Source organism: Pseudomonas sp. NY15354 (genome assembly GCF_048068075.1).
Taxonomy (GTDB): domain Bacteria; phylum Pseudomonadota; class Gammaproteobacteria; order Pseudomonadales; family Pseudomonadaceae; genus Aquipseudomonas; species Aquipseudomonas guariconensis_C.
In genome coordinates this window covers 222,465-278,511 of sequence record NZ_JBLUPV010000004.1, presented here as the reverse complement: position 1 = coordinate 278,511, position 56,047 = coordinate 222,465, and the positions used below count along the sequence as shown (strand labels likewise).

Here is a 56,047-nt window from a genome sequence, read left to right as displayed (position 1 = left end):
ACAGCCTGGGCCATTCGGCAGGCGATGAAGTGCTGATCAGCGTGGCCAGTCGGATTCGCGCGCAGTTGCGCGAGCATGACCTGGTGGCGCGCCTGGGCGGAGATGAATTCGCGGTGCTGTTGACGCCCTTGCAGTCGCGGGACGACGCCGAGCGCATCGCTGAAAAGATCATCGCCAGCATGCAGTTGCCGATCCAGCTGGACGCCGGCAACAGCATCACCACCTCGTTGAGCGTGGGCATCGCCTACTTCCCCGACGACGGCCTGGACCCGGCCGGGCTGCTCAATGCCGCCGATGGGGCGATGTATCAGGCCAAGCGCATGCGCCGTGGCCATTGGCAAGTGGCGCAGACGGAGCGTTCCGCCACTGACGTTGATAACAGGAGCTGAACCGTGATTCACCGTGTCTTTGCATTGCGTTTTCCCGCGCTGGTATTGGCATTGTTGACGTTGCTGGCGTTCGGCGGTTGCCAGAGTGTTCCCAAAGGCTTGAGTGAAGAGCAGATCGCCGTGCTCAAGCGCGAAGGCTTCACGCCTGTTGACGAAGGTTGGGCGTTCGACCTTTCCGGCAAGGTGCTGTTTGGCAGCGACCTGGACAGCCTGAACAGCCAGAGCCGGGCGATCGTCGAGCGCATCGGCAAAGCCTTGCTGTCGGTGGATATCCAGCGGGTGCGCGTCGACGGCCATGCCGATGCCTCGGGCAAGGAGGCCTACAACCAGCAGCTGTCCGAGCGTCGTGCGCAGAGCGTTGCCCGGGCGCTGATCGGTATCGGCATGCAGCCGCAGAATATCCGCACCGTTGGCCTGGGCAGCAGCCAGCCGGTGGCGGACAACCGTACTGCCAGCGGGCGAACCGAGAACCGCCGCGTGTCGATCGTGGTGGCGTCCTACTGAGCCAAGTGCAGCCTCCTGAGACTGGGCGCAGAGCGCCCATCCGGCATCACGCGAACTTCATCTCGCGGCTGTTGCCCATCAGCAACGGCGCGTTCGCCTCGGTCACATCGCGAATGTAGTCCCACAACAGGGTGATGCGCTTCAACTTGCGCAGGTCCTCCCGGCAGTACATCCAGAACTGCCGGGTGATCTCCACCTCTTCCGGCAACAGGTTGATCAACCGCGCATCTTGCGCCGCCAGGAAGCACGGCAGGATCGCCAATCCGCGTCCCTGCAAGGCTGCGGTGTACTGGGCGATCACGCTAGTGCTGCGCAGATGGGCATTGGCGTTGGGGATCAGGTTGGCCAGGTACAAAAGCTCGGAGCTGAACGCCAGGTCATCCACATAGCTGATGAACCGATGCTGGGTCAGGTCGGTGGCCTGACGGATGGGCGGGTGGTTGTCCAGGTACTCCTGGGTCGCGTACAGCCGCAAACGGTAATCGCACAGCTTGCAGCACACGTAGGGCCCATGTTCGGGGCGCTCCAGAGCGATGACGATGTCGGCTTCGCGCTTGGATAGGCTGATGAAGTGTGGCAGGGGCAGGATGTCCACCGAGATCGCCGGGTAGGCGTCGACGAAGTGGCTCAGTTGCGGCGTGACGAAGAAGCTGCCGAAGCCCTCGGTGCAGCCCATGCGCACATGGCCCGACAGTGCTACCCCTGAGCCGGAGACCTGCTCGCAGGCCATGTGCAGCGTGCTTTCGATCGATTCGGCATAGCCCAGCAGGCGTTGCCCCTCGGAGGTGAGGACAAAACCGTTGGTCCGCGACTTTTCGAACAGCAACGTACCCAACGCTCCTTCCAGCGAGCTGATGCGCCGCGACACCGTGGTGTAGTCCACGGCCAGGCGCTTGGCCGCGCTGCTGGCCTTGCGGGTGCGCGCCACTTCAAGAAAGAACTTCAAGTCGTCCCAGTTCAGTGAACTCAGGGAGGTGAGGTCTTTTTGCATGATGATCCGGTTTTTTTGTGCGTTCTTGTTGGATGTTTGCACATCTATACTCGAAAAAAGCCCCACGGCGCCACCCCGCCTCGGCGCGCTGGCGATCTCGTTCCGACAATAATTCCAAGGAGAGCGCAGATGAACGCACCCCATACCCCCGACCAGGCCAAGGTCGAGCAGGTCAAGCTGCTGATCGACGGCCAATGGGTCGAGTCCAAGACCACCGAGTGGCGCGACATCGTCAACCCGGCCACCCAGCAGGTGCTGGCGCGGGTGCCGTTTGCCACCGTAGAGGAAGTCGACGCCGCCGTGGCTGCGGCCCAGCGAGCCTTCGTCAGCTGGCGCGAAACCCCCATCGGTGCCCGCATGCGCATCATGCTCAAGTTGCAGGCGCTGATCCGCGAACACACCAAACGCATCGCCCAGACCCTCAGTGCCGAGCAGGGCAAGACCCTCGCCGATGCCGAAGGCGACATTTTCCGCGGCCTGGAGGTGGTCGAGCACGCGGCCTCGATCGGCACCCTGCAGATGGGCGAGTTCGCCGAGAACGTCGCAGGTGGTGTGGACACCTACACCCTGCGCCAACCGATCGGCGTCTGCGCTGGCATCACCCCGTTCAACTTCCCGGCAATGATCCCGCTGTGGATGTTCCCCATGGCCATCGTCTGCGGCAACACCTTCGTGCTCAAGCCGTCCGAACAGGATCCGCTGTCGACCATGATGCTGGTGGAGCTGGCGCTGGAAGCCGGTGTACCGGCTGGCGTGCTGAACGTGGTGCATGGCGGCAAGCAAGTGGTGGATGCGATCTGCACCCACAAGGACATCAAGGCGATTTCCTTCGTCGGCTCCACCGAAGTCGGTACCCACGTCTACAACCTGGGCAGCCAGCACGGCAAGCGCGTGCAATCGATGATGGGCGCCAAGAACCATGCCGTGGTGCTGCCTGACGCCAACCGCACCCAGACCATCAATGCCCTGGTCGGTGCCGCCTTCGGCGCGGCCGGCCAGCGCTGCATGGCCACCTCGGTGGCGGTGTTGGTGGGCAAGGCCCGCGAATGGCTGCCAGACATCAAGGACGCCGCCAGCAAGCTCAAGGTCAATGCTGGGTGCGAACCGGGCACCGACGTTGGCCCGGTGGTTTCCAAGCGCGCCAAGGAGCGTGTGTTGGGCCTGATCGAAAGTGGCATCAAGGAAGGCGCCAAGCTCGAACTGGACGGTCGTGACGTCAAGGTGCCGGGCTATGAGCAGGGCAACTTTGTCGGCCCAACCCTGTTCTCTGGGGTACGCACTGACATGCAGATCTATACCCAGGAAATCTTCGGCCCGGTGCTGGTGACCCTGGAAGTCGACACCCTTGATGAGGCCATCGCCCTGGTCAACGCCAACCCGTTCGGCAACGGCACAGGCCTGTTCACCCAGAGCGGTGCGGCGGCGCGCAAGTTCCAGAGCGAGATCGATATCGGCCAGGTCGGCATCAACATTCCGATTCCGGTGCCGGTGCCGTTCTTCAGCTTCACCGGTTCGCGCGGTTCCAAGCTGGGCGACCTGGGCCCGTACGGCAAGCAAGTGGTGCAGTTCTACACTCAGACCAAGACTGTCACCGCCCGCTGGTTCGACGATGACAGCGTCAATGACGGTGTGAACACCACCATCAGCCTGCGCTAAGGAGTTCATCATGCGTATTGCATTCATCGGCCTGGGCAATATGGGCGCGCCCATGGCCCGCAACCTGATCAAGGCCGGGCATCAGTTGAACCTGTTCGACCTGAACAAGACTGTGCTGGCCGAGCTCGCCGAGTTGGGCGGGCAGGTCAGCGCTTCGCCCAAGGAAGCGGCGGCCAGCAGCGACCTGGTGATCACCATGCTGCCGGCGGCGGCCCATGTGCGCAGTGTCTACCTGAACGACGATGGCGTCCTGGCAGGCGTTCGACCGGGTACGCCGACCGTGGACTGCAGCACCATCGACCCGCAGACCGCCCGTGAAGTGTCCAAGGCCGCGGCAGCCAAGGGCGTGGACATGGGCGATGCGCCAGTGTCCGGCGGTACCGGTGGTGCGGCGGCGGGCACCCTGACCTTCATGGTTGGTGCCAGCGCCGAGCTGTTCGCCACGCTCAAGCCTGTGCTGGAGCAGATGGGGCGCAACATCGTGCACTGCGGTGAGGTGGGGACCGGACAGATCGCCAAGATCTGCAACAACTTGCTGCTGGGTATCTCGATGGTCGGTGTGTCCGAAGCCATGGCCCTGGGCAATGCGCTGGGCATCGACACCAAGGTCCTGGCCGGCATCATCAACAGCTCCACCGGGCGTTGCTGGAGTTCGGATACCTACAACCCCTGGCCGGGCATCATCGAGACCGCCCCGGCTTCGCGTGGCTACACCGGCGGCTTTGGCGCCGAGCTGATGCTCAAGGACCTGGGACTGGCCACCGAGGCTGCGCGTCTGGCGCACCAGCCCGTGATCCTCGGCGCCGTGGCGCAGCAGCTGTACCAGGCCATGAGCCTGCGCGGCGAAGGCGGAAAGGATTTTTCGGCGATCGTCGAGAGCTATCGCAAGAAGGATTGACGAGCGAGGTGAATTTATCGCGGGTCAGGCGACCTTCCCTCTGTAACTGCGCACCAGAGGGAAGGGCACCTGCCCCGCGATTTTTTTCGTGCTCGATTTTTCGAGCGTCCTGTAGGAGCGGGTTCACCCGCGAACACTGTAGTGGCTGTAGCACTGCATTCGCGGGTAAACCCCACAGGGTCGAGTCGTGCTCAGCTGCCTGCGTTATGGAGGGCTCTGTGAAAGGGCTTTGGCATCAGGCGAAGACGAAGTACTTGCGCACGGTCTCGACCACTTCCCAGGTGCCTTTCAGGCCGGGTTCGATGATGAACACGTCGCCTGCCTTGAGGTGCTTGGGCTCTTCACCTTCCGGGGTGATGATCACGTAGCCTTCGAGGAAGTGGCAGAACTCCCACTTCTCATAGTTGATCTCGAACTTGCCGGGGGTGCAGATCCAGGTGCCCATGATCTTGCTGCCATCGGCAGAGAGGTAGGCGTTCAGGTTGACAGTCTGCGGGTTGCCGCCGATGCGCTTCCACGGGGTGGCGTTCAGGGCCGGAGTCGGGCAGGTTTCGCGCAGGACGGTGATGAAGTCGGACATGGCAGGTTCCCAGGTAAGTGGCTGAATGACACGTCACCATAGGGCCTGTGCTGGCGCTGGAGTTGCCTGGGCTCGACGTCCAGGTGTCTGGATGCGCTATAGGGGCATTATTAGGCTCTGAACGAAAAGCCGTGATACTCGGTGAGGCTGCGTTGAAAACAGCGTCGGAATGCTCATTTACAACCCGTAATGTCGAGTGCGAATCCGACCGTTCCTCGGCTGCTTTCGCCTTGCCTGACCTTAGTCTCACGACTTTCATACAGACCCTAGGTGGCGAGCAGTTGTGGATCGGTCATGGTGTGCCTCCTGAAGGCACACCATAGCAATCACCCTCAGGCGTTGGCCATCGCGTTGACCTCGACCGTGATGTGCGCCAATTCCTCATGGATGGCCAATGCCTGGCGCACGGTATCGGCGCTCAGGTTGCCTGCCGCTGCCAGGCTTAGGATGCAGGCGTACTGGTCCTTGCCGACGCGCCACACATGCAGGTCGGTGAGGGTGGCCGGCACCGGCAGTTGGGCCACGACGTCGCGAATCTCCTCGACCACGGGCGCGTCCATCTCGGCGTCCAGCAGCACTCGCCCGGTGTCTCGCAGCAGGCCTTTGGCCCATACCGCCACCAGCACCGCTCCCAGCAGCCCCATCACCGGGTCGAGCCAGGCGGCGCCCCAGAACTTGCCAGCCAGCAGGGCGATGATCGCCAGTACCGAGGTCGCGGCGTCGGCCATCACGTGCAGGTAGGCCGAGCGCAGGTTGAGGTCGTGGTGGTGGTGATGGTCGTGCTCATGATGATGGCCATGGTGATGATCGTCGCGCAGCAGCCAGGCACAGGTGAGGTTCACGCCAAGGCCCAGGACGGCGAGGGTGATGGCCTGGTCATAGTGGATCGGCCCCGGTGCCAGTAGCCGCTCGATGGACTGGAAGGCCATGAGCCCCGCCACACCTAGCAGGAGCAGGGCACTGGAGTAGCCGCCGAGGATCTCGATCTTCCAGGTGCCGAAGGCGAAGCGCCGGTCCCGGGCGAAGCGCCGTGCGGCAGCATAGGCCAGCAGCGACAGCCCAAGGGCCAGGGCATGGGAGCTCATGTGCCAGCCGTCTGCTAGTAGTGCCATGGAGTTGAAGTACCAGCCGCCGGCGATCTCCGCCACCATCATCACTGCCGTGAGCCAGACGGCCAGGCGTGTCTTGCGCTCGGCGCCGAGGTTGCTGGTATGGAACTGATGGCTGTGCAGCCACTTGTCTGAGGTTGGCGCCGCCATGGTTTATCATGCTCCGGTAGATAGGCGAAACATACTATACCCCAGTATACCTAGAGTGGTGCGGAACTGTATGGCACATACCATCAAGAGCAAGAAGCAGCTGCTGACCCGCGTGCGCAAGATCAAGGGCCAGGCCGCAGCCCTGGAGAGCGCGCTGGAGCAGGACAAGGACTGCCTGGCGATCCTGCAGCAGATCGCCGCTGTGCGTGGTGCGGTGAACGGGTTGATGGCCGAAGTGATGGAAGGGCATATCCGCGAGCATCTGGTGGCCGATGACCTGAGCGCCGAACAGCGCCAGGAGGAGGCCGACAAGGTCGCCTCGTTGTTGCGCTCTTACCTCAAGTAGCGGTGTGGAGCCGCGCTGCGGCCCATCGCAGGCTTCGGCAGCACCCTCGATGGGGGGAGCTGCCGAAGCCTGCGATGGCCCGTTGAACCGCCTTGATGGATACCCCCGGGGGGTATGGCCCTACGCCCACCAGTACCGCACGAAGTGGAAGAACACTGGCGCTGCGAAGCACACCGAGTCCATGCGGTCGAGCATGCCGCCGTGGCCTTCGATCATATGCCCCCAGTCCTTCACGCCGCGGTCGCGCTTGATCGCCGACATCACCAGCCCGCCAAAGAACCCCATGGCGTTGACCATCAGCGCCATCAGCGCCGCCTGCCAGAAGCTGAAGGGGGTGATCCAGCACAGCAAGGCGCCCACCAGTGTGGCCAGGGCCACGCCGCCGGCCAGCCCTTCGACGGTCTTGGAAGGCGATAGGTTGGGCGCCACTTTACGCTTGCCGAACAGCTTGCCGCACACGTACTGCAACACGTCGCTGATCTGCACCACCAGGATCAGCCAGGCGATCAGCAGCAGGTTGCGGCCTTCGTAGCCGGGGATGTCCAAGGTCATCAGCGCCGGCACCGAGGACAGGCAGTACACCGCGATCATCAACCCCCATTGCACCTTGGAGGCGCGCTCGAGAAAGCGGGTGGTATCGCCACCGAAACTCGCCAGGATCGGCAGAAACAGGAACAGGTACACCGGGATGAAGATGCTGAACAAGCCGTACCAGTCCATGGCGATCAGCAAGTACTGCACCGGCAGCGCCACGTAGAACGCTGCCACCAGCGCCGGGTAGTCGCTGCGCCGGGTGGGCGTGAGGGTCATGAACTCACGCAGGGCGTAGAACGAGACGAAGTAGAACAGCACGATCACCCCGTACTTGCCGAACACGAACGCGATGCCGATCACCAGCACCATCGCCCACCAGGCGTTGATGCGTGCGTTGAGGTTGTCGATCACCGCATGTGGCGCGGGGCCGGCGCGCCATTTGAGCAGGCGGCCGATCACGCTGGCGAGCAGCAGCAGGGCGCCGATGCCGGCGAACAGGGAAAGGGTGTTGTCGTCCATCTCAGGCATCCTTCGGGGCCAGGTTCAGCAAGGCCTGGCTGGCCCGCTCGAGAAAGGCCTGCTTGCGCTCGTCGGGCAGCAGGTGCAGGGGTTCGCCGAAGCTCAGGGTGCACAGCAGTGGCAAAGGCAGGGCGCGACCTTTAGGCATGACGCGGTTGAGGTTGGCGATCCACACCGGCACCAGCTCGATATCTGGGTGGGCCGAGGCCAGGTGGAACAGGCCACTCTTGAACGGCAGCAGTGGCTCGTCGCTGAGGTTGCGGGTGCCTTCGGGGAAGAAGATCAGCGAGTCGCCCTGGCCCAGCGCGTCGAGCACCGGTTGCAGCGGATTGTCTTGCCCCTCGCCGCGCTGGCGGTCGATCAGCACGGCGTCGAACACCTTGCGGATCAGAAAGTCCCGAATGCCAGGCTTGGCCCAATAATCTGCCCCCGCCACAGGGCGTGTATGGCGGCGCAAGGGTTCGGGCAGCGAGGCCCAGAGCAGCACGAAGTCGCCGTGGCTGCTGTGGTTGGCAAAATACAGACGTTGCCTGGGGTGCGGTGTGCAACCGAGCCAGAGGGCGCGGGCACCAGTGATCAGGCGTGCGGCAGAGGTGATGGCAAAAGCGGTCAGGGCGGCGAACATGGCGCGGTGCTTATCCGGTGAAAGGGAGTATCAGCAGGGTAGTCAGGGCCAGCAAGACTTGCGCGGCCAGGCACAGTGCTTGGCGTCGCAGCAGGCTCAGTGCGCCTTGGCTGCGGGCGGGCCAGTCACGTGCGTCGTGGGCGTGGGGCTTGAGGCTCAAGTCGAAGAGGGCGCGATCCAGGGCCTGGGTATCGATTGCGAGGTCGGCGCTGGTGGCGAGCCGGGCGAACAGCGCGGCGTCCAGGGCCACGCGGATCGCCCAGTACTTGTGCAGCAGCCCCAGCCCCAGCAATACCGCGCAGACCGCACTGGCCAGCGGGGGCAGGTGTGTCACCAAGGGTGCCAGACCGTAGGCCAGGGCCAGCAGCGTGATGCCATCGGACAGGCGTTCGAGCTGTCGGCCACGGCCCAGCAGGCAGGCCACCAGATACAGGTTCATGGCTGAGCCTCCAACTGTTGGAGCACCCTGCGATGGCCGGGGTGCAACACGACAGTAGGGCGGGCTTTGCGGATCAGCGCTTCGGCCTGGGTGACGCTGGTGCAACGGCCGCTGTGTACCAACCAGGCGGCCACCGCGCTGGCGCTGCGGGAATAGCCCAGGGCGCAGCAAACCAGCACCGGGCCTTGCTGGCGCAGGCGCTCGATGGCCTCGGCGGCCTGCTTGAGCAGGTTGGCATCGGGGACGATCAGGTCCAGGGTGGGCAGGCAGATGTAATGTGCGGGCATCTGCATGGTCTGGCCCGGCCCATTCGCGGGTAAACCCGCTCCCACCGGGGCAGTGTAATGGCTAGCCGCGGTGTCTTTCAGAACCATAGGGGTGGTGTGAGGGCTCAAGGCATTTTCCGCGTGCGCCGCGGTCCCTGTGGGAGCGGGTTTACCCGCGAATGCGTCGGCACAGGCAAAGCACGGCAGTTCAGCCGTCAGGTCCACCACGGCATTGAACGACGAGGCCGCGACGAGCCCAGGAATACGCCCCAGAAATACCCCATCGCACACCTCATCGGCCTGTGGCCGTTTGCGCGTCCAGATCCGCGAGTTGAGCCAGGCGCCCAACAGGTACGGCGCCAGCAACCAGCTGGCGGCATTGGACAACCGCCCATCCGCGCCTTTCTGGAAACCGCCGGCTCCGAACACGGCATAGTTCAGCGCCACCATCAGCAGCGAAACCGCCGGCCACGACAGCCATAGCCAGCTACCCGCCAAGTGCAGCGCCAACGTCGCGCACAACAACGCCCCGACCCCGTAGTACAGCGCAAGCCGCCAGCGTCGAGGGTCACGGGTCAGGCGTGCCGCCTGCAGCGGCATATCGCCCTCCCGTGGCCACAGCCAGATGCACACCAGCCCCGCCAGCGCCCCGGTGGGCAGGTCGATGAAATGATGCTGCCAGGTGGTCAGCACCGACACCCCGATCAGCGCCATCCACCCCTGCATGAGCCAACGCCAGGGCTGGCGATGGATATGCCGGGCGAACATCGTCCAGATGATCACCAGCAGCGCGATATGCAGCGAGGGGGCCTGGTTGAAGGGCTTGTCGAAGCCCATCAGCACATCGAACAACCAGCCGAACACGCCGTCCAGCGCCGGGCGCTCGAAGGTGAAACGCAACGGCCAGAGCAAGAAGCAGCTGACGCTGATCACCTGCGCTGTCAGCAGCGCCAGGGCATGACGGTCCATCTCCCGTCGGCTGGTCGGCAGCAGGAAGGACAGCCCGTAGAGCAGATCAATGGACCAGTAGGGCACGATCGTCCACGGCCAAAGAGGCGTTTGCTCCTCCCAGCCGAAGACCAGGCTGCCGACGTCGTCGCGTGAGGCGGTGTGGCTGTTGACCAGGCCGTAGCTGAGAAAGAAGAACGGCCCCAGCAGCAACAGCCAGAGCACGCCTCGGCGGATCAACCCGGGTTCGCGCGTCATCAATCCACCCGTTGCGCCAGGCTGACACTGAAGATGCCCCACTCATCGATGCGCTGGGTGATCTTGCGAAAGCCTGCCGCTTCCACCAACTGGTCCATCTCCGCCTGGCTGCGCCGCCGCATTACCCAGGCCTGGCCATCGCGGTGGCTGGTCAGGGCGCGGGCGATCATCTCCAGTTGCGGGTGCCAGGGTTGGCCGGTGTACACCAGGTAACCTCCAGGCTGGACAGCATCGGCCAGGCCCGCCAAGGAGTTGCCCACCAGGTCATTGCTGGCGAACAGCTCGTAGAGGCCCGACACCACCGCCAAGGTCGGGTGCGGGTCGAGGCTGGCCAGGCTCTGACGGTCGAAGGCATCGCCCTGGATGAAGCGGGCGACCTCGCTCAGGCCTTTCTCATCGATCAGTGCGCTGCCTTGCTGGACGTTCAGCTCGCTGTAGTCGCGCAGCAGGATCGAGTCGGGCATCTGTTCCTGCAGGGCTTCGAGGATGTAGCGACCGTGGCCTGCCGCGATGTCGACGATGTGCACCGGACGCTGCTGCTCACGCAGGCGCCGGATGGCCTCACGCAGCAGTTCCTCCACATGCAGCTTGCGTTGGCGGATGCCGCGCCAGCCGATGGCGTTGAGGTAGTTCTGGTCGATCAGCTCGCCCAGCTTGCCTTTGCCGGTGGGCTGGTTGCGGTACACGTAGTCCAGGGTGCTGCCGGAGTCGAAGCCGGTATCGAAGCCCAGCTTCACTCCTTCCGAGAAGCCCTTGCCCAGGCGCAACCCGGCGCGGGTGGCGCGCCAGTAGAGTTCGCGCGGTGAATTGCGCGGCAGGGGCGCGGCCAGGCTTTCGGCTTCGGCGCAACTGGCACCGCTCTTGTCGGCGTCGAGTAGGGAAGGCAGGGCTGAGGGCGCGTCGAAGCAGTGGGCGACAAAGCGCTGGATCCGTGCCAGGGCATGGGCCCGGTCGCGCTCGCCGAGGGTGTCGTGGAAAAAGCCCGGGAGAACGTGCATTTCCTTGCGCGCACTGCCTAGGCGTTCGAAGAAGCGCTCCTGGGGTGTGCGTTCGACGACAAGGTCCGCGCCGGACACCAGCAGCTGGGTCGGCAGCTGGATCGCCTGGGCATCGGCCACCACCCGGTCGGCCGCTTCATACAGCCCCAGCAACATGGTCACCGAGATCGGCCGGCTGATCAGTGGGTCGGCCAGGTAGGACATGACCCGTTCCGGGTCGTGGGTCAGCAAACGTGGCTTGACGTAGCTGTTGACGAAGAAGTTGCCGCGCAGCGCCTTGAGCAGTTTCAGGCCCGGGCGAGCGAACGGCACGTAGAGCTTGACCTTGAAGGCCGGCGAGGCCAGCACCAGGCAACGCACCTTCGGCGCGTAGTCATGGGCCCAGGTGGCCACCAGCACGGCGCCCACGCTCTGGGCCAGCACTACCATGTCAGCCTCGGCGATGCCGTGGCTGTCGCGGATATGCTCGATGAAGGTCTGCACGTCCCGCACGCTGGTGGCAAAGCCTGGGCTGTCGCCGCGAGCGCCTGGCGACTGACCATGGCCCCGGGCGTCCCAGGCAAAGAAATCGTAGCCGGGCATGTCCAGTTCGTCGGCCAGGTGGGCCATGCGCCCGCCGTGCTCGTGGCCGCGATGGAACATCACAACGGCCCGGCGCGGCTGGTATTCGTTGCGGGTGGCGGGCCAGTAGCGGTAATGCAACTCGACACCGTCATGGGTGGAGAAATGCAGCGATTGCGCTTGGCGCATGGCGAAGGTCCTTGTCCGGCAGCGAAGGAGTCAGCGGGTTTCGGCCAGGCCCTGGCGAACCCGGTTGTAGAGGGTATAGAGCGAGAGTGCGAGGATCACCAGCAGCAGGCCGTCGATCCATGCCGCGCTCAGCACCCCGAAGGCGACCCCGGTGCCCAGCACGCCGAAGGCGAAGGCTCGGTCGCTCTTGCCCATCGGCCCGTCGTACCGCCGCGAAGCTCCCGCCAGCGGCCCCATCACTCCGGCGTACTCGCTGACGATCGCGCTGACGACCACCAGCACCACCAGCGCTGGCGAGACGCCGGGCAGCAGGGCGAAGGGTAGGTACAGCGCGGCATCGGCGACCACGTCGCACAGCTCGTTGAGATAGGCCCCCAGCTTCGATTGCTGGCCGAACTCCCGCGCCAGCATGCCGTCGACCGCATTGAGCGCCATGCGCAGTAGCATCCACACCGGCACCAGGATGAACAACCCGGTCATAGAGGGCTGCCAGGCCAGCAGCAGGCCTAGCAGCACCGATATCAGCGCGGCGGCGACGGTGACTTGATTGGCGGTGACGCCCCGCTCGTACAGGCGCTTCACGCCAGGGCGCAACAGGGCCTGGAAACGGGGTTTGAGTTGGTAGATCGATGGCACGTTGAACTCCCTTTCATGGCGCGACATGAGCTCGATTGTGGAGAATGAGCCTGGCAGGCGGCAAGAGGGATGTTGCGTTGGCCTTCAATACTGCGTCATGCCGTGATACTCGGCGCCCGGCCGTTGCCTGGTCGGTTCGCTGCGGGCCCAGAACCAGGCGCCACCCTGCGCGATGACCAGGCCGCCGTGGGCAACCAACAGGCTCACCTCGCAGCGCTCCCAGGTGCCGATCCAGAAGCCGGTGTTCTCCAATGTCACGAATTCGCCTGTGCCAGGCAGGCCCGCCGGGGAGCCTTTGAACCGGTCTTCGAAGAGTTGCTCAGGGGTATGGCAAACGCGGGCGTGCAGTTGTTGGGGCCTTTTTGCTGCTTCATGTATGAAGCGTGAGATGAATGCCTTGCGGATGTAGCGCTGTGCGAACGCCTGGAGCAGGCGCTCGAGATCGTCATGGGACCCGTGGCGATTGTCGTGTCGATTCATGAAAGTACCCCGTGGAAACGAACCCTTGCGAGGTTTTAACGTGGATGCCGGGGTGCGGGCGTCAGGACGGTGCCGGGATGGCTGTAGGGGCAATCTCGATTTCGCGGTTGGCGGGATTTCGCTCAGGCTCGCTCAGGCCTCAGCGCGCCGCCAGTTGTTTCACCAAGGCGGCTGCATACCCCGGCAATGCCTCGAAATCCCGAGCGCACAGCAACAATTGGCGAGTTGCCCAAGGCTCGGACATCGCGACCCAGCGCAGGGGCAAAACCCCTTCCCAACGCCACACCGATGCCAGCGGCACGACCGCCACTCCGGCACCGCCGGCCACCATGCGGATCACCCCGTCGAACCCTTCGGCCCGCACCCGGACCTGCATGCGCCGCCCTTCACGCAGCGCCTGTTCTTCGAGGTGCAGGGCCAGGGCGCTGTTGGCTCCCAAGCCAACATGGCCGTGGGCGAGGCTGTCGACAAAGGTCGGCATGGCTTGCTCGGCGAGGGGATGGCCGATGGGCATTGCCAGCACCAGCGGGTCATCGCGAAAGGGGCGGGTCTGCAGGTGCTCGTTGGGCGCGGCGGTGGAGATGATGCCCAGGTCGGCCATGCCCTGGGTGATCGATTGCACGATGCGCAGGCTCGGCAGTTCCTGGACATCGACACTGACGCCAGGATGGCGGCTGAGGTAGGCCGCCAGCAGCTCGGGCAGGTATTCAGTCAGCGCGGCGGTGTTGCACAACAGGCGCACCTGGCCTTGTTGACCTTGGGCGTATTGGGCCAGGTCGTATTGCAGGCGTTCGACCTGTTGGCCGATCAGCCGGGCATGCTGCAACAAGGCCTGGCCGGCGGGCGTGGGCAGCACACCACGGCGATTACGCTCCAGCAGCGCGATGCCGAGCGAGGCTTCCATGGCGCGGATGCGGGCGCTGGCAGCGGGCAGCGAGAGGTGGCTGCGGCGTGCACCGGCGGTGATGTTGCCGCATTCGGCGGTGTGCCGGAACAGCTCGAGGTCGGTCAGGTCGAAGTGCATCAGCCTCTGTCCTGGCAAGAGTCTGGCTGAGTATATGGCAGATTTTCAGCCAAACGACCGCCCGGCATCATGGGCGTCATGAAGACTTCATTGGCGTTCTATCAAGATATGGACCCGGCACTTTGGCTGCTGGTGACGATGACCTTTCTGCTGGCCGGTGCCGTCAAGGGTGTGATCGGCCTAGGCCTGCCGACCATTGCCATGGGCCTGCTCGGCCTGGCTATGGCTCCGGCGCAGGCTGCCGCGCTGCTGATCCTTCCATCCGCTGTCACCAACCTCTGGCAGTTGGCCTGCGGGGGACACTTGCGTGGGCTGGCGCGCCGGCTGGGCCTGCTGTTGTTGATGACCCTGGTCGGCACCTTGATCGGCAGTGCCTGGCTGGGCATGGACAGTGGACCTTGGGCGGCTCATGCACTGGGAGGGGCGTTGCTGGTGTATGCCGTGTATGGGCTGTTGGGGCCGACAATGAAGGTGCGGCCGACGTGGGAAGGGTGGCTGGGGCCGTTGGTTGGCCTGCTGACCGGCCTGGTGACGGCGGCGACAGGCGTGTTCGTGATGCCGGCGGTGCCGTACCTGCAAAGCCTTGGCTTGTCCCGTGACGAGATGGTCCAGGCCCTGGGCCTGTCGTTCACGGTGTCCACGCTGGCGCTGGCTTTGGGCCTGGCCGGTCAGGATGCCCTCGGCGGGCAGGCACTGGGCGCGTCACTGTTGATGTTGGTGCCCGCCCTGTTGGGGATGCTCGGCGGCCAATGGTTACGCCAGCGCATCAGCGCGCCGGTGTTCAAGCGCTGTTTCTTCATCGGCCTGGCGCTGCTGGGCGGGCACCTGCTGCTCAACGGTTAGCCGAGGAGGGGCTGAGCATTTCGATCAGTTGGATGTCGAAGTCGCGCTCCAGGTAATCCATGCGCTGTTCGAAGAACGCGCGCATGTGCGGCAGGGCCGAGTGCACGTCCAGATCGGCCTTGCTGGCCCAGACCTCATAGAACACGAACAGGCTGGGGTCTTGTTGGTCGCGCAGCATGTGGTACTCGATGCAGCCCGGTTCTTGTCGGCTCGGCTCGACATAAGCGCGGAACAATCGCTCGAAGGCCTCGGCTTTTTCCGGACGGGTCTTGGCTTTAAGAATGAACGCGTATTGCTCGGTCATGGACAGGCCTCATGGGATGGAAGATGGAAAAATTCTAAAGCAATAATTAGCGCGTCATTCTTGATTTGGGCGCAAATGTATTTTGTCTTTCGAACGCTTTTTCTCAGCCTCCCAGGTGCCTAATCTGCCGCCATCGAATTTGACCTGAGCGGTGGCCGACAGCCTCCGCTCATCCCCTTATCGGAGGCTCCCATGAAAAAGATTCTTCTGCTCAACGGCGGCAAACGCTTCGCCCATTCCGATGGCCGTCTCAACGAAACCCTGCATGACGTTGCCTTGGCCCATCTGGACCGCGCAGGTTTCGATGTGAAGCAGACCTTCATCGATGGCGGCTACAACGTTCAGGAAGAAGTCGAGAAGTTTCTCTGGGCTGATGTGGTGATCTGGCAGATGCCCGGTTGGTGGATGGGCGCCCCGTGGACCGTCAAGCAATACATCGATGAGGTCTTCACTGAAGGTCACGGCAGCTTGTACGCCAACGATGGCCGCACCCGCTCGGACGCCTCGCAAAAGTACGGCAGCGGCGGCTTGATCCAGGGCAAGCAGTACATGCTTTCGCTCACTTGGAACGCGCCACAGCAAGCCTTCGACGATCCGAGCGACTTCTTCGAGGGCAAGGGTGTGGATGCGGTGTACTTCCCGTTCCACAAGGCCAACCAGTTCCTGGGCATGACCGGCCTGCCGACCTTCCTGGCGGTGGACGTGATGAAGCGTCCCGATGTGCCTGCGGCAGTGGCGGCCTATGAAGCCCACCTGGACAAGGTGCTCGGCAAGGCTGATTGAGGCTCTCTGGGGCTGCCTTGTCGCCCATCGCAGGCTTCGCCAGCGCTCACCAAGATGCTGTGGGGGCTGCTCAGGCCTGCGATGGGCGCCTTGCATGAATCCCTGTCACCCGCTATCAATCACGGCATTCCCCGATACAGGCCTGATACGTGAAAACCCGATCCGAAGAGCTCCAGGTATTCGTCGCCGTGATCGACTGCGGCTCGATTTCCGCCGCCGCCGAGCAGATCGGCCAGACCCCGTCGGCGGTCAGCCGCACGTTGTCGCGGCTGGAGAGCAAGCTCGGCACCACGCTGGTCAACCGCACCACCCGGCGCATGGACCTGACCGAGGAGGGGCGTTTTTTCCTTGAGCGCTCGCGGCTGATCCTCGAGCAGATGGACGACATGGAAGAGCACCTGTCGATGCACAACCAGACGCCTTCCGGGCGCCTGCGCATCAACGCCGCGGCGCCGTTCATGCTGCATGCCATCCTGCCGTGGATCGGTGAGTTCCGTCGTCAGTACCCGGGTATCGAGCTGGAGCTCAACACGGACGATCTGATCATCGATCTGCTTGAGCAGAGCACCGACGTGGCCATCCGCATCGGCGACCTGGCCGACTCCAGCCTGCACGCCCGCGCCTTGGGGTGCAGCCCGATCCAAGTGCTGGCGAGCCCCGAGTACCTGGCGCATCATGGCACGCCAGAGAAGGTCGAGGACCTGAACGCGCATTTCGTGCTCGGTTTCAGCCAGCCGGAGTCGCTCAACCGCTGGCCGCTGCGCCATGCCCAGGGTGACTACTGGCAGATCCGCCCCAGCCTCATCGCTTCCAGCGGCGAGACCTTGCGTCAACTGGCCTTGGCCGGAGAGGGGATCGTCAGCCTCTCGCATTTCATGACCCATGAGGACATCCGCAGTGGCCGCCTGCAGGTGGTGCTGGGTGATTTCAACAATGGCTATCGCCAGCCCATTCATGCGGTCTACTACCGCAATACCCAATTGGCCCTGCGCATCCAGTGCTTCCTGGATTTCATCCAGAAGAAGCTGGCGATGTACGCCTGCTGAGTTGCCTGAACACGACAGGACCTGCGCAGGGGCGGCGCAATCTTCCCCGTGTGTTTGCTTAGTCGAACGGCTTCGGCCTTAATGACTGATCAACAAAAACAACACCAAGGAAGTGCGCATGCGTATCGTCATGTTCCAGTCCATGGCCCTCGGGGCCGCGATCCTGAGCTGTTCGTCCGCCTTTGCGGTCACCCTGGAGGGTGGCGCGGTGGCCGCGCCCGATCAATATGGCGCACAGGTGGCCGCCGATATCCTGAAAAAGGGCGGCAATGCGGTGGACGCCGCCGTGGCCACGGCCTTCACGCTGGCGGTGACCTACCCTGAGGCCGGCAACATCGGCGGCGGCGGTTTCATGACCCTGTTCGTCGATGGCAAGCCGTATTTCCTCGATTACCGCGAAGTGGCGCCCAAGGCGGCCAGCCGCAACATGTACCTGGACGAAAAAGGCGAGGTCATCGAGAACCTCAGCCTGGTCGGCGCTCGCGCCGCCGGTGTGCCAGGCACCGTGATGGGCCTTTGGGAGGCTCACAAGAAATTCGGCAAGCTGCCCTGGAGCGAACTGCTGACTCCCGCCATCGGTTATGCCAAGAACGGCTTCAAGGTGGCCGAGAAGCAGTACCAGTACCGCAACGATGCCCAGGGCATGTTCAAGACCGCCACCAACTTCAACGACTACTTCGGCAACATGAAAGTGGGCGAGCTGTTCAAGCAGCCTGAGCTTGCCCAGACCCTGGAGCGCATCGCCGACAAGGGCGTCAGCGAGTTCTACCAGGGCAAGACCGCCGACCTGCTGGTGGCGCAGATGCAGGCCGACAAGGGCCTGATCACCAAGGCCGACCTCAAGGACTACAAGGCCGTGTGGCGCCAGCCGATGGCGATCAGCTGGCGCGGCAACACCGTCTACACCGCGCCACCTCCGAGCTCCGGTGGCGTGGCCCTGGCCCAGTTGCTGGGCATCAAGGAAGACCGTGCGGCGGACTTCAAGGGCGTGGCGCACAACTCGGCCAAGTACATTCATCTGCTCTCGGAAATCGAGAAGCGTGTGTTCGCCGACCGTGCCGACTACCTGGGTGACCCGGCCTTCACCAAGGTGCCAGTCGATAAGCTGATCGCCAAGGACTACCTGGCCAAGCGCGCCGCCCAGGTCAACCCGAACGCGATCTCCGACACCGACAAGGTCAAGCCGGGCCTGGAGCCGCACCAGACCACGCACTTCTCCATCGTGGACAAGCAGGGCAACGCGGTGAGCAACACCTACACCCTGAACCTCGACTACGGCAGTGGCGTGGTGGTCAAGGGCGCAGGTTTCCTGCTCAACGATGAAATGGACGACTTCAGCGCCAAGCCCGGCGCAGCCAACGCCTTCGGCGTGGTAGGTGGCGATGCCAATGCCATCGAGCCGGGCAAGCGCATGCTGTCGTCGATGAGCCCAAGCCTGGTGACCCGTGACGACAAGGTGGCGCTGGTGCTCGGCACGCCCGGTGGCTCGCGGATCTTCACCTCGATCTTCCAGGTGATGAACAACCTGTACGACTACGACATGCCGCTGGAGAAAGCCGTCGCGGCCCAGCGCGTGCATCACCAGCTGCTGCCCAAGGACACCATCTATTTCGACAGCTATGCGCCGCTGACCGGCCAGGTGGCTGATGATCTGAAGAAGATGGGCTATGTGCTGGAGGACCAGGGCTGGGAGATGGGCGACATCCAGGCGATCCGGGTGACCGGCGAGAAGCTCGAGACTGCCTCTGACCCGCGTGGGCGGGGGGTAGGGATGATCGTCAAGTAAGCCGGTGGTGAGTCAGGTCATGCAAGGTTGCCTGGCCTGACGCATTCGCGGGTAAACCCGCCCACAGGGTTGCGCTGCGCTCAAGGGCACCGCCAAACCTGTGGGAGCGGGTTCACCCGCGAAGAAGGCTCTACAAAGGTGAGGTCAGACGCGGAACTGGCTGACCAGCGTCTGCAGATGCCCACCCAGACGCGCCAGCTCGACACTCGAGGCGGCGGTCTCGTCGCTTGCGGTCGCGGTCTGCTCCGATACATCACGCACATTCAGGATGCTGCGGCTGATTTCTTCGGCCACGGCGCTCTGCTGCTCGGCAGCGGCGGCGATCTGCTGGTTCATCGACTGGATGTTCGACACCGTGCGGGTGATGTTCTCAAGCGAAGCGCCAGCCTTGCGCGCCAACTCGACGCTGCTGTCGGTCAGGCTGCGGCTGCCGTTCATCACATCGGCCACCTGCTGGGTACCGTTCTGCAGGCTGGCCACCAAGCCTTCGATTTCCTCGGTGGACTGCTGGGTGCGCTGGGCCAGGCCGCGGACCTCATCGGCGACCACCGCGAAACCACGTCCGGCCTCACCGGCGCGGGCGGCTTCGATGGCGGCGTTCAGCGCCAGCAGGTTGGTCTGCTCGGCCACCGACTTGATTACGTCCATGACGCTGCCGATCTTCTGGCTTTCCTGCTGCAGCAGGCTCATGGCTTCGGTGGAGCGGTGCACTTCCGAGGCCAGGCGCTCGATCTGGTTGATCGCCTCGCCCACCACGCGGTCACCGGCGCGGGCTTCTTCATCGGCACCGGTGGCGGCATGGGAGGCTTGCTCGGCGTTGCGCGCCACTTCCTGCACGGTGGCGGCCATTTCGTGCATGGCAGTGGCCACTTGGTCGGTCTCGACTTTCTGGCTGTTGGCACCGGCGCTGGTCTGCTCGGTCACCGCTGACAGCTCCTCGGCGGCGCTGGCGATCTGGGTGACACCATCGCGGATGCCGGTGATCAGGTCGCGCAGGGTCGTGCCCATGCGCGCGATACCTTGCTGCAACGCGCCGAGTTCGTCGCGACGGGTGACGCGCAGGTTCTCGGTCAGATCGCCATTGGCGATTTTTTCCACCACGACCAGGGTCTCGCGCAGAGGGCGGGTGATCTGGCGGGTGATGAGGAATGCTGCCAGCACGCCGACCAGCAGTGCCAGCAGCGTGGCGATGGTCTGCAGGCTGCGGGCCTGGGCGCTTTCGCTGTCGCGACGATCCAGCTGGATCTGGTACAGCTGGTCGCTGCGCTTGACGATGTCAGCGCCTTCGACGGTCATTTCCGCGCGGGCCACGGCGACCTCGGCGATGGCATCGCGGAACTGGCGCAGGGCATCGCGGTAGCCGGTCATGGCCGTTTCGAACGACTGGATGCGGGCGGCCTCGCCTGGCAGGCGGCGCTTGAGGTTGTCGATTTCCCCCAGGGTTTTCTCGACTTGGCGGCTGGCGGTCTGCTCGGCCTCGCTGGTTAGGTCGGCAATGTAGCCACGGGCATCCAGGCGCAACTGGACGAATTGCTCCTTGGCCTGGCTGATCGCCAGGAACTGCTCCAGGGTGGCTGGATCACTGGAGGTGCGCGCCAGGGCGTCGCGGCTGCTGGTCTCGATGGTGGCGAGCGCTTCGCTGGCCTGGCGGGCGGCCTGGTCCATGCCACTGCGGGCGGCGAGGCTGGCTTTGTAGGCCTTGCGCATCTTGTCCAGCGAGACCCGGTACTGGGCGATGGTCTCGCCCTGCTCGCGCAGCAGCTTGACGTTCTCGGGGCTCTTGAAGGTGTTGACCAGGTGCTGTTGCTGGGCACCGAAGGCGTCAAGCTTGTCCAGCACGTTGGCGGCCGACGTGTCGTCGCCGTTGGTCAGCATGTACTGCAGGCGCGCCACGCGCAGGTTGGTCAGGTCACTGTTGAGCTTGGTGATGTCGCTCATCCAGTTGCTGCGGTCGATCAGGCTGCCCAGGCTGGTCCAGCCGGTCAGGGCCAGAAGGCCGGTCAGAAGCAGGACCAGGCCGAAGCCCAATCCGAGTTTGAGGTTGACGCTGATATTGGCAAACCAGCCGTTCATGGCACGCTCTCCAGAAAATTGATTTTCGCTCGCTTGATCTCCAATCGCTGGGCATTGTTGTTATCGGCGCCCGCTGATTCATGTCTGGAGTTATCGGCAAGGCGAGGCGAAGCTGAAACGCTTTTTCAGCAGATTTGTAACCTACTGAAAACGTTTGCGTTTTGGAGATGGCAGGAGACTGCAATGGGCCGCAAAGCGGCCCCGTCTGTCAGAGGCTACGTGAGCCGAAAGTATCGCAGCGGTTCACGTCCCCGCTGGAGAAGCCGGTCTTGAACCAGCGCACCCGCTGCTGCGAGGTGCCGTGGGTGAAGGAGTCTGGCACCACACGGCCCTGGCCCTGCTGCTGGAGGCGGTCGTCGCCAATGGCGTTGGCGGCGTTGAGCGCTTCTTCCACATCGCCAGGTTCCAGCCAGTTCAGGCGCTTTTGCGCCTGGTAGGCCCAGACGCCCGCCAGGCAATCGGCCTGCAGCTCCTGACGCACCAGCAGGCCGTTGTCGCCTTCCATGCGCTGGCCGTTGCGCCGGGCCGCATCGACCTTGGCCGAGACGCCAAGCAAGGTCTGTACGTGATGGCCGATCTCGTGGGCGATCACATAGGCCTGGGCGAAGTCACCGGCGGCCGCAAAACGGGTTTCCATTTCGCGGAAAAAGGTCATGTCCAGGTATACCCGCTGGTCTGCCGGGCAGTAGAACGGCCCGACCGCCGAGGAGGCGAAACCACAGGCGGAGTTCACCTGGCCACTGAACAGCACCAGCTTGGGATCGCGGTATTGCTTGCCAGCCTGGGCGAACAAAGCCTTCCAGGTGTCCTCGGTATCGCCCAGGATCGAGGCGACGAACTCGGCCTGCTCGTCATTGGCCGGTGGCGCCTTGCCGCCTGCACCAGACGGCGCCTGTTGCTGCTGTTGCTCCATCTGGCCGGCGAGCTGGCCGAGGATCTGCAACGGGTCCTGCCCGGTGATCCAGCCGATGCCGACGATCAGCAGGATGGCGCCAAGCCCCAGCCCTTTGCCACCGCCAAAGCGCATGCCGCCGCCACCACCTTCACCTCGGGCATCGACCACATTGTCGCTGCGCCGGCCTTTTCGCCATTCCATGTAGTGTTCTCCGGGGCTTGAAACATGAGCACAAAGATTAGTTCAGGGCTGTTTCAAGTGTCAGCCAATCTGTGAATGCATAACCATATGGTTATGTAAGGTGGCGCTGTTTTCAATATTCATGCCCCATGACCTATCCGAAACTGCATGTCCACCTGCCACGCACAGGTGCCCGACAATTCCAAGAGAGGAACACGGCATGCCCGCCCAGGACACCAGCCGCTTCGTGATCCGTGATCGCAATTGGCACCCCAAGGCCTTTACGCCCGACTACAAGACCTCCGTGGCCCGTTCGCCACGCCAGGCCTTGGTCAGCATCCCCCAGTCGATCAGCGAAAGCACCGGGCCGGACTTTTCCCACCTAGGCTTTGGCCCTCACGACAACGATCTGTTGCTCAATTTCAATCACGGTGGTCTGCCGATTGGTGAGCGCATCATCGTCGCAGGCCGAGTGGTCGACCAGTATGGCCAGCCGGTGCCCAACACCCTGGTGGAAATGTGGCAAGCCAATGCCGGTGGCCGCTACCGGCACAAGAACGACCGCTACCTGGCGCCGCTGGACCCGAACTTCGGCGGTGTCGGCCGCAGCCTGACCGACCGTGATGGCTATTACAGCTTCCGCACCATCAAGCCCGGCCCGTACCCATGGCGCAATGGCCCCAATGACTGGCGCCCGGCGCATATCCATGTGTCGGTCAGCGGTCCGTCGATCGCCACCCGGCTGATCACCCAGCTGTACTTCGAGGGTGACCCGCTGATCCCGCTGTGCCCGATCGTCAAGTCGATCGCCAACCCTGATGCCGTGCAGCGGCTGATCGCCAAGCTCGACATGAACAACGCCAACCCGATGGATTGCCTGGCGTACCGCTTTGACATCGTGCTGCGCGGCCAGCGCAAGACGCACTTCGAAAACTGCTGAGGAACCCCGTCATGCCTATCGAACTGCTGCCGGAAACCCCTTCGCAGACTGCCGGCCCCTACGTGCACATCGGTCTGGCCCTGGAAGCGGCTGGCAACCCCACCCGCGACCAGGAGATCTGGAATCGCTTGGCCAAACCGCACGCGCCGGGGGAGCATATCCTGTTGATCGGTCATGTGTACGACGGCAACGGGCACCTGGTGCGCGACTCGTTCCTGGAGTTCTGGCAGGCCGATGCCAACGGTGAATACCAGGACCAGTATCACCACGAGAACGCCTTCAACAGCTTTGGCCGTACCGCCACCACCTTCGACGCCGGCGAATGGACCCTGCACACGGTCAAGCCGGGTGTGGCGAGCAATGCCGCGGGCGTGCCCATGGCGCCGCACATCAACATCAGCCTGTTCGCGCGGGGGATCAACATCCACCTGCACACGCGCCTGTACTTCGATGATGAAGGCGAGGCCAACGCCAAGTGCCCGGTGCTCAATCTGATCGAACAGCCGCAACGGCGTGAGACGTTGATTGCCCGGCGTTGCGAGGTGGACGGGAAGACGGCGTATCGTTTCGATATCCGTATTCAGGGGGAAGGGGAGACGGTGTTCTTCGACTTCTGAGTGAATCGGGGCCGCGTCGCGGCCCCAGACGCTTAGCCTTTGGCTGGAACCAGGTCGAACGCATCGGCCTGGTACTGGAACAACAGGCAATCGGCAACTGCGGTGCAACCGCTCTCGTGCACCAGCTTGGCAGGCAGTTGGTAGTAGGCGCCCGCCGGATACTCGGTGCGCTTGCCATCGATCACCGCATAGAAAGTGCCGCTGAGCACCACTGTCGGCAGGGTCTGGCTGTGGGTGTGCAGGCCGTTGTCGGTGCCTTTGCGGAACTTCACGAAGGCCGAGTAGGGGCCTTTGCCGAACAGCTCACCTTCGACATTGGCAAAGCTTACCGCGCCTTGGGTTCCAGGCACGTCCTGCCATTTCAGGGTGGTACTGTCAGGGACCGAGACCAGCCTATCGTCTGCGGCGAGGGCCGTGCCGGCCAGGGTGACCAAGGCCAGACCGGTGAACAGCGCGTGCAGTGCTTTCATGGGGTGACTCCTTCGCGTGATGGGTGTGAGGCGAAGGTTAATCAATCTTTTTTCGCACAAATACGTCATTAACTGATCATGACTTGTGCTGTTTGTGCACAAATCAGTCTTGCCAGCGGGGTTCGGCGTAGTACGTCTGTACATAATCGAGCAGGGCACGGACCTTTGGCGCCAGGTAACGGCTTTGGGGGTATACGGCATAGAGGGTGCGCGAGGGCAGTGACCACTGCGCGAGCACCGGTATCAATCGCCCATCACCCAGGGCATCGTGAACGATGAAACGATCGAAGCTGGCGATGCCCAGGCCTCCGATGGCGGCGGCGCGCAAGGCCATGGGTGAGTTGGCGCTCAGGCGCGAAGGCATCAGGACCTGACGCTGCTCGTCATTGGCACCAGCGAGCAACAGCCGTTGTGGGTGCTGCAGTTGGCTGTAGCCGAGCAGTGGGTGGGCGGCGAGTGCGTCGGGTGTGCTGGGTGTGCCATGGCGCTGGAGGTAGGCTGGCGCGGCTACCAGCACGACGTCGCTGGTAGCCAGTCTGCGTGCCACCAGGCTGGAGTCGGGCAGGTGGTCGGTGACCCGCAGGCAGACATCGGTTTCTTCGGCCAACAAGTCGACGAAGCGGTCTGTGCAGTTGAGCTCGATCTGCAGACCCTCATGGCGTTCGACGAAGTCTGGCAACCATCGCCCCAACTCCAGTTCGCCAAAGGCGGTGGACACGCTCAGGCGCAAAGTGCCGGTCGGTTGTTGCTGGTGCTCGGACAACTCCAGGGTCATGGCCTGCATCTGTTCGAGGATCTGCACACAGTGGCGATAGAACAGCCCCCCGGCTTCTGTCAGGTGCAGCCGGCGCGTGGTGCGGGTGAGCAGTTGCGTGCCGAGCTGGCGCTCGAGACTCTTCACCTGGCGCGACAGTATGGTGTGGGACACGCCGGCCTGGACGGCGGCGGCGCTGAAACTGCCGAGGTCGACGACTCGGCGAAAGGTTTGCATGGCGCTCAACTGGTCCATTGGCACATAGCTCCTTGCTGCCAGTGGCGGGGCCAGGGCGACCCCGCTATTGCGCGGATCAGCGTCGAACCAGCAGTACGCCGCTTTCCATGTGGTGGGTGTACGGGAACTGGTCGAACAGCGCGCAGCGCTCGATGCGGTGGGTATCCTGCAACTGGGCGATGTTGGCCGCCAGCGTCTCGGGGTTGCACGAGATGTACAGGATCCGCTCGAAGCGGCGGGTCAGCTCGCAGGTGTCGGGGTCCATGCCGGCGCGCGGCGGGTCGACGAAGACCGTGCCGAAGTCGTAGCTTTTCAGGTCGATGCCTTCCAGGCGACGGAACGGGCGCACCTCGTTCAGCGCCTGGGTCAGCTCTTCGGCCGACAGGCGCACCAGGCGCACGTTGTCCACGGCGTTCTCATCCAGGTTGCTCAGCGCGGCGTTGACCGACGTCTTGCTGATCTCGGTGGCCAGCACCTGGCGCACGCGGGTGGCCAGCGGCAGGGTGAAGTTGCCGTTGCCGCAATAGAGCTCCAGCAGGTCATCCTCACGATCGCCGATGGCTTCGAAGGCCCAGCTCAGCATCTTTTGGTTCACCGCGCCGTTGGGCTGGGTGAACGCGCCTTCGGGCTGGCGATAGCTGAATACGCGGCCAGCCACATCCAGTTTTTCCACGGCATAGTCGCGACCGATGACCAGGCGCTTGCCCTTGGAGCGGCCGATGATGCTGACGCCCAGGTCCTCGGACAATTGCCGCGCAGCGGCTTCCCAGGCCTCATCGAGCGGGCGGTGGTAGCACAGGGTGATCATGGCATCGCCGGCCAGGGTCGTGAGGAACTCCACCTGGAAGAGGCGGTTGCCCAGCGCCTCGCTGGCTTGCCAGGCGGCCTTCAGGCGCGGCATCAGGGCGTTGATCTGTTCGCTCGCGATGGGGAAATCGTCGATCAGGATCGCCTTGTGTTTCTCGCCCGGGGCAAACATTGCGTAGTGGCGCTGGCCTTCTTCGCGCCACAGGCGAAACTCAGCGCGCAGGCGGTAATGCTCGCGTGGCGAGTCGAAAACGGCCGGCTCCGGCGCGCCGAATGGCGCCAGCAGCTCACGCAGCCGGGCGACTTTGCCCTCAAGCTGCGTGGAATAGGCGGAAGGGTCGAAAACAGCACTCATGCGTTGAACCAGCCCAGCTTGATGACGAACAGGATGGAAAGGATCACCAGCGCCGAGTTCAGGTCGCGGTAGCGGCCGGAGATCAGCTTGATGGCGGTCCAGGTGATGAAGCCGAAGGCGATGCCGTTGGCGATCGAGTAGGTCAGCGGCATGGCCAGGGCGGTGACCACCACGGGCGCGGCTTCGGTGACGTCGTCCCAGTTTATTTCCGCCAGGCCCGAGGCCATCAGCACCGCGACGAACAGCAGCGCGGGCGCGGTGGCGAAGGCCGGTACGCTACCGGCCAGTGGCGCGAAGAACAGCGCCAGCAGGAACAGGATCGCGACCACGATGGCGGTCAGGCCCGTGCGGCCACCGGCGCTCACGCCTGCGGCGGATTCGATGTAGCTGGTGGTGGTCGAGGTGCCCAGCAGCGAGCCGGCCATGGCGGCGGTGCTGTCGGCGATCAGGGCGCGGCCCATCTTCGGCATGTGGCCGTCCTTGCCCATCAGGCCGGCGCGCTTGGCTACGCCGATCAACGTGCCGGAGTTGTCGAACAGGTCCACGAACAGGAAGGCGAAGATCACGCTGATCAGGCCGACGTCCAGGGCACCTTTGATGTCCAGTTGCAGGAAGGTCGGCGCCAGCGAGGGCGGCATGGACACCACGCCACCGAACGGCGTCACGCCCATCAGGATCGAGGCGAGGGTCACCGCCAGGATGCCGATCAGCACGGCGCCGCGGACTTTCATGGCCTCCAGGGCCACGATCAGGAAGAAGCCCAGGGTCGCCAGGATCGGTGCCGGTTGCTTGAGGTCGCCCAAGCCCACCAGGGTGGCCGGGTTGTCCACGACGATGCCCGCATTGTGCAGGGCGATCAGCGCCAGGAACAGGCCGATGCCGGCGGCGATGGCCGAGCGCAGCGGCAGCGGGATGCTGTTAACGATCCATTCGCGGATGCGGAAGATCGACAGCAGGAAGAACAGCACCGCCGAGAGGAAGACCGCGCCCAGGGCCACCTGCCAGGTGTGGCCCATATGCAGGACCACGGTGTAGGTGAAGAAGGCGTTCAGGCCCATGCCCGGTGCCAGGGCGATGGGGTAGTTGGCGATCAGGCCCATGGTCACCGAGCCGATGGCGGCGGCAAGACACGTGGCGACGAAGATCGCGCCTTTGTCCATGCCGGTCTCGCCGAGGATGCTCGGGTTGACGAACAGGATGTAGGCCATGGCCAGGAAGGTGGTGACGCCCGCGAGAATCTCGGTGCGCACGTTGGTGTTGTGTGCTTTTAGTTGAAACAGCCTTTCCAGCATGCCCGCTCCCCAAGGCGCCCCCGGCGCCGCGATTGAATCGTCCCCAATCAGCAAAGCACAGACCGTCGACGATGCCTGTATTTGTGTGGGGCGCAAAAAAGCCGCGCATCATACCAGCATGGGTGGCGAGGGCCTATGGCCGGTGGGAAGGCTGCTGACTGTGCCTGCCCGTTCGGGGGTAAACCCACACACATGAACTGCGCAAGGCTTAAGCGCGACGCAATCCCGGTGGGGGTTTACCCGCCAGAGGCTGTTTCAGTCGCCGTGCAGCTTGTCGCGCTTGGCCAAGGTCGGGAACAGCTTCATCCAGGCCCCGGTGACCGCCAACGTGCCCACACCACCGAGCACCACCGCTGGCACGGTGCCGAACCAGTGCGCCGTCACCCCGGACTCGAATTCACCCAACTGGTTCGAGGCACCGATGAACAGCCCGTTCACTGCACTGACCCGACCGCGCATCTCATCCGGCGTCTCCAACTGCACGAAGGCACCGCGGATGACCATGCTGATCATGTCCGCCGCGCCCAGTACCACGAGGACTGCAAGGGAGAACCAGAACGAGGTCGACAGGCCGAACGCGATGGTGGCCACGCCGAACACGCCGACGGCGGTGAACATGGTCAGGCCCACTTTGCGCTCCACCGGGAAGCGCGCCAGCCACAGCGACATCAGCAGCGCCCCTACCGCCGGTGCCGAGCGCAGCAGGCCCAGGCCCCAGGCGCCGGTCAGCAGGATGTCCTTGGCGAACACCGGCAACAAGGCCGTGGCGCCGCCGAGCAACACGGCGAACAAGTCCAGGGAGATCGCGCCGAAGATGTCTGGGCGGCTGCGGATGAAGCGGATCCCGGCCAGCAGGGACTCCAGGCTGGCGCGTCCGCGCTGGGCGACCTGTTGGCGGGCATCGAGGCTCAGGGTGAGCAGGCAGGCGATGACGTAGAGCGCCACGGTCGGTCCGTACACCCAGATGCTGCCGAAGGCATAGAGAAAACCACCCACGGCCGGGGCGACGATGGTCGCCGCCTGGGTCGCCGATGCCGACGCCGCCACGGCGCGGGGGAACAGCCCCGGTGGTACCACGTTAGGCAGCAGTGCCTGGGTGGCGGGCATTTCGAAGGAACGGGTGGCGCCAAGCAGGAAGGCCAGCACGAAGATCAGCTCGCGGCTGACGTTGTCGGTGGCACTGCCCATGGCCAGTGCCAGGGCGATCAGCGCCTGCAGACTCTGGCACAGGGCGGCGACACGGCGTCGGTCATAGCGGTCGGCGACGTGGCCTGTGTGCAGCATGAACAGCACCCGCGGGGCGAATTCCACCAGGCCGACCAGGCCCAGGTCCAGGACGTTGCCGGTCAACTGGTAGAGGTGCCAGCCGATGGCCACGGTGAGCATCTGGAAGCCGCTGGCGGTGAATACACGGGCCAGCCAGAACGCCAGGAAGGGGCGATGCTGGCGCAGCAGAAGCGGGGTGGAATCGGACATCTCGGGGGACCTGGCCTCGGTACGGGGAGGCGCTGCAGGGTATCATCTGTTTGTAACAAACGGTTGCTGTTTGCCGAGACAGACAGCTTTTTCACGCCCCTTCAAGACGGTGGGACAACCGGTCACGCGGCAATCAACCACACGGCTCTGCGGCGCATTCGGGTCTATGCTTCCCAGCAATCGTTGACTTGGGTCAATCGTTCCAAATGCAACGATCTGGCCATTGGCCGCAATCCCTGCGATCGAACAGAACAATTCCACAACAGCGCACTCGATAACCGTGGGGGCAGTGGGCGTCAGGGACACGAGCCCGGACGCCGGATTACCTGAAGAGGAAGCACTATGTTCGGTTTAGAGGCCTTGGAGCTCGCCCGAATCCAGTTTGCGTTTACCGTGTCCTTTCACATCCTGTTCCCGGCCATCACCATTGGCCTGGCGAGCTACCTGGCGGTTCTCGAGGGCCTCTGGCTCAGGACCGGCAACAACACCTACCGTGATCTCTACCACTTCTGGTCCAAGATCTTTGCCGTCAACTTCGGCATGGGTGTGGTCTCAGGCCTGGTCATGGCGTATCAGTTCGGCACCAACTGGAGCCGCTTTTCTGACTTTGCGGGCGCCATCACCGGCCCCTTGCTGACCTACGAAGTGCTCACGGCGTTCTTCCTCGAGGCGGGCTTCCTGGGCGTCATGCTGTTTGGCTGGAACCGCGTTGGTCGAGGCCTGCACTTCTTCTCCACGGTCATGGTGGCGCTCGGGACGCTGGTCTCGACGTTCTGGATCCTGGCCTCCAACAGCTGGATGCAGACGCCCCAGGGCCACGAGATCATCGATGGCCGGGTGGTCCCGGTGGACTGGCTGGCGGTGATTTTCAACCCGTCCTTCCCCTTCCGCCTGATGCACATGGCCACTGCCGCGTTCGTCTCCACGGCCTTCTTCGTCGGCGCCTCGGCCGCCTGGCACTTGCTGCGCGGGCGTGACAACCCGGCGGTGCGCAAGATGCTGTCGATGGCCATGTGGATGGCGCTGATCGTCGCGCCGATCCAGGCGGTGATCGGTGACTTCCATGGTTTGAATACCCTCAAGCACCAGCCGGTGAAGATCGCCGCCATCGAAGGCCACTGGGAAAACAAGCCCGGCGAGCCGACGCCGCTGATCCTGTTCGGCATCCCGGACATGAAGGCCGAGACCACCCATTTCAAGATCGAGATCCCGGCGCTCGGCAGCCTGATCCTGACCCACAGTCTGGACAAGCAGGTCCCGGCGATGAAGGAGTTCCCGCCCGAAGATCGCCCCAACTCGACCATCGTGTTCTGGTCGTTCCGGGTCATGGTCGGCCTGGGCCTTCTGATGATCGCCGTCGGTTTCTGGAGCCTGTGGCTGCGCAAGCGCGGCACGCTGTACAGCTCGCGGCCATTCCTGCACCTGGTGCTGTGGATGGGGCCGTCGGGGCTGATCGCGCTGCTGGCCGGCTGGTTCACCACTGAGATCGGCCGCCAACCCTGGGTGGTCTATGGCCTGATGCGCACCGCCGATGGGGTCTCCAACCACAGCTACGGCCAGTTGGGCCTGACGTTGGTGATCTTCGTGGTGGTCTACTTCGCGCTGTTCGGCACCGGCCTTGGCTACATGATGCGCCTGGTGCGCAAAGGGCCGAAGACCGGCGAGGGCGACGAGCACAATCCTGGCGGACCTGGCCAGCAACGTACGCCGGCGCGGCCGCTGTCCGCCGCCGATGAAGGCCATCAGGCCGATTCCGCCAGTCTGAGCAAGGGGAACTGAGCCATGGGTATCGACCTTCCGTTGATCTGGGCCGTGATCATCATCTTCGGCGTGATGATGTACGTAGTGATGGACGGCTTCGACCTGGGGATCGGCATGCTCTTCCCCTTCGTCAAGGCAGAGCGTGACCGTGATGTGATGATGAACACCGTGGCCCCCGTGTGGGACGGCAACGAGACGTGGCTGGTGCTGGGGGGCGCGGGGCTGTTCGGCGCCTTCCCGATGGCCTACGCGGTGGTGCTCGAAGCGCTGTACCTGCCGTTGATCCTGATGCTGGTGGGGTTGATCTTCCGGGGTGTGGCGTTCGAGTTCCGCTTCAAGGCCACGGCGCAGAAGCGCCACCTCTGGGACAAGGCGTTCATCTGGGGTTCGCTGGTGGCGACCTTCTTCCAGGGCGTGGCCCTGGGGGCCTTTATCGAAGGCTTCAAAGTGGTCGACCGCCACTATGCCGGCGGGGCCTTCGATTGGTTGACCCCGTTCAGCCTGTTCTCCGGGGTAGGCCTGATCGTGGCCTACAGCCTGCTTGGTTGCACCTGGCTGATCATGAAGACCGAAGGCCCGCTGCAACAGCAGATGCATGATCTGGGTCGGCCCCTGGCGCTGGTGCTGCTGGCGGTGATCGGTATTGTCAGCCTGTGGACGCCGCTGGCCTATCCGCAGATCGCCGACCGCTGGTTCAGCATGCCCAACCTGATTTGGTTCATGCCGGTGCCGATCCTGGTGTTGGTGACCTTCTACGGCCTGTTGCGGGCGGTGGCGCGCAATGCGCATTACACCCCGTTCCTGCTGACGCTGGTGCTGATCTTCCTGGGTTACAGCGGCTTGGGCATAAGCCTCTGGCCGAACATCATCCCGCCGTCGATCTCCATCTGGGATGCTGCAGCGCCGCCGCAGAGCCAGGGGTTCATGCTGGTGGGGACGTTGTTCATCCTGCCGTTCATCCTGGGATACACCTTCTGGAGCTACTACGTGTTCCGCGGCAAGGTGACCCATGACCAAGGCTATCACTAGGAGGTCGGGCGATGATGGCTGAACAGAAGAAACCCTTGTGGCAGCGTCTGGGCTGGCTGGTGCTGATCTGGGCGGGCAGTGTGGCCGCCCTTGGCGTGGTGGCCTGGCTGATGCGGATGTTCATGAGTGCGGCAGGTTTGAGCACTCATTGAACCCTGGGGCCGCGAGGCGGCCCCAACCAGTTACTTGCGGGCCTTGAGAATCACGAACTTCGGCGTCGCCGCTACTTGCTCGACCCCTCGGAACAACCGCCCCAGCTTGCTGTGATAGCCCAGGTGGCGGTTACCGACGATGTACAGTGCCCCACCCACGACCAACGCCTCACGGGCCTGCTGGAACATGCGCCAGGCCAGAAAATCCCCTACGACCTGCTGCTGGTGGAACGGCGGGTTGCACAGCACCACATCCAGCGACTGTTTCTCCTGCCCCGCCAGCCCATCGGCGGCGCGGATGTCCACGTCCCGCTCACCCAGGGCTGCCTGCCAGTTCTCGCGGGCCGACTGCACCGCCATGTACGACTCGTCGACCAACGTGTAATGCGCCTCGGGGTTGGCCAGGGCGCTGGCGATCGCCAACACGCCATTACCGCAGCCAAGGTCCGCAACGCGAGCCTGGCCCAGGTTGCGCGGCAGGTGCGGGAGGAAGGCGCGGGTGCCGATGTCCAGCCCTTCGCGGCAGAACACATTGGCGTGGTTGATCAACTCCAGGGCCGGAGCCTCCAGGCGATAACGGGTAGGGTAGGGCGACTGGGCGCTCGGGCGCTCGGCAAAGGTGGCGGTCAACAGCCGCGCCTTCTTCTGCGCCAGCGACGCCTGAACCGGACCGATGTATTTCTCCATCAGGTCACCTGCCGCTCGTGGCAGGTGCTTGATCATGGCGCCTGCGATCACCTCGGCGCCGGGAGCCAGGTGGCCTTGCAGGCGGATCAGTTGCTCTTCGAGCAGGGCCAGGGTCTTGGGTACGCGCACCAGCACCCGGTCGAACGTCCCTTGCCAGGTCTCGCTGGCCGGCACGAAGGGCACGCTGTCGAACGGCTTGCCGTTGCGCGCGAGGTTCTTCTCCAGCGCTACGCGGCCCAGGTGCGAGTCGCCGCTGCTGACCACCGGCAACTGGCCCGCCAGGCTGGCGGCCAGGGCGCCGAAGCTGTCGTTGAGCACCAGGACCCGGCAATCGGCGGCAGGCGCCTGGCTGGCCAGGTGCTCCAGCAGATACTGGTCGGCGGCGTCGAAGGCTTGCAAGGGGTCGTTGGCCTGGTCCGGCTGGCGGATCAGGTCAAGTTCGGCGAAGGGGCTGGTCAGCAGGGGCATGGCGTAGGGCTCGGGTACCAATCTGTTCGACGCAGGCCACGTCGAGCTTCAAAGGCGCGATTCTACAGGGCTTTGCCGTCCGCTTGTACGATGGAGGCCCTACAAACCATCGGTGTTCATCCCTGGCGCTTTGGGCGACACTGGGCGCACCTGCCCGATGGAGTCCGTCATGACCGCCAGCGCCGACAAATTCACCCGTCAGACCCTGCTTGAGGTCCAGCCGCTCACCTCCAGCCTGTTCACCCTGCGGGTCACCCGGGATCCGGGCTTTCGCTTTCGCTCCGGGCAGTTCGCGCGCCTGGGGGTGACCAAGGCCGACGGCAGCGTGGTATGGCGGGCGTATTCGATGGTCAGCGCGCCCCATGACGAGTTTCTCGATTTCTTTTCCATCGTCGTGCCGGGGGGAGAGTTCACCAGCGAGCTGAGCCGTCTGGGCGAGGGCGATACCTTGCTGATCGACCGCCAGGCCTTCGGCTACCTGACCCTCGACCGCTTCGTTGGCGGCCGCGACCTGTGGTTGCTGGCGACGGGTACGGGCATCGCGCCGTTCATGTCGATCCTTCAGGACTTCGAAGCCTGGGAGCGTTTCGAGCACATCAAGCTGGTGTATTCGGTGCGCGAAGCGAAGGAGCTGGCCTATCTGGACCTGATCGCAGGCCTCGAGCAACGCGAGTATCTGGCGGAGTTCGCGGGCAAGCTGCAGTTCATTCCGGTGGTCACCCGTGAGGCGTATCCGGGGGCGCTCGATGCGCGGATCACCACGCTGATCGAAAACGGTGAGCTGGAAAAGGCGGCGGGGCTGGCGCTGTCGCCGGAGCATTCACGCATCATGCTGTGCGGCAACCCGGACATGATCGATGACACGCGCAAAGCCCTGAAGGCGCGGGACCTGCAGTTGAGCCTGAGCAAGCGGCCGGGGCAGGTGGCGGTGGAGAACTACTGGTAAACCCGCATCCACTGGGTCGGCGCTGCCCCCTGTGGAAGCGGGTTCACCCGCGAAGAGAACGCCGCGGAGCAAGAGCGTTGCGCTTACCTGCTCCCCGCGCGCTTGTGTCACTGGCGATTCTGCGCCTTGAGCAGGTCGCGGATCTCGGTCAGCAGGGTTTCCTCGGCGCTCGGCACAGGCGGTGCGCTCGGCGCCACGGCCTCTTCACGCTTGAGGCGATTGATCGCCTTGATGCCCATGAAGATGGCGAAGGCGACGATCAGGAAGTCGATCACCGTCTGGATGAACTTGCCGTAGGCCAGCACCACCGCCGGCACGTCACCTTCTGCCGCCTTGAGGGTGATGGCCAGGTCGCTGAAGTCCACGCCGCCAATCAACAGGCCCAGCGGTGGCATGACCACGTCGCCGACGAAGGACGATACGATCTTGCCAAAGGCCGCTCCGATGATGATACCGACTGCCATGTCGACGACATTTCCCTTGACCGCGAAGGCCTTGAATTCACTGAGCATGCCCATGGTTTATTCCTTGTAACAAATGGAGAGGTAAATCGCAGTGTAAGCCAGCAATGCGCTTCATGCGTTGCATCGCGATTACAGACTTCGCTTAGAGCGAATAGTTTTGTCGCCTCTGAGCGCGTTCGAGACACGTCCGGCTCGGCTATCATGGCGATTTTTCCAGGAGACTGAGCCCATGGCCAAGGCCAAGCGCTTGTATGGCTGCACCGAGTGCGGCGCAACCTTTCCCAAATGGGCTGGCCAGTGCGGCGAATGCGGGGCCTGGAACACCCTGGTCGAAACCATGATTGAAAGCGGTGGCGCCGCGGCTCCGGCCGGGCGTACCGGCTGGGCCGGGCAACAGGCGCAGATCAAGACCCTGGCCGAAGTCAGCGTCGAGGAGATCCCGCGCTTTACCACCAGCAGTACCGAGCTCGACCGAGTGCTCGGTGGTGGCCTGGTGGATGGCTCGGTGGTGCTCATCGGCGGCGACCCGGGTATCGGCAAGTCGACCATCCTCCTGCAGACCCTGTGCAACATCGCCACCCGCATGCCAGCCCTGTATGTCACCGGGGAGGAGTCCCAGCAGCAGGTAGCCATGCGCTCACGGCGTCTGGGCTTGCCCCAGGAACAGCTCAAGGTGATGACCGAGACCTGCATCGAGACGATCATCGCCACCGCACGGGTGGAAAAACCCCGGGTCATGGTCATCGACTCGATCCAGACCATCTTCACCGAGCAGTTGCAATCGGCCCCCGGCGGTGTCGCCCAGGTGCGCGAGAGCACGGCATTGCTGGTGCGCTATGCCAAGCAGAGCGGTACGGCGATCTTCCTGGTGGGGCACGTCACCAAGGAAGGTTCGCTGGCCGGGCCGCGGGTGCTGGAGCACATGGTCGATACCGTGCTGTATTTCGAGGGCGAGTCCGACGGCCGCCTGCGTCTGCTGCGGGCGGTGAAGAACCGCTTCGGCGCCGTCAACGAACTGGGCGTGTTCGGCATGACCGACCGGGGGCTCAAGGAGGTCTCCAACCCGTCGGCGATCTTCCTCAACCGCACCCAGGAGGAAGTTCCGGGCAGTGTGGTGATGGCGACCTGGGAGGGCACCCGGCCGATGCTGGTGGAGGTCCAGGCGCTGGTGGACGACAGCCACTTGGCCAACCCGCGCCGGGTCACCCTGGGCCTGGACCAGAACCGCCTGGCCATGTTGCTGGCGGTGTTGCACCGCCATGGTGGCATTCCCACCCATGATCAGGACGTGTTCCTCAACGTGGTGGGCGGGGTGAAGGTGCTGGAGACGGCGTCGGACCTGGCGCTGCTCGCGGCGGTGATGTCCAGCCTGCGCAATCGCCCGTTGGCCCATGGGCTGCTGGTGTTCGGCGAGATCGGCTTGTCTGGCGAAGTACGCCCTGTACCCAGTGGTCAGGAGCGCCTCAAGGAAGCGGCCAAGCATGGCTTCAAACGCGCCATCGTGCCCAAGGGCAATGCGCCGAAGGAAGCGCCGGCAGGTTTGCAGGTCATTGCGGTGACGCGCCTTGAGCAGGCGCTGGATGCGTTGTTCGAGTGATATCGAGGCGGCCCTTTCGCGGGGGCCGCGCCGCTACTGAGAGCGCGGCAGTACCTGTGGGGGGACCCGCGAACAACGCGCCGCGGCATCGGGCTTGTCCAGAACAAAGAAAAAGGGGAGCCGACGATGCGCATCGGCTCCCCTCGATCACCTCTACGGGCGATCAGTGCTCGGCTAACGCTTTGCGCCGAGGCGCTTGGTTGCCATCTTCGTCGATTTCCATCACGGGCACTTCGTTGCCATCGGCGTCGAACAGCTTGCCATCTTTAAAGTAGTCGCCATCACGCAGGCAGGAGATGTCCGAGTACTGGATGGTGCGTTCATAGGCGGCGGCGAACACCGACTGTTGGTCCGAATTGCCGGTCTTGACGTGGTTGAACAGCAGGTTCAGCAGGATGGCCATGATCGCCGCGGAACTGATGCCCGAGTGGAAGATGGTTTCGAACCAGCTCGGGAAGTTGTGGTAGAAGGTCGGCGCAGCGATCGGGATCATGCCAAAGCCCAGCGAGGCGGCGACGATGATCAGGTTGACGTTGTTCTTGTAGTTGACCGTCGACAGGGTGCGGATGCCGCTGGCTGCCACGGTGCCGAACAGCACGATGCCGGCGCCACCCAGTACCGGGGTAGGTACTGCGGCGATGATGCGACCCATGATCGGCAGCAGACCCAGGACCACCAGAATCACACCACCGGTGGCCACCACGTAGCGGCTCTTGACCCCAGTCACGGCCACCAGGCCGACGTTCTGGGCGAAGGCGCTCTGGGTGAAGGAGCCGAAGATCGGCGCCAGGATGCTCGAGGCCATGTCGGCGCGCAGGCCGTTGCCCAGGCGCTTGGAGTCGACCTTGGTGTCGATGATCTCACCCACGGCGAGGATGTCTGCCGAGGTTTCCACCAGGGTCACCATGATCACGATGCACATCGACAGGATCGCGGCGATGTGGAAGGTCGGCATGCCGAAATGGAACGGAGTGGGGAACGCGAAGACCGGGCCTTCGGTGATCTTGCTGAAGTCGGTCATGCCCAGCGACCAGGCGATCAGGGTGCCGATGACCATGGCCAGCAGGATCGACAGACGCGAGATGGTCGCGCTGCCCAGCTTGCTCAGCACCAGGACGATGGCGAAGGTCAGTGCCGCCAGGCCGATGTTGGCCACGCTGCCGAACTCCGGCGAGGCACTGTTGCCGCCCATGACCCAGCGTGCGGCGACAGGCATCAGGGTCAGACCGATGGTGGTGATGACGATACCGGTCACCAGCGGCGGGAAGAACTTGGTGATGCGCGAGAACACCGGGGTAATGAGAAAGCCAATGAACGACGCCGCCATCACCGCACCGAGCACACCCGGCAGACCGCCGCCATCCTGGCTGCTGAGAATGGCGCCCATGGTTGCCACGCCCGCGAACGAAACCCCCTGCACCAGCGGTAGCTGGCAGCCGAAGAATGGCAGACCGAGGGTTTGCAACAGAGTCGCCAGACCGCCGGCGAACAACGACGCGGCGATCAGGATACCGATCTCCGCGGGTGCCAGACCTGCTGCCTGGCCGAGGATCAGGGGTACGGCAACGATGCCCCCATACATGGTCAATACGTGTTGCAGACCATAAGCCAAGTTGGCACCAAGCCCGAGGTTTTCGTCTTCGGGACGTTTGGTGGGAGACGTGCTAGGGGACGTAGTCATGGAGCAGGCTCACTTGTTTATTGTTGTGCCGCTACTGTAGACAATTCCTTCAAACAAATACCACATGAATTGTATACAAGTTTTTGATCGGAGCACGAACGCAGGTAACCGCCACGTGCGGTTCACCTGAATGCAGGTTGTGTTCCAAAGTGTCAGAGGCGGTGCTAGAGGGGTGTGAGCACCCTGTCCACCCCACAGCAGAAAGCTGTCTGGGTAGACAGGAAACACGAGAAGGCTAGAAAGTTAGCAGGCTAAGAGATATCAATATTCGATGAGTTCGCGCAGCTCGCGCATCATTTCGGTGCTGTCGGCCACATTCAGCTCCACAAGACGGTGCAAATGGCTCATCGAATCGATATCGATATAAAGGCAGATGAAGCCCAGGCGCGTGGGCTCTTCATGGCGCAGTTCGACCTGCATGCGCACGTGATTGTGTGGGTCGAGGTGGATGATGGCGTCGAAATCCTGGGTCAGGTCGGCATCCCAAGGTTCGGGCCTCTCGATCAACAAGCCCTTGAGCGAGAGGTCCAGCAGCTTTACCGGCCAGCGTTTGAGGCCCTGGCGCAGTTCGGTGGGGGCGTCGAAGTCAATGCGCAGGAAACGGCGGCGTTCGTCGTGTTCGCTCATGGGGCAGGCCCTCCGGGGGTACTTCCTGACTATAGTTGATTGTGTATGTCCTACCGGTACCGAAATCGGGCCGCAGAGGCTCTAGACCAAAGCAAGTGTGGCAATGCGCGATGACACGCCCTAGACTCGATGGGCGGTCTTTTTCCAATCCACCAGCTGGAAGTAAACCATGAACAACAATAATAGCCTGCTACGCCACATTCCGTGGCTGGCGCTGGCAGTCATAGGAGCCTGTGCGCTGGGTGTGGTCGCCCTGCGTCGCGGCGAGGCGATCAATGCCTTGTGGATCGTGGTCGCGGCAGTGGCCATCTACCTGGTCGCCTATCGCTACTACAGCCTGTTCATCGCCACCAAGGTGATGCAGCTCGACCCCCGTCGAGCCACACCGGCGGTGCTCAACAACGATGGCCTGGACTACGTCCCGACCAACAAACACATTCTGTTCGGTCACCACTTCGCGGCCATCGCCGGCGCTGGTCCCTTGGTCGGTCCAGTGCTTGCCGCGCAAATGGGCTACCTGCCCGGCACGCTCTGGCTGATCGCAGGCGTCGTGCTGGCCGGTGCGGTGCAGGACTTCATGATCCTGTTCCTGTCCACACGCCGTAACGGCCGTTCCCTGGGGGACATGGTCCGTGAGGAAATGGGCCGCATCCCCGGCACCATCGCCCTGTTCGGCTGCTTCCTGATCATGATCATCATCCTCGCGGTGCTGGCGCTGATCGTGGTCAAGGCCCTGGCCGAGAGCCCATGGGGCATGTTCACGGTGATGGCGACCATCCCGATCGCGATGTTCATGGGCGTGTACATGCGCTACATCCGCCCGGGCCGCATTGGTGAGATCTCGATCATCGGTGTGGTCCTGCTGCTGCTGTCGATCTGGCTGGGGGGCCAGGTGGCGGCGGATCCGGTCTGGGGCCCGGCGTTCACTTTCACTGGCGTGCAGATCACCTGGATGCTGGTGGGTTACGGCTTCGTGGCTGCCGTGCTGCCTGTGTGGCTGGTGCTGGCGCCGCGTGACTACCTGTCGACCTTCCTCAAGATCGGCACCATCGTGGGCCTGGCCATCGGTATCCTGATCATCGCGCCGGAACTGAAGATGCCGGCCCTGACCCAGTTCACCGACGGCACCGGCCCTGTCTGGAAGGGCACCCTGTTCCCGTTCCTGTTCATCACCATCGCCTGTGGCGCGGTGTCCGGCTTCCACGCGCTGATCTCCTCGGGGACCACGCCCAAGCTGCTGGACAACGAAGTCAACGCCCGCTACATCGGCTACGGCGGCATGCTGATGGAATCGTTCGTCGCCATCATGGCCATGGTCGCCGCCTCGGTGATCGAGCCGGGTGTGTACTTCGCCATGAACAGCCCGGCCGCGGTGGTCGGTGCCGACGTCGCGTCGGTCGCCCAGACCGTCAGCAGCTGGGGCTTCATGATCACCCCCGAGCAGCTCGAGGCTACCGCCCGTGACATCGGCGAGCACACTGTCCTGGCCCGTGCCGGTGGTGCGCCGACCCTGGCGGTGGGCATCGCCCAGATCCTGCACCAGGTGCTGCCGGGTGATAACACCATGGCGTTCTGGTACCACTTCGCGATCCTGTTCGAGGCGCTGTTCATCCTCACCGCAGTGGACGCCGGTACCCGTGCCGGTCGCTTCATGCTGCAGGACCTGCTGGGTAGCTTCGTTCCGGCCCTCAAGCGTACCGACTCATGGGGCGCCAACCTGCTGGGCACCGCAGGCTGCGTGGCCTTGTGGGGCTACTTGCTGTACCAGGGCGTGATCGATCCGCTCGGTGGCATCAACACCCTGTGGCCGCTGTTCGGCATCTCCAACCAGATGCTGGCCGGTATCGCCCTGATGCTCGGCACCGTGGTGCTGATCAAGATGAAGCGCCAGCAGTACGTGTGGGTCACCCTGCTGCCGGCCGCCTGGCTGCTGATCTGCACCACCGCCGCAGGTCTGATCAAACTGTTCGATCCGAACCCGGCAGTGGGCTTCCTGGCGCTGGCCAACAAGTACAGCGTCGCCCTGGACGCAGGCCAGGTACTGGCGCCGGCCAAGGATATCGGCCAGATGCAGCACGTGATCTACAACGCCTACACCAACGCGGGCCTGACCGTACTGTTCCTGGTGGTGGTGTTCAGCGTGCTGATCTTCGCCATCAAGGTCGGCATCGCCGCCCTGGGCCGCAAGGAGCGCAGCGACAAGGAAACTCCGTTCCAGGCCCTGCCTGACGCGTAACCGAAGAGGAATGCAGTGATGTTCAACGACCTGGGGCGACTGGGTAAGTACCTGGGGCAGGCAGCCCGCCTGATGGTCGGCATGCCTGACTACGACAACTATGTCGAGCACATGCAGACCAAGCACCCGGACAAGCCGGTGATGAGCTACGAGGCGTTCTTCCGCGAGCGCCAGGAGGCCCGTTACGGTGGCAAGTCCGGCCCCAAGTGCTGTTGACGCAGCAACCCCTGGGAGGCCGGGCCGCCGGCCTCCCTTGAACATCACGCTTTTCATCGATTGGCAGAACCTGTGGGAGCGGGATTACCCGCGAATACGTCGGTGAGTTCACTGGCGTCTTCGCGGGTGAACTCGCCCCCACAGGTTTCTTGCTTCCGGCCTTGCGCAATTCTTATCAGCTTCAGGAGACGACTGCGTGCAAACGCCTATTCCCGTGACGGTGCTGACCGGCTTTCTCGGCGCCGGCAAGACCACCCTGCTCAAGCACATGCTCAAGGCCGAGCACGGCCTGAAGATCGCCGTGATCGAGAACGAATTCAGCGAAGCGGGCATCGACAGTCAGTTGCTCGGTGACGAGCCAGTACAGGTCATGACCCTGGCCAACGGCTGTGTGTGCTGCACCATCCACACTGACCTGACCAAGGCCCTGTACCTGCTGCTCGAACGCCTGGATGCCGGCGAAATCGCTTTCGACCGCCTGGTGATCGAATGCACGGGCCTGGCCGACCCTGCGCCTGTGGCGCAGACCTTCTTCATCGACGAAGACCTGCGCGAGCGCTATCTGCTGGACGGCATCATCACGCTGGTCGACGCAGCCCATGCCGAAGTGCACCTTACCCAGGCCATCGCCCAGGCCCAGGTGGGTTTCGCTGATCGCCTGCTGCTGAGCAAAACCGACTTGGTCGAGCCCGAGGCGGTGGAGGCTTTGACGGCGCGCCTTTCCCGCATCAACGGCCGGGCAGCGGTCCGCGTGGTCGATCACGGCTGCATCGATCTGGCCGAACTACTCGATGTGCGCGGCTTCAACCTCAATACCGACCTGGGGAGCAACCTCAAGCCCGCCCTGCGGCCTGTGCTCCAGCCCACCACCGCGGATCGCATCGCCACCCTGGTATTGCGCACGCACACCCCGCTGGACATCGACCGCCTCAGCGACTTCATGAACGAGTTGCTGGAAAGCCACGGCAAGCAACTGCTGCGTTACAAAGGCGTGCTGAACATCATCGGCGAAGACCGCCGCCTGGTGTTCCAGGGCGTGCTCAAGCTGTATGGCTTCGACTGGGACGCCGAGTGGGCCGAAGGGGAGGTGCGCGAAAGCGTGATGGTGTTCATTGCCGATGAGCTGCCGGAAGAGAAGATCCGGGCGGGGTTCGAGGCGTTGAGCCGCAATGAAGTGGCCGGCTGATGAATGCCGGCGGCTGCTTTGCAGTCTTTTCGCCGCACAAGGCCGCTCCCACAGGCACGGCGTGATGCTCTAACCACCGGCCCTAGGCTGATCGAGCATCCAACATGAAAAAGCCCGGCACAAGGCCGGGCTTTTTCACATCAGGCGATTGCCGATCAGTTGCCGTAGACCGGCAGCTTCTTGCAGATGGCCTTGACCTTCTCACGAACGGCGTCGATCACCGCTTCGTTGTTCAGGTCGGCGAGGATGTCGCAGATCCAGCCGGCCAGCTCGCGGCACTCGGCTTCCTTGAAGCCACGGGTGGTGACGGCTGGGGTGCCGAAACGCAGGCCCGAGGTGACGAACGGGGAACGTGGGTCGTTCGGGACCGAGTTCTTGTTGACGGTGATGAAGGCCTTGCCCAGGGCGGCGTCGGCGTCCTTACCGGAGATGTCCTGCTTGATCAGCGACAGCAGGAACAGGTGGTTCTGGGTGCCGCCGGAGACGACGTCGAAACCACGCTCGATGAAGACGCTGGCCATGGCCTGGGCGTTCTTCACGACCTGCTGCTGGTAAGCCTTGAACTCAGGCTGCAGCGCTTCCTTGAAGCAGATCGCCTTGGCAGCGATGACGTGCTCCAGCGGGCCGCCCTGGGCGCCTGGGAAGACGGCCGAGTTGAGCTTCTTCTCGATCTCTTCGTTCTTGCGAGCGAGGATCAGGCCGCCACGCGGACCACGCAGGGTCTTGTGGGTGGTGGTGGTGACCACGTCGGCGAACGGAACAGGGTTCGGGTAGACGCCAGCGGCGACCAGGCCAGCAACGTGGGCCATGTCGACGAACAGGTAGGCACCGACCTTGTCGGCGATGGCGCGGAAGCGGGCGAAGTCCAGGACCTGGGAGTAAGCCGAGAAGCCAGCGACGATCATCTTCGGCTTGTGCTCGACGGCCAGGCGCTCGACTTCGTCGTAGTCGATCAGGCCGTTGCTGTCGATGCCGTACTGGATGGCGTTGTACAGCTTGCCGGAGGAGCTTACGGCGGCGCCGTGGGTCAGGTGGCCACCGTGGGCCAGGCTCATGCCCAGAATGGTGTCACCGGCCGACAGCAGGGCCAGGTAGACCGCGGCGTTGGCCTGGGAGCCGGCGTGCGGCTGGACGTTGGCGTAGTCGGCACCGAACAGCTGCTTGGCACGGTCGATGGCCAGTTGCTCGACAACGTCGACGTACTCGCAGCCACCGTAGTAGCGCTTGCCTGGGTAGCCTTCGGCATACTTGTTGGTCAGTACCGAGCCCTGGGCTTCCATGACGGCGGGGCTTGTGTAGTTTTCCGAAGCGATCAGCTCGATGTGCTCTTCCTGGCGCAGAGCTTCTTGCTGCATGGCTTCGAAGAGCTCGGCGTCGTACTTGGCAATGGTCAAATCACGGCTGAACATGGCGGTCCTCAAGGATCGGGCTGAATTGGGGGGGCATTCTAACCGATTGATTCGCCCCTGGCATATGAAGTGGTGTCACGTCGCAGACCAATGGGCTTCATGTTGCAACCCGCGCCCTGGCTGGGCTGGCTGGGTATTTGAGTTGACTCTAAGGTCCATTTTGATTGGCGCGAATCTCAGCCTGGATGCGGTACCTGCAGCAGCGGCACAAGGCCGCTCCTACGCTGATCGTGTCCGGCCGGATCACTGGAAGACAAACAGCGTGTCGTTGCTGAACTGCGCCTCGAACTGGTTCGCTGGCATAGGGCGGCCGAACAGGTAGCCCTGCACTTCATCGCAGTCGTGCTCGCGCAGGAACTCTAGTTGCTCGTGGGTCTCGACACCCTCGGCGATGACCGCCAGGTTCAGGCTGTGAGCCATGGCGATGATCGCCCGGGCGATCTGGGCGTCCTGCTCGCCTTCAGGCAGGCCATCGACAAAGGTGCGGTCGATCTTCAGCACGTCGATGGGGAACTGCTTGAGGTAGTTGAGCGACGAATAGCCGGTACCGAAGTCGTCGACCGCGATGCTCAGGCCGAGGTTCTTCAGGCTGTCCAGGATCTGCATGGCCTCGTTGACCTCACGCATCAGGATACTTTCGGTCAGTTCCAGCTCCAGGCAAGCCGGCGGCAGGCCGGTTTCCTCGAGGATGGTGGCGATGCGCGTGCCCAACTGGCCATCGGAGAACTGCCGCGCCGAAATGTTCACCGACACCTTTGGCACGCGCAGCTTGTCTTTGTGCCAGGCCTTGAGCTGGCGGCTGGCTTCTCGCAGCACCCAGTCGCCGACGTCCACCACCAGGCCCAGTTCCTCGATGACCGGGATGAAGTCGCCCGGCGGAACCAGGCCTCGTCGCGGGTGGCGCCAGCGCAACAGGGCCTCGGCGCCGGTCAGGCGTTTGCCGTCGCCGCTGAACTGCGGCTGGTAGTAAAGAATGAACTCGTTCTGCTCCAGGGCATGGCGCAAGTCGCTTTCCAGCTCCAGGCGTTCCAGGGCGCTGGCGTTCATGTCGGCCTGGTAGAACTGGAAGTTGTTCTTGCCGCGCTCCTTGGCGTGGTACATGGCGGTGTCGGCGTTCTTCATCAACTGGCTCAGCTCACCGCCATCCTGCGGGCTGAGGGCGATGCCGATACTGGCGGTGACGAAGAACTCGCGGTTTTCCAGGACGAACGGGCGCACCAGGCTACCGAGAATACTCTCGGCCACGTGAATGGCGCGGTTCAGGGCCATTTCGCGGCTGGCCCTGGGTTGCAGCAGCAGGGTGAACTCATCGCCGCCCATGCGCGCCACGGTATCGTCGTCGTCGACGCAGGCCAGCAGGCGCTGGGCCATGTCCTTGAGCATGCGATCGCCCGCGGCGTGGCCGAGGGAGTCGTTGATCGGCTTGAAGCGGTCCAGGTCCAGGAACATCAACACGACCCACGACTTCTGCCGTTCGGCCTGTTGCAACGCGGTGAACAGGCGGTCCTGGAACAGGGTGCGGTTGGGCAGGTGGGTCAGGGCATCGTAGTAGGCCAGGCGGTGGATGCGCTGTTCGCTGGCCTTGCGCTCGCTGATGTCGGTGAAGAAGCACACATAGCTGGCCAGGTCGCCTTCGTCGTCGAGCACGGCGGTGATGCCGACCCAGGCCGGGTAGTGCTCGCCGCTGCGACGCTTGAGCCACACTTCGCCTTCCCAGCTACCGCGTTGGTGCAGTTGCTTGACCACATAGCGAAGGTGCGCCTCCTGCTGGTCATCGACCGTGAGCATGCCCGGCAACTGATCGAGCACTTCGCTGACCGCGTAGCCGCTGACCCGGCTGAACGCCTCGTTGGCCTGCACGATGTAGCCCGCAGGATCGGTGATGAGGATGGCCGAGGTGGAATGCTCGAATACCGTCGCGGCCATGCGCAGGTCTTTCTCGGCGCGGCGCTGCTGGCTGATGTCACGCCCCACGCCGAGCACGCCTTCGAAGTGTTCGTGCTCGTCCCAGACCAGCACCAGGCGCAACTCGATGGGGATCTTGCGGCCATCGGCGCGCAGGCAGTCGAACAGGAACAGCTGGGTTGGCAGTTGGCTGCGCAGCAGGGCGAGCTGTTCGCTGTCGTTCAAGGCCCTGCTGACCCGCTCCAGCAGGGTATAGACGCCTGTAAGCTGGGCCGGGTTGGCAACGATCGACTGCCAGCCGTGCTCGAAGATCCAGTCGGCCTGGTAACCCAGCACAGCCTGCACCGACGGGCTGACATAGTTGAGTTGCAAGTGGCTGTCGGTGGAGAAGATCACGTCGCTGATGCTCTCGGCCAGCATGCGGTAGCGTTGCTCGCTGTCGCGCAGCGATTCGCTGGCTTCGATCTGCACCGTGACGTCCTTGCCCACGCCGATGATGCGCGTCACCTGGCCATCGGCCTCCCGGGTCAGGACCTGCTCGCGGATCTCGTAGCAGCGCCAGGTGCCATCGCGGTGGCGGAAGCGCAGTTGGCAATGCAGGGTCTGGCCATGACCGGTGTCACGCTGCTGGTGGCGTAGCGCTGCGTAGTGCTCGGCATCCTCTGGGTGTAGCAGCAGCTCCCAGAAACGGTCTCCCATCTGCGCAAGCTCTGCGCGGTCGTAGCCCAGTGTCTGGCCCAGGTGGCGGTTGCTGAAGATGATCCGTTGGCTGTGCACATCCTGCACGTACAACTGATCGGGAACGGTTCGCACCACGTCCGACCAGAAGCTCTCGCGTTCGAGCAGCGACAGCTCGACCTGTTTGCGACGCGTGATGTCGCTGATGCTCAGGATCACCGCCTGGTAGTCCCGGCGCTGCTGAGGCAGGCGCGCCATCAGCCAGAGGTGCAGCTCGCCGCTCGTGGGCGCGGGCAGGCGTACTTCCAGTTCCAGCAGGCTGCGTTGTTCGATCAGTGCATCGATCAACTGCATGCCAACGCTTTCGCGGCCATCGCCGCTGCCATCGATCAGTCGCTGCCAGGCTCCCTCGTGGCACTGCACGTTGAGCAGTTGACGGGCGACCTCGTTGATTTCGGTGATCTTCAACTCCTGCAGCAGCGAGCGGCGCAGGTTGGCATCCAGGGCCAGGCTCTGCTTGAGCGCCGCATGGTTACGCAGGTGGTAGCGGTCGAGCTGGCCGGGCAGGCTGGACAGATCGAGCACACACAATGCCACGCCAGTGCCTTCGAAGATTTCCTGGTAGCGGCGGCGATCCTCCTGCAGTGCCCGATGGCGGCGGCGCATGTTGATCAGGGCCAGCACCGGCAGCAGGGCGCAGAACAGCACCAGCAGACACTTGCCGATCAGCGGCGGGAGCAAGTCCGCCCGCGCTTGCTCGGCATCGAACAGCCCGCGCAGTTGCCAGGTACTGTTGTCGATGAAGGCCAGCATCACGCTTTGCAGGGGCTCGCTGGCGGGCGGCACGGTGCCATGCCGCTCGAGGACTTTGCCGCTGCGGCTGTTTTCCAGCAGCCACAAGGGCTGGCCCTTGCCGTCGAGGTGGTCGGACAGTTGCCGGTAATAGCGGGGGGCAAGACGCAGCAACCAGTAACCGCGGCCTTGGTGGTCTGGCTGACGCAGCAACAGGTAGATCTGGCTGTTGTCTGTGGCGTTGCTGAAAAAATAGGGGCGGTCTTGGATCAACTGCAGCAGCTCGTCAATCAATTGACGATCGGGGCTGCCGGCCAGGGTGTCGGTCTTGACCCTGCCGTTGTCGTCCAGCCACGCCAGTTGCTGCAGGGCGGGAAGCCGATCACTCACCGCCCGCAGCGTAGCGGGCAACGCCGAAGGCGTTGGCGCGTTGCCATAGGGCTGGAGAATGCTGCCGGCCTGCTCCGCCTTCAAAGCCATATTAAGGCTCAGATGGTCGGCCAGCTGGGCGCTCGCCTCCAGACTCTGGCGCTGCAGGTCGGTCTGGGTATGGCGATACTGGGTGAACAATTGCCACAGCAGCAATGCCAGCAGCACAAGGGCCAACAACGCCAAGGCCCCTTTTAGCGAGCCACGCGGATTGCCAGCCGAGGCAGATTCAGCAGGGCGCAGGGAGGGCGGTTGAGTGAGATTGGTCAAGCGTTGATCCTGCGATTGGGCTGGCGATGGCAGGGGCTGAACATGCATGGGACGTGCCGGGGCAGATCGCCGGGCGCACTATTATAGAGTGGCGCATCAAGCCGACTAGCATGCCTTGAATTGTGGCAAAGTGCCACTCCCTGTGCCTTGCCGGTGGTCGACATCCTGTTCGGCAAGACCCTTCAAGCTGTGCGAGAATGCCGGCCGCTTCATAGTCAACGCTTCTGGAGATGTACGGTTTTGGTTACTCACTATTCCACCAATGGCCTCGATTCCGCCTGTGGGCGCAGCAGTCAGACCCTGGTCAGCACTGCCGTGACCGACGACGTATCCTGCAAGTCCTGCCAGCGTTCGCTGGCAAAGCCAGATGCCGCCAGCGCGGCGGTGCGCAAGAGCCCTTCGCTGGCTGAGCTGCGCAAGTCGGCCAAGGCCGTCGAGCCGGTTGCTGTGGCTGCGCCCTCGGCAAAACCTGCTGCCAAGCCAGTCGCCCAACCTACCGCCAAGCCAGGCGCGAGCAAGCCGGCACGGACCGGTGGCTTCAGCGTCAAAGCGGCCTGGGCGGCGCGCCTGGCCGAGCAGAACGACCGTTGCCGCCTGCCCCGCGGCAAGGCCAAACAAGCCCACGTCTGAGCAAGTCGCGGCGAGGGCTGTGCCCTCCCTCGCGACACAAGGCCGCTCCCACCGGTACCGCAGCGTACGAATGGGAACGGCCTTGCCGAGGCGCTTGGCCTTCCATGCAGCCTCATTCGATGCCCCGCCATCTGTGAAACGCCACGACTTGGCGTAGAATGGCCCACTTTGTTCAACGACACCCCGTAAACACAGCCCCCTGGCCCATGCCGGGGTCGTTGTCTTTACCTTTCTGATAGAGGGCTTGGTTTTGGCTCAATACGTCTACACCATGCATCGGCTGAGCAAGGTCGTGCCGCCGAAGCGGGAAATCCTGAAGAACATTTCCCTGTCGTTCTTCCCTGGCGCGAAGATCGGTGTGCTCGGCCTCAACGGCGCGGGCAAGTCGACCCTGCTGCGCATCATGGCCGGCGTCGACAAGGAGTTCGACGGCGAAGCCCGTCCGATGCCGGACATCAATGTCGGCTACCTGCCCCAGGAGCCTCAGCTGGACGCGAGCAAGACCGTCCGCGAGGTCGTCGAGGAAGCGGTGAGCGTGATCAAGGACGCCCAGGCGCGCCTGGATGAGGTTTACGCCGCCTACGCCGAGCCGGATGCCGATTTCGACAAGCTGGCCGCCGAGCAGGCCAAGCTCGAAGCCATCCTGCAGGCCTCCGACGGCCACAATCTGGAACGTCAGCTGGAAGTCGCCGCCGATGCCCTGCGCTTGCCGCCATGGGAGGCCAAGATCGAGCACCTGTCCGGTGGCGAGAAGCGCCGTGTGGCCCTGTGCCGCCTGCTGCTGTCGGCCCCCGACATGCTGCTGCTGGACGAACCGACCAACCACCTGGACGCCGACTCGGTGGCCTGGCTGGAGCACTTCCTGCACGACTTCCCGGGCACAGTGGTGGCGATCACCCACGACCGTTACTTCCTGGACAACGTTGCAGGCTGGATCCTCGAGCTGGACCGCGGCGCCGGTATTCCGTACGAAGGCAACTACTCGGGCTGGCTGGAAGCCAAGTCGGCACGTCTGGAGCAGGAATCCAAGCAGCAGAGCGCTCACGAGCGGGCCATGAAGGAAGAATTGGAATGGGTGCGCAAAGGCGCCAAAGCCCGTCAGTCCAAGTCCAAGGCTCGTCTGGCTCGCTTCGAGGAGATGCAGTCGCAGGAGTTCCAGAAGCGCAGCGAGACCAACGAGATCTACATCCCGGCCGGTCCGCGCCTGGGCGACAAGGTCATCGAGTTCAAGAACGTCACCAAGGGCTACGGCGATCGCGTACTGATCGACAACCTGTCGTTCGCCATGCCCAAGGGCGCCATCGTTGGCGTGATCGGCGGCAACGGCGCCGGTAAGTCGACCCTGTTCCGCATGCTGATGGGTAAGGAACAGCCGGACTCGGGCAGCATCGAGATCGGCGAAACCGTGCAACTGGCCTGCGTCGACCAGAGCCGCGAGGACCTGGACGGCGGCAAGACCGTGTTCCAGCAGGTCTCCGACGGTTCGGACGTGATCCGCATCGGCAACTATGAAATCCCGTCGCGTACCTATGTCGGTCGTTTCAACTTCAAAGGTGGCGACCAGCAGAAGTTCGTCAAGGACCTCTCCGGTGGTGAGCGTGGCCGTTTGCACTTGGCCCTGACCCTGAAGGAGGGCGGTAACGTCCTGTTGCTCGACGAACCGTCCAACGACCTCGACGTCGAAACCCTGCGTTCGCTGGAAGAAGCCCTGCTGGACTTCCCGGGCGCCGCGATCGTGATCTCCCACGACCGTTGGTTCCTGGACCGTGTGGCCACCCACATCCTGGCCTACGAGGACGACTCGAACGTGGTGTTCTTCGAGGGCAACTACACCGAGTACGAAGCCGATCGCAAGAAGCGCCTGGGCGATGCCGCTGCCCAGCCGCATCGGGTACGGCACAAGAAGCTGGCCCAGTAAGCCGGCAAAGCGCTGCACAACAGTGGGGCCCTTCGGGGCCCCATTTTTGTGCCTGGCGTTTGGCGCGCTGCCTGGGCCTTGTCTGTAGGAGCGGCCTTGCGTCGCGATCGGGCGCGAAGCGGCCGCAGATCCATTGATCGCTGGAAGACAGAGGCACACCGCCCCTTGATTTTGCGGCCGCTTCGCGCCCGATCGCGGCGCAAGGCCGCTTCTACAGGACAGCGATGTACGGGGAGTGGTTTGTATACAGTTATAGAAATTGCACCAGAAAATTTCAAAAAAACGACATGTCGCCCTGTTCCGGTGCGATTGGTTCTTGGTAAAGTCTCGAAAAAAACCAATAAGTCCAATCCTCTTGGTGAGATGTCTACCATGATCGAATCCGTCGACGATTTCCTGGCCCGCCTGAAGCAGCGCGACCCAGCCCAGCCTGAGTTTCACCAGGCGGTGGAAGAAGTACTGCGCAGCCTGTGGCCCTTCCTCGAAGCCAACCCCCGCTACCTGAAAGCCGGCATTCTCGAGCGCATGGTCGAGCCGGAGCGTGCCGTGCTGTTCCGCGTTTCGTGGGTCGACGACCAAGGCAAGGTGCAGGTCAACCGCGGCTATCGCATCCAGATGAGCAGCGCCATCGGCCCGTACAAGGGCGGCCTGCGTTTCCACCCGTCGGTCAACCTGGGCGTGCTCAAGTTCCTGGCATTCGAGCAGGTGTTCAAGAATTCGTTGACCTCGCTGCCCATGGGCGGCGGCAAGGGCGGCTCGGACTTCGATCCGAAGGGCAAGAGCGATGCCGAAGTCATGCGCTTCTGCCAGGCCTTCATGAGCGAGCTGTATCGCCACATCGGCGCCGACCTGGACGTGCCGGCCGGTGACATCGGCGTCGGCGCCCGTGAAATCGGCTACATGTTCGGCCAGTACAAGCGCCTTGCCAACCAGTTCACCTCGGTCCTGACCGGCAAGGGCATGACCTACGGCGGCAGCCTGATCCGCCCTGAAGCCACCGGCTACGGCTGCGTGTACTTCGCCGAGGAAATGCTCAAACGCCGTGACCTGCGTATCGATGGCCGCCGTGTGGCGATCTCGGGTTCGGGCAACGTGGCCCAGTACGCTGCGCGCAAGGTCATGGACCTGGGCGGCAAGGTCATCTCGCTGTCGGACTCCGAAGGCACTCTGTTCTGCGAAGCCGGCCTGACTGACGAGCAGTGGGATGCGCTGATGGAGCTCAAGAACGTCAAGCGTGGTCGCATCAGCGAGATGGCTGGCCAGTATGGCCTGGAGTTCCGCAAGGGCCAGACGCCATGGACCCTGCCCTGCGACATCGCGCTGCCGTGCGCCACCCAGAACGAGCTCAACGCCGAAGATGCCCGCACCCTGTTGCAAAACGGCTGCATCTGCGTGGCCGAGGGCGCCAACATGCCGACCACCCTCGAGGCTGTGGATATCTTCCTGGAAGCGGGCATCCTGTACGCGCCGGGCAAAGCTTCCAACGCCGGTGGCGTGGCGGTTTCGGGCCTGGAAATGTCCCAGAACGCCATGCGCCTGTTGTGGACTGCCGGTGAAGTGGACAGCAAGCTGCACAACATCATGCAGTCGATCCACCACGCCTGCGTGCACTATGGCGAAGAGGCCGACGGCACCATCAACTACGTCAAGGGCGCCAACATCGCCGGCTTCGTCAAGGTCGCCGATGCCATGCTGGCCCAGGGTGTGGTCTAAAACGCCTCACTGGCCCTTTCGCGGGTAAACCCGCTCCTGCATGTTCTCCGGTGCTCTCAACAACACCGCTGTACCTGTGGGGGTTACCCGCGAAAAGGGCGCCCGATGTTCTAGGGCTCGCCTTCAATGCTGACGATCTCGATCGACTGATCCCCCGCAGGTCGTCGCCACAGCACTTCATCCCCAGGCCCCGCGCCTAGCAGCGCTCGGCCCAGCGGAGAGCCCCAGTTGATCAGGCCGCGCGTGGCGTCGGCCTGGTCTTCCCCTACCAGTTGCACGCTGTGTTGCTGGCCCTGTTCGTCGACGAAAGTCACCCGGCTGCCGATCTGCACTTTCTCGGTGGAGTGGGCGGGGGGCACGACCTGGGCGCTCTGCACACGCGCGGAGAAGTACCGCAAATCCCGTTCGCTATCGGCCAGGCGCTGCTTGTCGGCACGTTCGCCTTGGGCCAGCAGTTCGCTGCGCAGTGCGTTGAGCTCGACCACGCGTTGCTGCAACTGGGCGAGCCCGCTGGCGGTGACGTAGTTGGGTTGGTCACTGACCCGTCGTTCCACCGGCTGGTTGGCCTGGGCAGCGGCCTGGTCTTCGTTGACGAATGCTCGACTCATGAAAGGCCTCCTTGTGCAGGAGACCATGGTGGCAGCTTGCGGGTTTCAACGGTTGTCCGTTTGCGACTCATTGGCGGCGATAGGCGCGTGCGGCGTCGCGGTCTTTTTCTTGCTGCCATTGCCGGTCGCGCTCATCCCAATAGCGTTCGCGATACTGGCGTAGATCCTCGTTGGACTGCATCGCATTGCACTGGCGAAAACCGTCGTCCCAACCGGTTTCGTACTGGCGCTCGTGCAGGTAGCGCGGCACGTTCTTGCGAAAGCCCCCGACCATCAACCCTGCCGCCTGGCGACCGCTGCCGCAGCCGTCCTCGAAACCGTCGGCGTAGGCAGGCGGATAGCCCTGGTCGATCATCTGCTGGTGGGCCGACTGGCAGCCTGCGAGCGACAACATTATCCACAACCCGAGCCCACACCCGCGCATGACCACATACCTCCGAACGATGCGGGGAAGTCTAGGCGGCGATTTGTCGGTGGGGCGTCAAAACCGTGTCAATGAGTCGCACAGTGTTCCTGTGTGCTGATGTGTTCGCGGGTAAACCCGCTGCCACAGACGGTGGCAGCGGGTCGACTCAGTAGTGATACCACTTCAACTCCAGCATCACCTCGTTCTGCGCGGTCGCCAGATGGCTGAACTCGCGGCTGGCGCTTAACCGCAGTCCAAGGTTCTGGCTGATTTCCCACTGCTGGTTGAGGCTCAGGCTGCGACGCACCTCGCCATTGGTGAAGTAGTCCCCCTTGGCCTCCAGGGTCAGGTTGCCCAGGCCGTTGCGCCACAACAGGCCGCCGTTGAAGCCTGCCGCCGGGGCAATGAACTGGGCGAAGTCGTTGTGATGCTCGATCCGCGCCGTTCCCAGTGCGAAGCCCAGGAGGCCGTCGGCCAATTGCCAGGTGGAACCCGCACCGCCGTTGACATGGCTGACCAGCACTTCGTCGTCATGTTTGCCCGGCACCCGCTCAAGGCCGCCCGCCACTTGCCAGGACCAGGGTTGCAGCAGTTCGTTGCGTGGGGTCAGGGAGCGGATGGTCGCAAGGTCCAGGCGTTGCACTTGCCAGTCATTGCTTTCGTATTGGCGCAGCTTGAGCTGCAGGATTTCGATTTGCGCGCCCAGCGGGAAACCGTAGGCGTTGTCGTTGAGGTCATGGTAGGCCATGCGCAGGCCGTATTCGGCGTAGGCGCGATCCTCGCGGGTACCGACGCCCAGTTGCCAGGTGCGTGACTGATGGCCGTTCTCCGGCAGGCCTGGCCGCTCGATCGCCAAGGGCGGTGGTGGGTTGCGGTTGATGGCCTGCAACAGCTCGAAGCTGCGCCGGGCCTGGGCCGGGTCACGGGCCTGGCCATTGGCGCGGTAGCGCTCCAGGCGGTAGGCGGCGTCTTGCACCAGGGCCTGGCGCTCAGGGGGCAGGGCGGTGAAGGCGGGCGCCTGCAGTTCTGCGGTATCGGCACTGACGGCCAGTACCTGCTGTTTTTCGTCGTGGTCCAGGGATTCAGCGCGGGCCAGCAGCTCGCGCTCTCGCGAGGGGCGGTAATGGACGCTGGCGACCAGGCCGGACTGCTTGACCGCCTTGACCGTGTCGGTGGGGATGGCCGTCAGCGGGAACTGCGAAGTGAGGTCCAGGCTGGGGCGCGCGACCTGCAGCAATTCCAGCAGGCGGTAGGAGCAGTTCTCGTCGAAGAAGAAGTAATCGAACTGGATCTGTTTGAGTTCCCATACATGCTCGACCATGCGCCCGGTTTCCTCGGGGGTCAGGTCCAGTTGGTATTCCCACAGGTCGCGGTTTTCCAGGCTGCGGTACTCGGAGAGTTTCTCTTGGTAGGGCATCAGCGCGAACAGGCCGGGATAGCCGCCCATCAGGCCCTTCCAGGCATAGAGGATGCTGTTGTCGCTGCCTTCGATGTAGGCGCCGAAGTTGATCGCGTAGCTCAGCAGCGTGGTGTCGTCGCTGCGGGTGTTGGACTGGTCGATGCGCAGCAGGGTATGGCCGAACATCGAAGATGGGCTGTTCAGGTAGGCCGCCGGAAAGACCAGTACGGCGCTGTGCGGATCGATGGATTTGTACCAGGTGGTGAACTCCTGGCAGTTCGGTTGTGGCAAGTCCGTGAGCTGCAGTTGCTCGCGCAGCCAGCGGGTGCGGGCGGGGAAGACGCACTGGGCATGCTTGTCGCCCAGGCTGGCCGGGGCATACAGAGCCTGGACCGTGGCCTGGAGCTCCTGCTCGGGGTGATGGGCGCCATCGGGGGCCAGGAAGAACGCGTCATCGTCCACATAGCTGCGCCAGCCGCCGAGCTTGGCCGTTTCGTAATGGCCCAGGGCAATCCAGTAAGGGGTGGAGGCCAGTTGTTGGACGCGCGCCTGATCGAGCTGTGGCGCGGCATGAAGTGGAGCACTGGCGACCAGCGCCAGGGAAGCGAGGCGTTTGAGCATATCGGGCAACTACGTCTGGATGATGCCGAAGGTGAAAGTGACCGAACCCGCCCCGGAGCCGGGGCGGGAAGGGCAGGACTCAAGCCTCGGTGGCGTATTTGGCCAGGCGTGGGTCGCTCTTGAGAACAGCGAGCGTGTTGCTGTGGACAGTTTCGGCCGTGACGTCGGCGCTGCTGAAGATTTCGCTGAAATGCTGGTGAGTGACAGCGGCGAAGTGCGCGCGGTCTTCAGGTGCCACACCAAGGACCACGGCATAAGTGGTCAGGGCTTCGCCCTGGCCCTGGGCCATGTCTTCGGAGAGTTCGTTCATCATGCCGTTCATGGCGAACCAGGATTTGCCGCCATAGGTGAGCGCTGCCTTGGTCGAGCAGCCGTTGGTGCCGGAGGTCATGCCGAAGGTCGCGTTGCCGGAAGTGCCGTTGGTGGTGGAAGCCAGGAAGTGGGCCGGTGTACCGCGCTGGCCCTCGAACAGCAAGTTGCCCCAGCCGCAGTTCGGGCCGCCTGGCGCTTCAGCCATGGCATTGATCGAAACTGCGGCGAACAGAGTACCCAGAAGAATCCGTTTCATAGCTTTGTTCTCTTTTTCGGTTTCAGTAGACGTACCAATGGTCAGGGTTCTGGCAACGCGGTTGCCAGGGTCGGGAAAGCAATACGCCCACCCGCGCAGGTTGGAGTTTAGGCACGATCCAAAGGTTGCGTTATTTATTGCGAAAAATTGCTTGCGCATTCGCATCGGCTGGGCTGCGACATAAAGTCCCGCCAAGCCTTGCAAGCAGCGCGCGGGCAGCGCCAGAATGCCTTTCATCCGCCCCGCCGAAGTAAGGAAACCCAATGCCCGATTCTGTCGCCTCGCGCCTGCGTCTCGCGCCCGAAGCCCTGACCCGGCGTTTCTCCGCTGAGCAGTTTGCCTTTTCCACCACTGACGATCTGGAGCCGTTTCGAGGGGTCCTGGGCCAGGAACGCGCCGTAGAGGCCCTGCAGTTCGGCGTGGCCATGCCGCGCCCAGGCTACAACGTGTATGTCATGGGCGAGCCGGGCACCGGCCGCTTCTCGTTCGTCAAGCGCTACCTCAAGGCCGAGGGCAAGCGCCAGCAGACGCCGTCTGACTGGGTCTATGTCAACAACTTCGACGACACCCGCGAGCCACGGGCACTGGAGTTGCCGGCCGGCAGCGCCAATGAGTTCATCACCGACATGAACGGCCTGATCGACAACTTGCTGGCCACGTTCCCGGCAGTGTTCGAACACCCGTCCTACCAAC

Annotated in this window: 51 protein-coding genes and 2 pseudogenes (2 of these 53 only partly in view); 23 read left to right on the top strand and 30 right to left on the bottom strand. The window is 63.6% G+C overall.

The features are described from left to right. Both ACNFCH_RS06590 and ACNFCH_RS06585 read left to right on the top strand, forming a co-directional pair. A protein-coding gene (locus tag ACNFCH_RS06590) for a diguanylate cyclase domain-containing protein (RefSeq protein WP_416742461.1) crosses the window boundary here: on the top strand, positions 1-389 show its final stretch. The gene continues 883 nt to the left of window position 1, outside the view; the window shows 389 of its 1,272 coding nt (coding positions 884-1,272); the start codon falls outside the window, past its left edge; its stop codon occupies positions 387-389. Between the two features lie 3 nt (positions 390-392). Continuing rightward, on the top strand, positions 393-893 hold the full coding sequence (locus ACNFCH_RS06585; RefSeq protein ID WP_416742460.1) for an OmpA family protein: 501 nt from the start codon (positions 393-395) through the stop codon (positions 891-893). A 46-nt stretch (positions 894-939) separates the two neighbouring features. Here ACNFCH_RS06585 and ACNFCH_RS06580 read toward each other — a convergent pair whose 3' ends face one another. After that, positions 940-1,884, bottom strand: coding sequence for a LysR family transcriptional regulator (locus ACNFCH_RS06580; RefSeq protein WP_070092810.1), 945 nt, complete (start codon positions 1,882-1,884; stop codon positions 940-942). 129 nt (positions 1,885-2,013) lie between these two features. On the opposite strand from ACNFCH_RS06580, the gene ACNFCH_RS06575 reads away from it, so the two are divergent. Both ACNFCH_RS06575 and mmsB read left to right on the top strand, forming a co-directional pair. Beyond that, the gene (locus ACNFCH_RS06575; RefSeq protein ID WP_337159532.1) at positions 2,014-3,540 is read left to right on the top strand and encodes a CoA-acylating methylmalonate-semialdehyde dehydrogenase; all 1,527 of its coding nucleotides are present in this window, start codon (positions 2,014-2,016) and stop codon (positions 3,538-3,540) included. A 10-nt stretch (positions 3,541-3,550) separates the two neighbouring features. After that, a complete protein-coding gene (gene mmsB / locus ACNFCH_RS06570; RefSeq protein ID WP_337159533.1) occupies positions 3,551-4,438 on the top strand; it encodes a 3-hydroxyisobutyrate dehydrogenase in 888 nt (295 codons plus the stop codon). Between the two features lie 235 nt (positions 4,439-4,673). On the opposite strand, the gene ACNFCH_RS06565 is transcribed toward mmsB, so the two are convergent. Both ACNFCH_RS06565 and dmeF read right to left on the bottom strand, forming a co-directional pair. Continuing rightward, the gene (locus tag ACNFCH_RS06565; protein WP_043215260.1) at positions 4,674-5,018 is read right to left on the bottom strand and encodes a cupin domain-containing protein; all 345 of its coding nucleotides are present in this window, start codon (positions 5,016-5,018) and stop codon (positions 4,674-4,676) included. 332 nt (positions 5,019-5,350) lie between these two features. After that, a complete protein-coding gene (gene dmeF, locus ACNFCH_RS06560; protein WP_416742459.1) occupies positions 5,351-6,277 on the bottom strand; it encodes a CDF family Co(II)/Ni(II) efflux transporter DmeF in 927 nt (308 codons plus the stop codon). Between the two features lie 70 nt (positions 6,278-6,347). Between dmeF and ACNFCH_RS06555 the strand changes: the two genes are divergently transcribed. After that, entirely contained in the window at positions 6,348-6,623 is a 276-nt protein-coding gene (locus ACNFCH_RS06555; RefSeq protein ID WP_043208377.1) for a metal/formaldehyde-sensitive transcriptional repressor, read from the top strand. A gap of 120 nt (positions 6,624-6,743) precedes the next feature. Here ACNFCH_RS06555 and ACNFCH_RS06550 read toward each other — a convergent pair whose 3' ends face one another. From ACNFCH_RS06550 to ACNFCH_RS06515, 8 genes are all read right to left on the bottom strand, one after another. Beyond that, positions 6,744-7,676 (bottom strand): phosphatidate cytidylyltransferase, encoded by a 933-nt coding sequence (locus ACNFCH_RS06550; protein WP_337159535.1) that lies wholly within the window; start codon positions 7,674-7,676, stop codon positions 6,744-6,746. A gap of 1 nt (position 7,677) precedes the next feature. Next, positions 7,678-8,301: a lysophospholipid acyltransferase family protein gene (locus ACNFCH_RS06545; protein ID WP_416742458.1), complete on the bottom strand. Its 624-nt coding sequence runs from the start codon at positions 8,299-8,301 to the stop codon at positions 7,678-7,680. 10 nt (positions 8,302-8,311) lie between these two features. Next, positions 8,312-8,740: a hypothetical protein gene (locus ACNFCH_RS06540; RefSeq protein ID WP_416742457.1), complete on the bottom strand. Its 429-nt coding sequence runs from the start codon at positions 8,738-8,740 to the stop codon at positions 8,312-8,314. After that, positions 8,737-10,212, bottom strand: coding sequence for a phosphatase PAP2/dual specificity phosphatase family protein (locus tag ACNFCH_RS06535; RefSeq protein WP_416742456.1), 1,476 nt, complete (start codon positions 10,210-10,212; stop codon positions 8,737-8,739). Before ACNFCH_RS06535 ends, ACNFCH_RS06540 begins: the two co-directional genes overlap by 4 nt. After that, entirely contained in the window at positions 10,212-11,960 is a 1,749-nt protein-coding gene (locus tag ACNFCH_RS06530; RefSeq protein ID WP_337159539.1) for a bifunctional alpha/beta hydrolase/class I SAM-dependent methyltransferase, read from the bottom strand. The genes ACNFCH_RS06535 and ACNFCH_RS06530 overlap by 1 nt, the downstream gene beginning before the upstream one ends. A gap of 30 nt (positions 11,961-11,990) precedes the next feature. Next, positions 11,991-12,596, bottom strand: coding sequence for a CDP-alcohol phosphatidyltransferase family protein (locus ACNFCH_RS06525; protein WP_337159540.1), 606 nt, complete (start codon positions 12,594-12,596; stop codon positions 11,991-11,993). Between the two features lie 84 nt (positions 12,597-12,680). After that, complete coding sequence (locus tag ACNFCH_RS06520) at positions 12,681-13,076, bottom strand: hypothetical protein (RefSeq protein ID WP_337159541.1); 396 nt, start codon at positions 13,074-13,076, stop codon at positions 12,681-12,683. Between the two features lie 139 nt (positions 13,077-13,215). After that, the gene (locus ACNFCH_RS06515; RefSeq protein WP_337159542.1) at positions 13,216-14,100 is read right to left on the bottom strand and encodes a LysR substrate-binding domain-containing protein; all 885 of its coding nucleotides are present in this window, start codon (positions 14,098-14,100) and stop codon (positions 13,216-13,218) included. Positions 14,101-14,178: 78 nt separating this feature from the next. On the opposite strand from ACNFCH_RS06515, the gene ACNFCH_RS06510 reads away from it, so the two are divergent. Next, the gene (locus ACNFCH_RS06510; RefSeq protein ID WP_337159543.1) at positions 14,179-14,943 is read left to right on the top strand and encodes a sulfite exporter TauE/SafE family protein; all 765 of its coding nucleotides are present in this window, start codon (positions 14,179-14,181) and stop codon (positions 14,941-14,943) included. Here the strand turns inward: ACNFCH_RS06510 and ACNFCH_RS06505 are convergent. After that, positions 14,933-15,247, bottom strand: coding sequence for a putative quinol monooxygenase (locus ACNFCH_RS06505; RefSeq protein ID WP_416742455.1), 315 nt, complete (start codon positions 15,245-15,247; stop codon positions 14,933-14,935). The two genes, ACNFCH_RS06510 and ACNFCH_RS06505, sit on opposite strands and share 11 nt — an antisense overlap. A 192-nt stretch (positions 15,248-15,439) precedes the next feature. Between ACNFCH_RS06505 and ACNFCH_RS06500 the strand changes: the two genes are divergently transcribed. From ACNFCH_RS06500 to ggt, 3 genes are all read left to right on the top strand, one after another. After that, complete coding sequence (locus ACNFCH_RS06500; RefSeq protein WP_416742454.1) at positions 15,440-16,030, top strand: NAD(P)H-dependent oxidoreductase; 591 nt, start codon at positions 15,440-15,442, stop codon at positions 16,028-16,030. Positions 16,031-16,179: 149 nt separating this feature from the next. Further along, a complete protein-coding gene (locus tag ACNFCH_RS06495; RefSeq protein WP_416742453.1) occupies positions 16,180-17,076 on the top strand; it encodes a LysR family transcriptional regulator in 897 nt (298 codons plus the stop codon). A gap of 118 nt (positions 17,077-17,194) precedes the next feature. Then, complete coding sequence (ggt, locus tag ACNFCH_RS06490; RefSeq protein ID WP_337159547.1) at positions 17,195-18,862, top strand: gamma-glutamyltransferase; 1,668 nt, start codon at positions 17,195-17,197, stop codon at positions 18,860-18,862. Positions 18,863-19,006: 144 nt separating this feature from the next. On the opposite strand, the gene ACNFCH_RS06485 is transcribed toward ggt, so the two are convergent. The 3 genes and pseudogenes from ACNFCH_RS06485 to ACNFCH_RS06475 form a co-directional block, all read right to left on the bottom strand. After that, positions 19,007-19,711, bottom strand: coding sequence for a methyl-accepting chemotaxis protein (locus ACNFCH_RS06485; RefSeq protein ID WP_416742466.1), 705 nt, complete (start codon positions 19,709-19,711; stop codon positions 19,007-19,009). Positions 19,712-19,909: 198 nt separating this feature from the next. After that, positions 19,910-20,800, bottom strand: a pseudogene (locus ACNFCH_RS06480) (methyl-accepting chemotaxis protein); the annotation flags it as partial. A gap of 343 nt (positions 20,801-21,143) precedes the next feature. After that, a complete protein-coding gene (locus ACNFCH_RS06475) occupies positions 21,144-22,031 on the bottom strand; it encodes a neutral zinc metallopeptidase (RefSeq protein ID WP_416742452.1) in 888 nt (295 codons plus the stop codon). Between the two features lie 199 nt (positions 22,032-22,230). On the opposite strand from ACNFCH_RS06475, the gene pcaH reads away from it, so the two are divergent. Both pcaH and pcaG read left to right on the top strand, forming a co-directional pair. Continuing rightward, positions 22,231-22,950 (top strand): protocatechuate 3,4-dioxygenase subunit beta, encoded by a 720-nt coding sequence (gene pcaH, locus ACNFCH_RS06470; RefSeq protein WP_337159550.1) that lies wholly within the window; start codon positions 22,231-22,233, stop codon positions 22,948-22,950. 11 nt (positions 22,951-22,961) lie between these two features. Continuing rightward, positions 22,962-23,567, top strand: coding sequence for a protocatechuate 3,4-dioxygenase subunit alpha (gene pcaG / locus ACNFCH_RS06465; protein ID WP_337159551.1), 606 nt, complete (start codon positions 22,962-22,964; stop codon positions 23,565-23,567). Positions 23,568-23,599: 32 nt separating this feature from the next. Here pcaG and ACNFCH_RS06460 read toward each other — a convergent pair whose 3' ends face one another. The 5 genes from ACNFCH_RS06460 to ACNFCH_RS06440 all read right to left on the bottom strand — a co-directional run bounded on the left by ACNFCH_RS06460 (position 23,600) and on the right by ACNFCH_RS06440 (position 28,958). Beyond that, the gene (locus ACNFCH_RS06460; RefSeq protein WP_416742451.1) at positions 23,600-24,037 is read right to left on the bottom strand and encodes a cupin domain-containing protein; all 438 of its coding nucleotides are present in this window, start codon (positions 24,035-24,037) and stop codon (positions 23,600-23,602) included. Positions 24,038-24,140: 103 nt separating this feature from the next. After that, complete coding sequence (locus tag ACNFCH_RS06455) at positions 24,141-25,046, bottom strand: LysR family transcriptional regulator (protein WP_416742450.1); 906 nt, start codon at positions 25,044-25,046, stop codon at positions 24,141-24,143. A gap of 58 nt (positions 25,047-25,104) precedes the next feature. Next, positions 25,105-26,190 carry a tRNA (uridine(54)-C5)-methyltransferase TrmA gene (trmA, locus tag ACNFCH_RS06450; RefSeq protein ID WP_337159552.1) on the bottom strand — a complete coding sequence of 362 codons (1,086 nt, stop codon included), beginning with the start codon at positions 26,188-26,190 and terminating at the stop codon, positions 25,105-25,107. Then, positions 26,187-27,482 (bottom strand): NCS2 family permease, encoded by a 1,296-nt coding sequence (locus tag ACNFCH_RS06445; RefSeq protein ID WP_196165513.1) that lies wholly within the window; start codon positions 27,480-27,482, stop codon positions 26,187-26,189. Before ACNFCH_RS06445 ends, trmA begins: the two co-directional genes overlap by 4 nt. 255 nt (positions 27,483-27,737) lie before the next feature. Then, the gene (locus ACNFCH_RS06440) at positions 27,738-28,958 is read right to left on the bottom strand and encodes an MFS transporter (protein ID WP_337159553.1); all 1,221 of its coding nucleotides are present in this window, start codon (positions 28,956-28,958) and stop codon (positions 27,738-27,740) included. Positions 28,959-29,300: 342 nt separating this feature from the next. Between ACNFCH_RS06440 and ACNFCH_RS06435 the strand changes: the two genes are divergently transcribed. Genes ACNFCH_RS06435 through ACNFCH_RS06425 form a run of 3 tightly spaced genes read left to right on the top strand, consistent with a single transcriptional unit; the run spans position 29,301 to position 31,900 of the window. Next, on the top strand, positions 29,301-30,737 hold the full coding sequence (locus tag ACNFCH_RS06435; RefSeq protein ID WP_070092764.1) for a cytochrome ubiquinol oxidase subunit I: 1,437 nt from the start codon (positions 29,301-29,303) through the stop codon (positions 30,735-30,737). A 3-nt stretch (positions 30,738-30,740) separates the two neighbouring features. Continuing rightward, entirely contained in the window at positions 30,741-31,748 is a 1,008-nt protein-coding gene (gene cydB / locus ACNFCH_RS06430) for a cytochrome d ubiquinol oxidase subunit II (RefSeq protein WP_337159554.1), read from the top strand. An 11-nt stretch (positions 31,749-31,759) separates the two neighbouring features. Further along, positions 31,760-31,900 (top strand): DUF2474 domain-containing protein, encoded by a 141-nt coding sequence (locus ACNFCH_RS06425; RefSeq protein ID WP_043208419.1) that lies wholly within the window; start codon positions 31,760-31,762, stop codon positions 31,898-31,900. A gap of 30 nt (positions 31,901-31,930) precedes the next feature. Here the strand turns inward: ACNFCH_RS06425 and ACNFCH_RS06420 are convergent, their stop codons facing one another. Next, positions 31,931-33,055, bottom strand: coding sequence for a methyltransferase (locus ACNFCH_RS06420; protein WP_416742449.1), 1,125 nt, complete (start codon positions 33,053-33,055; stop codon positions 31,931-31,933). A 169-nt stretch (positions 33,056-33,224) separates the two neighbouring features. Here ACNFCH_RS06420 and ACNFCH_RS06415 point away from each other — a divergent pair, with 169 nt between their 5' ends. Then, positions 33,225-34,001, top strand: coding sequence for a ferredoxin--NADP reductase (locus ACNFCH_RS06415; protein WP_416742448.1), 777 nt, complete (start codon positions 33,225-33,227; stop codon positions 33,999-34,001). A 107-nt stretch (positions 34,002-34,108) separates the two neighbouring features. Here the strand turns inward: ACNFCH_RS06415 and mscL are convergent, their stop codons facing one another. Beyond that, positions 34,109-34,519: a large-conductance mechanosensitive channel protein MscL gene (mscL, locus tag ACNFCH_RS06410; RefSeq protein ID WP_070092760.1), complete on the bottom strand. Its 411-nt coding sequence runs from the start codon at positions 34,517-34,519 to the stop codon at positions 34,109-34,111. A gap of 175 nt (positions 34,520-34,694) precedes the next feature. Between mscL and radA the strand changes: the two genes are divergently transcribed. Next, the gene (radA, locus tag ACNFCH_RS06405) at positions 34,695-36,062 is read left to right on the top strand and encodes a DNA repair protein RadA (protein WP_043208425.1); all 1,368 of its coding nucleotides are present in this window, start codon (positions 34,695-34,697) and stop codon (positions 36,060-36,062) included. A gap of 163 nt (positions 36,063-36,225) precedes the next feature. Here radA and ACNFCH_RS06400 read toward each other — a convergent pair whose 3' ends face one another. Both ACNFCH_RS06400 and ACNFCH_RS06395 read right to left on the bottom strand, forming a co-directional pair. Further along, complete coding sequence (locus ACNFCH_RS06400; protein ID WP_416742447.1) at positions 36,226-37,743, bottom strand: nucleobase:cation symporter-2 family protein; 1,518 nt, start codon at positions 37,741-37,743, stop codon at positions 36,226-36,228. Between the two features lie 261 nt (positions 37,744-38,004). Further along, the gene (locus tag ACNFCH_RS06395; RefSeq protein WP_070092758.1) at positions 38,005-38,370 is read right to left on the bottom strand and encodes a PilZ domain-containing protein; all 366 of its coding nucleotides are present in this window, start codon (positions 38,368-38,370) and stop codon (positions 38,005-38,007) included. A 169-nt stretch (positions 38,371-38,539) separates the two neighbouring features. Between ACNFCH_RS06395 and ACNFCH_RS06390 the strand changes: the two genes are divergently transcribed. The 3 genes from ACNFCH_RS06390 (at position 38,540) to yjiA (ending at position 42,008) form a co-directional block, all read left to right on the top strand. Continuing rightward, positions 38,540-40,606 (top strand): carbon starvation CstA family protein, encoded by a 2,067-nt coding sequence (locus ACNFCH_RS06390; RefSeq protein ID WP_196165507.1) that lies wholly within the window; start codon positions 38,540-38,542, stop codon positions 40,604-40,606. An 18-nt stretch (positions 40,607-40,624) separates the two neighbouring features. Next, entirely contained in the window at positions 40,625-40,822 is a 198-nt protein-coding gene (locus ACNFCH_RS06385) for a YbdD/YjiX family protein (protein WP_008094130.1), read from the top strand. A 196-nt stretch (positions 40,823-41,018) separates the two neighbouring features. Next, the gene (gene yjiA / locus ACNFCH_RS06380; RefSeq protein WP_337159559.1) at positions 41,019-42,008 is read left to right on the top strand and encodes a GTPase; all 990 of its coding nucleotides are present in this window, start codon (positions 41,019-41,021) and stop codon (positions 42,006-42,008) included. A 155-nt stretch (positions 42,009-42,163) separates the two neighbouring features. On the opposite strand, the gene glyA is transcribed toward yjiA, so the two are convergent. Beyond that, a complete protein-coding gene (gene glyA / locus ACNFCH_RS06375; protein ID WP_043208438.1) occupies positions 42,164-43,417 on the bottom strand; it encodes a serine hydroxymethyltransferase in 1,254 nt (417 codons plus the stop codon). Positions 43,418-43,660: 243 nt separating this feature from the next. After that, positions 43,661-46,645 (bottom strand): annotated as a pseudogene (locus ACNFCH_RS06370) (EAL domain-containing protein); the annotation flags it as partial. Positions 46,646-47,731: 1,086 nt separating this feature from the next. Between ACNFCH_RS06370 and ACNFCH_RS06365 the strand changes: the two are divergent. From ACNFCH_RS06365 to gdhA, 3 genes are all read left to right on the top strand, one after another. Further along, positions 47,732-48,121 carry a hypothetical protein gene (locus tag ACNFCH_RS06365; RefSeq protein WP_337159561.1) on the top strand — a complete coding sequence of 130 codons (390 nt, stop codon included), beginning with the start codon at positions 47,732-47,734 and terminating at the stop codon, positions 48,119-48,121. Positions 48,122-48,371: 250 nt separating this feature from the next. Beyond that, a complete protein-coding gene (gene ettA, locus ACNFCH_RS06360; protein ID WP_337159562.1) occupies positions 48,372-50,039 on the top strand; it encodes an energy-dependent translational throttle protein EttA in 1,668 nt (555 codons plus the stop codon). A gap of 372 nt (positions 50,040-50,411) precedes the next feature. Further along, positions 50,412-51,752, top strand: coding sequence for an NADP-specific glutamate dehydrogenase (gdhA, locus tag ACNFCH_RS06355; protein ID WP_070092751.1), 1,341 nt, complete (start codon positions 50,412-50,414; stop codon positions 51,750-51,752). A gap of 110 nt (positions 51,753-51,862) precedes the next feature. Here gdhA and ACNFCH_RS06350 read toward each other — a convergent pair whose 3' ends face one another. From ACNFCH_RS06350 to ACNFCH_RS06335, 4 genes are all read right to left on the bottom strand, one after another. After that, on the bottom strand, positions 51,863-52,360 hold the full coding sequence (locus tag ACNFCH_RS06350) for a GreA/GreB family elongation factor (RefSeq protein WP_337159564.1): 498 nt from the start codon (positions 52,358-52,360) through the stop codon (positions 51,863-51,865). 67 nt (positions 52,361-52,427) lie between these two features. Continuing rightward, on the bottom strand, positions 52,428-52,784 hold the full coding sequence (locus ACNFCH_RS06345; protein WP_196163843.1) for a hypothetical protein: 357 nt from the start codon (positions 52,782-52,784) through the stop codon (positions 52,428-52,430). A 148-nt stretch (positions 52,785-52,932) separates the two neighbouring features. Beyond that, complete coding sequence (locus ACNFCH_RS06340; protein ID WP_416742446.1) at positions 52,933-54,786, bottom strand: DUF4105 domain-containing protein; 1,854 nt, start codon at positions 54,784-54,786, stop codon at positions 52,933-52,935. 79 nt (positions 54,787-54,865) lie between these two features. Then, entirely contained in the window at positions 54,866-55,354 is a 489-nt protein-coding gene (locus tag ACNFCH_RS06335; protein WP_043208451.1) for a DUF3015 domain-containing protein, read from the bottom strand. A 263-nt stretch (positions 55,355-55,617) separates the two neighbouring features. Between ACNFCH_RS06335 and ACNFCH_RS06330 the strand changes: the two genes are divergently transcribed. After that, positions 55,618-56,047 carry the beginning of a Lon protease family protein gene (locus ACNFCH_RS06330; RefSeq protein WP_337159566.1) on the top strand. It continues 2,009 nt past the right edge of the window, so only the first 430 of its 2,439 coding nucleotides appear in the window; its start codon is at positions 55,618-55,620; the stop codon falls past the right edge of the window.

Coding starts and splice junctions, on each gene's coding strand:
- ACNFCH_RS06580 (WP_070092810.1), bottom strand. CDS start 1,884: ATGCAAAAAGACCTCACCTCCCTGAGTTCACTGAACTGGGACGACTTG.
- ACNFCH_RS06575 (WP_337159532.1), top strand. CDS start 2,014: ATGAACGCACCCCATACCCCCGACCAGGCCAAGGTCGAGCAGGTCAAG.
- mmsB (WP_337159533.1), top strand. CDS start 3,551: ATGCGTATTGCATTCATCGGCCTGGGCAATATGGGCGCGCCCATGGCC.
- ACNFCH_RS06565 (WP_043215260.1), bottom strand. CDS start 5,018: ATGTCCGACTTCATCACCGTCCTGCGCGAAACCTGCCCGACTCCGGCC.
- dmeF (WP_416742459.1), bottom strand. CDS start 6,277: ATGGCGGCGCCAACCTCAGACAAGTGGCTGCACAGCCATCAGTTCCAT.
- ACNFCH_RS06555 (WP_043208377.1), top strand. CDS start 6,348: ATGGCACATACCATCAAGAGCAAGAAGCAGCTGCTGACCCGCGTGCGC.
- ACNFCH_RS06550 (WP_337159535.1), bottom strand. CDS start 7,676: ATGGACGACAACACCCTTTCCCTGTTCGCCGGCATCGGCGCCCTGCTG.
- ACNFCH_RS06545 (WP_416742458.1), bottom strand. CDS start 8,301: ATGTTCGCCGCCCTGACCGCTTTTGCCATCACCTCTGCCGCACGCCTG.
- ACNFCH_RS06540 (WP_416742457.1), bottom strand. CDS start 8,740: ATGAACCTGTATCTGGTGGCCTGCCTGCTGGGCCGTGGCCGACAGCTC.
- ACNFCH_RS06535 (WP_416742456.1), bottom strand. CDS start 10,212: ATGACGCGCGAACCCGGGTTGATCCGCCGAGGCGTGCTCTGGCTGTTG.
- ACNFCH_RS06530 (WP_337159539.1), bottom strand. CDS start 11,960: ATGCGCCAAGCGCAATCGCTGCATTTCTCCACCCATGACGGTGTCGAG.
- ACNFCH_RS06520 (WP_337159541.1), bottom strand. CDS start 13,076: ATGAATCGACACGACAATCGCCACGGGTCCCATGACGATCTCGAGCGC.
- ACNFCH_RS06515 (WP_337159542.1), bottom strand. CDS start 14,100: ATGCACTTCGACCTGACCGACCTCGAGCTGTTCCGGCACACCGCCGAA.
- ACNFCH_RS06510 (WP_337159543.1), top strand. CDS start 14,179: ATGAAGACTTCATTGGCGTTCTATCAAGATATGGACCCGGCACTTTGG.
- ACNFCH_RS06505 (WP_416742455.1), bottom strand. CDS start 15,247: ATGACCGAGCAATACGCGTTCATTCTTAAAGCCAAGACCCGTCCGGAA.
- ACNFCH_RS06500 (WP_416742454.1), top strand. CDS start 15,440: ATGAAAAAGATTCTTCTGCTCAACGGCGGCAAACGCTTCGCCCATTCC.
- ggt (WP_337159547.1), top strand. CDS start 17,195: ATGCGTATCGTCATGTTCCAGTCCATGGCCCTCGGGGCCGCGATCCTG.
- ACNFCH_RS06485 (WP_416742466.1), bottom strand. CDS start 19,711: ATGGCCGCCACCGTGCAGGAAGTGGCGCGCAACGCCGAGCAAGCCTCC.
- ACNFCH_RS06475 (WP_416742452.1), bottom strand. CDS start 22,031: ATGGAATGGCGAAAAGGCCGGCGCAGCGACAATGTGGTCGATGCCCGA.
- pcaH (WP_337159550.1), top strand. CDS start 22,231: ATGCCCGCCCAGGACACCAGCCGCTTCGTGATCCGTGATCGCAATTGG.
- pcaG (WP_337159551.1), top strand. CDS start 22,962: ATGCCTATCGAACTGCTGCCGGAAACCCCTTCGCAGACTGCCGGCCCC.
- ACNFCH_RS06460 (WP_416742451.1), bottom strand. CDS start 24,037: ATGAAAGCACTGCACGCGCTGTTCACCGGTCTGGCCTTGGTCACCCTG.
- ACNFCH_RS06455 (WP_416742450.1), bottom strand. CDS start 25,046: ATGGACCAGTTGAGCGCCATGCAAACCTTTCGCCGAGTCGTCGACCTC.
- trmA (WP_337159552.1), bottom strand. CDS start 26,190: ATGAGTGCTGTTTTCGACCCTTCCGCCTATTCCACGCAGCTTGAGGGC.
- ACNFCH_RS06445 (WP_196165513.1), bottom strand. CDS start 27,482: ATGCTGGAAAGGCTGTTTCAACTAAAAGCACACAACACCAACGTGCGC.
- ACNFCH_RS06440 (WP_337159553.1), bottom strand. CDS start 28,958: ATGTCCGATTCCACCCCGCTTCTGCTGCGCCAGCATCGCCCCTTCCTG.
- ACNFCH_RS06435 (WP_070092764.1), top strand. CDS start 29,301: ATGTTCGGTTTAGAGGCCTTGGAGCTCGCCCGAATCCAGTTTGCGTTT.
- cydB (WP_337159554.1), top strand. CDS start 30,741: ATGGGTATCGACCTTCCGTTGATCTGGGCCGTGATCATCATCTTCGGC.
- ACNFCH_RS06425 (WP_043208419.1), top strand. CDS start 31,760: ATGATGGCTGAACAGAAGAAACCCTTGTGGCAGCGTCTGGGCTGGCTG.
- ACNFCH_RS06420 (WP_416742449.1), bottom strand. CDS start 33,055: ATGCCCCTGCTGACCAGCCCCTTCGCCGAACTTGACCTGATCCGCCAG.
- ACNFCH_RS06415 (WP_416742448.1), top strand. CDS start 33,225: ATGACCGCCAGCGCCGACAAATTCACCCGTCAGACCCTGCTTGAGGTC.
- mscL (WP_070092760.1), bottom strand. CDS start 34,519: ATGGGCATGCTCAGTGAATTCAAGGCCTTCGCGGTCAAGGGAAATGTC.
- radA (WP_043208425.1), top strand. CDS start 34,695: ATGGCCAAGGCCAAGCGCTTGTATGGCTGCACCGAGTGCGGCGCAACC.
- ACNFCH_RS06400 (WP_416742447.1), bottom strand. CDS start 37,743: ATGACTACGTCCCCTAGCACGTCTCCCACCAAACGTCCCGAAGACGAA.
- ACNFCH_RS06395 (WP_070092758.1), bottom strand. CDS start 38,370: ATGAGCGAACACGACGAACGCCGCCGTTTCCTGCGCATTGACTTCGAC.
- ACNFCH_RS06390 (WP_196165507.1), top strand. CDS start 38,540: ATGAACAACAATAATAGCCTGCTACGCCACATTCCGTGGCTGGCGCTG.
- ACNFCH_RS06385 (WP_008094130.1), top strand. CDS start 40,625: ATGTTCAACGACCTGGGGCGACTGGGTAAGTACCTGGGGCAGGCAGCC.
- glyA (WP_043208438.1), bottom strand. CDS start 43,417: ATGTTCAGCCGTGATTTGACCATTGCCAAGTACGACGCCGAGCTCTTC.
- gdhA (WP_070092751.1), top strand. CDS start 50,412: ATGATCGAATCCGTCGACGATTTCCTGGCCCGCCTGAAGCAGCGCGAC.
- ACNFCH_RS06350 (WP_337159564.1), bottom strand. CDS start 52,360: ATGAGTCGAGCATTCGTCAACGAAGACCAGGCCGCTGCCCAGGCCAAC.
- ACNFCH_RS06345 (WP_196163843.1), bottom strand. CDS start 52,784: ATGCGCGGGTGTGGGCTCGGGTTGTGGATAATGTTGTCGCTCGCAGGC.
- ACNFCH_RS06340 (WP_416742446.1), bottom strand. CDS start 54,786: ATGCTCAAACGCCTCGCTTCCCTGGCGCTGGTCGCCAGTGCTCCACTT.
- ACNFCH_RS06335 (WP_043208451.1), bottom strand. CDS start 55,354: ATGAAACGGATTCTTCTGGGTACTCTGTTCGCCGCAGTTTCGATCAAT.